15 protein-coding genes (1 of these 15 running past the window's edge) are annotated in these 57671 nt (G+C 56.0%); 10 read left to right on the top strand and 5 right to left on the bottom strand.

Annotated elements, in window-relative coordinates; translation table 11 throughout:
- From B2R17_RS00095 to fliM, 5 genes are all read left to right on the top strand, one after another.
- On the top strand, nucleotides 1-261 hold the 3' end of the coding sequence (locus B2R17_RS00095; RefSeq protein WP_008663152.1) for a DEAD/DEAH box helicase. Its footprint begins 1089 nt before the window's first position; the window shows 261 of its 1350 coding nt (coding positions 1090-1350); the start codon falls outside the window, past its left edge; the stop codon is at nucleotides 259-261.
- A gap of 545 nt (nucleotides 262-806) precedes the next feature.
- Nucleotides 807-19208, top strand: coding sequence for a tandem-95 repeat protein (locus B2R17_RS00090; RefSeq protein WP_339887702.1), 18402 nt, complete (start codon nucleotides 807-809; stop codon nucleotides 19206-19208).
- A 100-nt stretch (nucleotides 19209-19308) separates the two neighbouring features.
- Complete coding sequence (locus B2R17_RS00085) at nucleotides 19309-41859, top strand: tandem-95 repeat protein (protein ID WP_286762343.1); 22551 nt, start codon at nucleotides 19309-19311, stop codon at nucleotides 41857-41859.
- A 156-nt stretch (nucleotides 41860-42015) separates the two neighbouring features.
- The gene (locus tag B2R17_RS00080) at nucleotides 42016-43320 is read left to right on the top strand and encodes a glutamate-5-semialdehyde dehydrogenase (RefSeq protein ID WP_008660441.1); all 1305 of its coding nucleotides are present in this window, start codon (nucleotides 42016-42018) and stop codon (nucleotides 43318-43320) included.
- 7 nt (nucleotides 43321-43327) lie between these two features.
- Nucleotides 43328-44614 (top strand): flagellar motor switch protein FliM, encoded by a 1287-nt coding sequence (fliM, locus tag B2R17_RS00075; RefSeq protein ID WP_286762342.1) that lies wholly within the window; start codon nucleotides 43328-43330, stop codon nucleotides 44612-44614.
- A gap of 212 nt (nucleotides 44615-44826) precedes the next feature.
- Here the strand turns inward: fliM and B2R17_RS00070 are convergent, their stop codons facing one another.
- The gene (locus B2R17_RS00070) at nucleotides 44827-45084 is read right to left on the bottom strand and encodes a hypothetical protein (protein ID WP_008660439.1); all 258 of its coding nucleotides are present in this window, start codon (nucleotides 45082-45084) and stop codon (nucleotides 44827-44829) included.
- 344 nt (nucleotides 45085-45428) lie between these two features.
- Between B2R17_RS00070 and B2R17_RS00065 the strand changes: the two genes are divergently transcribed.
- The 5 genes from B2R17_RS00065 (at nucleotide 45429) to B2R17_RS00045 (ending at nucleotide 52908) form a co-directional block, all read left to right on the top strand.
- Nucleotides 45429-46673, top strand: coding sequence for a hypothetical protein (locus B2R17_RS00065; protein WP_286762341.1), 1245 nt, complete (start codon nucleotides 45429-45431; stop codon nucleotides 46671-46673).
- 100 nt (nucleotides 46674-46773) lie between these two features.
- Nucleotides 46774-48654 carry a S1C family serine protease gene (locus B2R17_RS00060; protein ID WP_286762363.1) on the top strand — a complete coding sequence of 627 codons (1881 nt, stop codon included), beginning with the start codon at nucleotides 46774-46776 and terminating at the stop codon, nucleotides 48652-48654.
- Nucleotides 48651-49730, top strand: coding sequence for a S1C family serine protease (locus B2R17_RS00055; protein WP_286762340.1), 1080 nt, complete (start codon nucleotides 48651-48653; stop codon nucleotides 49728-49730). The genes B2R17_RS00060 and B2R17_RS00055 overlap by 4 nt, the downstream gene beginning before the upstream one ends.
- A complete protein-coding gene (locus B2R17_RS00050; RefSeq protein ID WP_414707191.1) occupies nucleotides 49727-51796 on the top strand; it encodes a trypsin-like peptidase domain-containing protein in 2070 nt (689 codons plus the stop codon). Before B2R17_RS00055 ends, B2R17_RS00050 begins: the two co-directional genes overlap by 4 nt.
- Before the next feature lie 125 nt (nucleotides 51797-51921).
- The gene (locus B2R17_RS00045; RefSeq protein ID WP_286762338.1) at nucleotides 51922-52908 is read left to right on the top strand and encodes a lipase; all 987 of its coding nucleotides are present in this window, start codon (nucleotides 51922-51924) and stop codon (nucleotides 52906-52908) included.
- 23 nt (nucleotides 52909-52931) lie between these two features.
- On the opposite strand, the gene pepT is transcribed toward B2R17_RS00045, so the two are convergent.
- The 4 genes from pepT to B2R17_RS00025 form a co-directional block, all read right to left on the bottom strand.
- Entirely contained in the window at nucleotides 52932-54170 is a 1239-nt protein-coding gene (gene pepT, locus B2R17_RS00040; protein ID WP_286762337.1) for a peptidase T, read from the bottom strand.
- On the bottom strand, nucleotides 54167-54799 hold the full coding sequence (locus tag B2R17_RS00035; RefSeq protein WP_339887704.1) for a DUF3299 domain-containing protein: 633 nt from the start codon (nucleotides 54797-54799) through the stop codon (nucleotides 54167-54169). The genes pepT and B2R17_RS00035 overlap by 4 nt, the downstream gene beginning before the upstream one ends.
- A 177-nt stretch (nucleotides 54800-54976) precedes the next feature.
- Nucleotides 54977-55654 carry a DUF4190 domain-containing protein gene (locus tag B2R17_RS00030; RefSeq protein WP_037249507.1) on the bottom strand — a complete coding sequence of 226 codons (678 nt, stop codon included), beginning with the start codon at nucleotides 55652-55654 and terminating at the stop codon, nucleotides 54977-54979.
- A gap of 153 nt (nucleotides 55655-55807) precedes the next feature.
- A complete protein-coding gene (locus B2R17_RS00025) occupies nucleotides 55808-56827 on the bottom strand; it encodes a sugar phosphate isomerase/epimerase family protein (protein WP_008663173.1) in 1020 nt (339 codons plus the stop codon).
- Nucleotides 56828-57671: the final 844 nt, after the last annotated feature.

The raw sequence follows: 57671 nt of genomic DNA, 5'->3' as shown, positions 1-57671 counted from the left end.
GACGATTACGTCCACCGTGTGGGCCGAACTGGCCGGATGGGCCGCGATGGTGTCGCGTACACGTTCGTCGTTCCTGGAGAGGGCGACATCCTGACCAGCATTGAGCAACGAATCAATAAATTGCTGATTCGGGACAAAATGGACGGTTTTGAATCGCCCGCCGAGAAGGCTGCAGCGGTTGCCGCAGCGGCACCCGAGCCCGAGAAAGAGCTACGGCGCACCCTCAATCCTATGACACGAAAACGCCCTCGCCGGCGCTGATTTCGTTCAGGGAACTTTTTTGCAGACCCAACGTCCAACTTGACGCAAGAATGTGTCGATTGTGACGGCTGTGAGTTGCGAGACCTCTGACCCACCGTTCCCGCCCCCTCTTGTGGGTGAAATTCTCGGGTCGATTTCGTCATCAGAACCGGTGCAACCGGCACATTTATCCAACGAGTGAACGCTGCGGTAAGTAGCGATGACGCAAAAATTTGCGACGTTATTTACCCCAACTATACTCGTCGGACTGATCGCGCGAGCCACGCCCCAATTGCCCGACATTGATGTCGGTGCGATCCCCAGCAACGCCGTGAGATCAGCCTTGTCATCCACGACTGATCTTTGATTGGCCGCAATTCCGCGGTCCGTTGAAGCTCCGAGATTCACAACAAGTTCGGCGGATTGGGTTGGAAATTGGCTGTTTCGGAAGCCAACCAAGACCCAATCTCTGGTCTGCCTAGAAGGTTCGGTCTATGACCTCGCGTCAGCGAAACACAGTGTCTCCGTCCACGGAAAATGCCTCCACCCGCGATCGTGCGCCATCGGTGCCAGCTCGTCGTCGGTCCAAGACGTCCAAACGCGGAGGCGCAAGTCGCCAACAGCGTCGACGTCACTTGGTCGAGACGCTCGAAGCTCGGCAGTTGCTGGCTGGGCCACAACTCATTGGGGTTCAACCCAATGAGGGCGACCTGATCGACGATGGTGCCGTCCGCCAAACCGCCCCTCGCGTGTTGACGTTCCGTTTCGACGAGAACCAACAGATCGACCCAACCACGCTGGGCGGCGTTGAGATCAGTCGCGCCGGTGGCGATGGCGACTTCAACGAAAAGATCGTGATCGAACCGGGTTCGATCACGTTGGGCGATCCCAACGAAAACGAGATCATTGTTCGCTTTGCCGAAAACCTGCCGGACGATGACTACCAAATCAAACTGTTTGGTTACGACAATCCCGATGAAGACATCGTCGGCATTCGCAACTTGAACGGGGAACTGTTCGTTCCAAACGAAGCCGGTGAGCGTGTCCAAACAATCGACTTCGATTTGGACCTGGGTGCACTGATTGAATCGGTCGTGCCGCAACCGGTTGTTCGCAATGCTGATGGCAGCCTGACGCAGAACCGCAACGAAATCGTTGTTTACTTCAACGAAGATCCGTTGTTCGTCGAAAACGATGCCAACGGCAATCCAACCACACGATCGGCCGAAAACCCTCGTTTCTATCAGTTGCTGCTGACCCAAGACACGGTCCGCACCACCGACGATGTCGTTTATCAACCCGCCAAGGTTGTTTACGACCAAGAAACCTTCACGGCTCGTTTGTTCTTCGACACGGACGACATCAACGATCTGAAGTTCGAGCAAGCTGTCCTGACTGCTCAGGACGCATCGCAACTGGCACAGCTCGAGGCCGCCTTGGTCGCCGGAACGCCTTCGGTGGCCGAAGCCGAAGCCAACTTGGCCGCCTTCAAAGATTCATTCGCTGTTCCCGTTGGTGGCGGCACGTTCCGACTGCGTATTGGCAATGCCATCAGCAGCTCGGCTGAACTGCAGCTGCAACCTGCTGAAGTCATTCCTCGTCCGTTCACCAGCGTTGCTCTGGACAACAGCGGCAGCGAGTTCTTGATTCGATCGTTGTTGCTCGGCGAAGACCAACCCGAACGAGCCGTGACGTTTGTCAATTCCGCCGCGGGTGGATTGGCAGTCAGCTTGGACGCCAATGGCCGCGTCGTGGTCGACTTTGGTGGATCCACACCGACGGTCAACGATTTGCGAGTCGCCGTGGCAAGCACGCCATCCGTCGCCGGCTTGGTTGAAGTGGACCCCAACAGCTTTGGTTCACTGGCGTTGCCATTGAGCTTGACCAACAAAAGCGATTTCAATTTGGTCGGTTTGGGCGGCACGCTGACAACCTCGTACAACCTTGGCGAACTCGGTTCGACGGGTGAACTGTCGAGCGTTTTGATTCGCGAATCCATCTCGCCGATGCCGTTTGACTTGGATCTTCCCGGTGGGAATGACGATCCCGGACACCGTCAGGTCGACACCGCCTTCCAAGGCCACCTCAACCCGTTGTTCGGTGCTGACTCCGTCGATGGCATCACCGAGATTGCCTACAACTTCGAGTCCAACGTCGCATCGACCGGCGGCACATCGTTCAGCAACCAAATCACCGAACGCCAACGTCAACGCGTTCGCGAAGTGTTGGACCTATGGTCCGCAAAAATCGGTGTGCAGTTCCGCGAAACGGTTTCGGAAGGCATCACGTTCGCCGTCGGCGACAACGCTCGTTTGGCGAGCTCGGTCAGCTTCAACGTGATCAACGCGAATGTTCGTGTTGACGAAACGTTTGCTGATCCAGCGATCGTCTTCAGCAACCAAGTCACATTCGGCACAGCTTACGGCGAAGACTTCACTCGCAAAGCAGCCGCCGGCGTCGGTTTGTTGCTCGGATTGGAGTTCGCACCTGAATTGCCACCAGAGACATTGCTCAGCGGTTCGTTCGCATTCTTGAACGACACAATCAATCCAGAAACCGAAGCCGACCTGAAGGATCTGGAACCAGTCTTCCCGGGCAACGCAGATGTGTTGCACGGCCAGTACCTGTATCAACCTGACAGTGTTGATATCGACATGTACCGTTTTGAGGTCAACCTCAACGATGCCGATCGATTGGGAACGTTGACCGTCGAAACTTTCGCAGAACGCCTGGCTCAATCCAGCTTGCTCGACACGACGTTGACGTTGTTCCAGGAAGTCCCCGCATCGGCAACTTCCGACTTCGACTTGGGTCCATCGTTGTCGGTTGAGTTCTTGGCCATCGCGGCTGGTGCCGAAGGCAATCAAACTCGAATCGAATTCGTTCAAAGCGACCGCGCCGCCAACGATGATGCAGTCCGTGTGCTGCGTCGAACCGGTGATGACGGCCAATTGTTGGACAACGTCATCCTGCTGGACGTTCCCCGTCGCAGCAGCGTGGGTGAAGTTCCGGTGTCCGCATTGATCGATGCAATCAACAACGACTCGTTTGCTTCATCGCTGGTTCAAGCTCGCTTGGTCGAAGGTAGCGACACAACCGACATTTCACGACCGAATGAAGTCCTGGACTTCTCGCCGATCAGTCTCGCTGGCGGTGGTTTGGAACAGCTCAGCCGCAACGACGACTACTTCAGTGAAGACTCGTTCCTAACCGCATCCTTGGGAGCGGGAACCTATTACATCGGTGTCGCCGCAAGCGGAAACGATGAATACAACCCATTGATTCCTGAAAGTGGTTTCGGCGGGCGAACACAAGGTGAATACGAACTTCTCGTCAAGTTCGACCCCAACGTCGATGAAGTCAATGTGCTTCGCGACATGGACCTCGAAGGCAACAATGCCGGCGATCGAATTGGTGTTCCCGGAACGCCACTCGATGGTGACGGTGACGGAGCCGCTGGCGGTTTATACCAGTTCTGGTTCCAGACTCGTCCTGAAGAACGAATCTTGGAATTCGAACTGACCGGCAACTCGATCACGCCTCACCAAACGATTGAGGTCATCAGTGGAACGGGTGCTCGTCGAGTTTATGAATTTGTGCCGATCGGACAAAGCTCGACCGTCCCAGGCAGCGTCGTGGTTCAGTACAACGCCACCGTCGGTGCGGGTTCCCCCGCAGCGGGCTTGGCGAACGAATTGGCGACCTCCATCAATCTTTTGACGGGTGTCACCGGCGTATCGGCCGAGGTAATCGGATCGGGTGAATTGGTCCAGTTGTCGGGCGAACGTTCCGTCGAAACGTCCACCAACTTCCGCGGCATGACCATTCATGGTCGTACGATTTTCGTCGATAAGATGGGTGCGGCTCAGGCCGACGGCAGCATCGATTCGCCGATCAACAACATCGCCAGCGACGATGTGCTCAGCGCGTTTTCGGTCGCTCGATTTGGTGACCAAGTTCGCATCGTTGGCAACGGTGGCATCGATGGCGACATCGAAACCGAAGCGGACAACTTCAGCTATCAATTCGGCATCACCGAAACCGGTGGCCAAGTGCTGGAAGACGGCCGCAACATGGAAGTCCCGCAAGGCGTGACAGCTGTCATTGACGCGGGTGCCGCACTGAAATTCCGCAGCGCTCGTATTGGCGTCGGCAGTAGCAGCTTGCAAGTCGACCGCAGCGGATCATTGCTGCAAGTCTTGGGCACACCTCGATTGGTTGAATTGTCGACCGACAATGACGTCAACGATCCGGCCTTCGATCCCACAACAACTCTGTTGACGCACGTTTCCGATGCGACCTCGGCGTATGACAACGGCAGCGTGATCCTGACCAGTATGCGGGACCGTGGTGTGGATGTCGCTGCGGCTGGCATCGCTCCGGCAGCGGGCCCTGGCGACTGGGGCGGAATCGTCTTCCGCAGTGACTTTGATGCGGTTCAAGGTCGAAGTTCGCTGGAAGACGAAGGCATCTTCGTCGACCGTGTGAACCATGCCGAAATTCGCTTTGGCGGTGGCAGCAACTTGCTGATCGATTCGGTTCAGCAGTTGGTCAATCCGATCACCATGATCGGTCGACGTCCTACGATTTCGTTCAACGACATCACTCGAAGTGCTGATGCTGCGATCAGCGCTTCACCGGACACCTTCGAAGAAACCACTTTCCAAGGTCCTAAGTTCCAAGTCGCTGGACGTTTCATCGCGGATTACGACCGCGTTGGACCGGACATCTATTCGAACCAATTGATTGATAACAGCATCAACGGTTTGTTCATTCGTGTTCAAACCACCGCGAACCAACCACCTCGTGAGTTGACCGTTGCCGGTCGATTCGACGACATCGATGTGGTTCACTACTTGGCTGAAAACCTGTCGATCGTCGGTACCCCCGGCGGTAGCATCGAAGACGGCATCCGTCCCGATTTGACCAGCTCGGCCGGCAACGTGAATCTCGGCGGCAACTTGGAGCAAGGCACCTACAACTATCGCATGACGTTCGTCGACGTGTTCGGCTTTGAGTCAGCGGCTAGCGATCCGAGTGGCGATTTTGCGGTTCCGTCGACATTGAGTGGATCGTCGATTGAACTTCGCAACCTGCCCGCCATCGGCGGCGTCAGCAACTTCGTCGCCCGTCGTTTGTATCGCAGCATCCCGGGCACGAACGACTACGTCTTCGTCGCTCAGCTGGATGCGACACGTCAAACCTTCGTTGACACTGGCGAACAAACTGCTGCCAACAGCACACTGCTCGATCCAGATCTGGATGGCGTTCGCGGTCGTTTGGACGCTTCGCTTACCATCGATCCCGGTCTGATTGTCAAGCTGAACGGAGCACGCATCGAGCTTGGCCACGGCACTCAGTTGTTGGCCGAAGGTACGGCACAACGCCCGGTCATCTTCACCAGCTTGCTGGACGATCGCTTTGGTGCTGGTGGAACGTTTGATACCAGCAACGACGCGGCGACTGGCACGGTGTTCGATCCCGATCGCGGCGATTGGTCAGGTATCTACGCGGGTCCAAACTCGCATATCAGTCTTGATTCAGCGACGATCGCTTATGCCGGTGGCGTGAGCTTGATTCCCGGTGGTGAAAGCCGCGGCTTCGTTCCATTGCAGCTGCAACAGGCTTCGGCGCGTGTCGTGAACTCGCGGTTCGAATTCAACGACGATGGGCAAGATGGTGCGGGCGATGTCGGTCGATTCGGCCGCCCAGGCGTTACGCCTTCGACGATTCACGTTCGTGGCAGCCAGCCGATCATTGTTGGCAACGATTTCGTCGATAACCGCGGAAGTATCATCGACATCGACAGCAACTCGATGACAGCCGAACGCATCATCGATCTTGGTCGCCAAACCGGTACAGTCGATAACTTCTCCGAACTGGACGACAACTACGGCCCATTGATTCGCGAAAACCGCTACGAAGTGGTTGCCAATGCAGCGGCGGGTGAACGCCAGCTAAGCGGCTTGGAAATTCGCGGTGGCCAACTGACAACCGAAAGCATCTGGGACGATACCGATATCGTTCACATGATCTTCGACAGCATCGAAGTCGGAAACCTTCACTCCACTGGCGGACTGCGCCTGTTCAGTCGTGCGGAAGAAAGCTTGGTCGTCAAGCTTTCCGGAAGCGGCACTGCATTCAGCCCAACAAGCGGAACCGGATTGACCGCGACGGGAACGATCGGCGACATCGACGATCGCATTGGCGGTACGGTCCAAATCATCGGTATGCCTGGATCACCAGTGGTCTTGACCAGCCTTGCGGACGATACCGTCGGTGCGGGTCTTATGCCAGATGGCACGGCGTTCTTGGACACCAATGGTGATTCCTTCGCGAGCCGTCCCGACACCAATGATTGGCGAAGCATTCTTTTCGACGAGAATTCGAATTACACAAACATCGAATTCATCCTGGAACGCGAACTGAAGTCGGAAATCAGCCCAGGCCTGAATGGCTCGGTTGTCACCGCTCAAGCTTTGGGAACCCTTGCTCCGAACGAGTTGTTCAGTGACGAACAGAATCGCTTGGGCTTCGAAGTGGAAGGTTTCCTTTCGCAAAGCAACGATGTCGACACCTATGCATTCACGGGCGAAGCAGGAACTCAGATTTGGGTCGACCTCGACCACACATCGTTCACGCTGGACACCGTGTTGGAAATCCTTGATCCCGACGGAAACGTTATCGCTCGCAGCGACAACTCCTTCGACGAAGTCAATGGCGACGCAGAAGTGGCCATCCTCGACCCAAGTGCTGAAGGCTTGGCCGGATCGCTTCAAGCGAATTCGAACTTCGATGGATTCATGGACTACGACACGGTCAATCCACGTGATGCCGGTCTACGAATCACGCTGCCAGGACCTATTGGCAACTCGTCGAATTACTTCATCCGAGTTCGCAGTGCGGCAGTCAATCCAGACGACGCCGAAGGCGGCCTGACCCGTGGTGGCTATCGCTTCCAAGTTCGCTTGCGTGAAGAGCAAGAGTTCAGCGGCAGCATGGTTCGCTTCGCAGACATTCGATATGCGAACAACGGTATTCACGTCCGCGGTGCCATGGCGAATTCGCCACTTTTGGGTGAAGCACAAGAGAACGAGCAGTTTGGCAACACGTCCAGCAACGACATCGCGGTATCCGATCTAGATACGCCTGGCCAACGGGCACAGTACCTCGGCAACACCTTGGAAAGTCGCAACGGCGTGCTCAGCGTCGGCGGCTCATTGGACACCGTCGCAGACATTGACCACTACCAAATCGATGTGCTTGGATCACAAGGTGCGGTCAGTCGTGACACGTTGATTTTCGACATCGACTATGCCGATGGCTTCAATCGTCCCGACACCATGCTGTCGATCTTCTATGATCCCGATGGCGAAACTGGCGATGCTCAACCACGATTGGTTGCGATTGGCAACGACAGCAACATCCTGGAAGACCAATCCATCCAGGGTGACTCGCCAATTGATTTGTTGCAGCGAGGAAGCATTGACAACGGGGACGCTTACATCGGTCCTCTCGCGATGCCAGGTGGAGACGGAACGTATTACGTGGCCGTCACGGGCGAAGGAACGACACCGGATGTTTTGTCCGATCCATTGGTCCGTTTGGAACCAATTGATTCCATCTTGCGAATCGTTGACGACCAAATCGCCAACAGCATTCAAACGACAGCGGATGCACCAGTCGAACCATTCTTCATCGACACGAGTGTGTTGCCATTCGGTTGGGCAACGACGCTCAACCGCGCACGTGACGTTGGACACAACTCCAAGCAAACCTTCAATGGTTCGCGAAACGTGGATTTGTTCCCCGACAGTCTTCAGTTCGAGTCAGAATCCAACAACTCGCTGCTGACTGCTGACAACCTGGAAGCCAACCTAGGCTGGAGCCTGAACGACGACCCCAACGTCGGGAACTTCTTCGGAACAAACACCTCGCAGCAGATCCCGCACACCAAGGTGCTCGGAACCACGATCAACGAAGTGGTTGATGTGTTTCAGTTCGTTGTCCCGGTCGATGGCTCGCGTGTCATCTTGGACATCGACAATGGCTTCATTCCATTTGCCTATGACGCCAACCCAGGCTTCGGTGGCATCGATATCGATCCGGACATCGAAGATTTCGAAAGCGACAGCGTCGATTTGAAACTGCAGTTGCTGGATGCCTTCGGCACCGTGATTGCGACGAATTCATTTGCGCCAACCAGCTATGGTGCCTTGGGAAGCACAAGCGATCCATTGAGTCTGTTCAGCGAAGACCCTTACATCGAAACGTTCTTGCAAGCGGGCGTTTACTACGTGGCGGTCTCACCAGAAGCGACCGCCTACGACCCAGCGAACCAAGTGTTCTCGCTGGACGTTGCCGATCGCCCACAGCAGGGCACCTATGAACTCAACGTTTCGGTTGAAGACCATGTCACCAGTGGTGGCGATCCGAACAATCAATCGTTGTACTTCGATCGCTCTGAGATCCGGGGCGATCTGGACAGTGTGGCGTTTGACTTGTCGGGTTACAGCGACGCCGACCAACCTTACCTGTACTTCGACTATCTGCTGAGCGACATCGGGGATGACGAAGTTCGCGTCATCGCTCGAAGTGACCAACAGGGCGAGACCGTTTTGGCTGGTAATGCTGCGGGCATCGCTGGCACCAATGGGTCGCTTTTGCAACAAGACGCTTTGGAAAACTGGTATCAGGCTCGATTGGACCTCGGACAATTCGCGGGTGACTCCAACGTTATCATCCGCTTCGAATACGACACCGACCTGGCTGCCGGAACCGGCCCAGTCTTCGGCGGAGAAGGTCTGTACCTCGATAACTTCATCGTTGGCTTCGCGGAGCGTGGCGAGTTGGTTGTGGGTGCTGCATCAGGCCGCATTGGATTCACCGGACAATCACAGTCTGTCCTTGGCGAATACCAACTCGAAATCCGTCCTGGTCAGGAATACACAACAACGACTTCGGCAACAACTCAGACTCCGACAGCCACGTTCGACACAAACGAGCGAATGGCCCGGACGATGACGATCGTTGCACCTCACCCGTCGCAATTGAGCGACGGGGACACCTTCACCATGTCGGACAACGTCCGCAGCGTGACGTTTGAATTCAACAGTTCCGGTTCGGTTCTGGCTGGTAACATTCCAATCAATCTTGTTGGCGTGACCACCCAAATCGAAGTGGCTGAACGGATCCGAACGGCGTTCAACCTTCCAGCCGTTCAGGCACTGATTCCGATCCAAGCAACGGATTCATCAGGTGACACTACCGGTGGAAACAACGACATCCGGATCAATTTGTCCGCGGCTGTGGTTGGTGACTTCTACAAGGTCGACAGTGTTGCCGATGTACCAGACGCGGCCGATCCAATCGTACCGACAGGAACGCCATTCCGCTTGCCAGCGATTTACACCGAGTTCATTGGCGATCAAAACGTTCAGCGTCGACAAGACCAAGTCTTCATCGACTCGAACAAAATTAGCGATGTGCATGCCATCGGTATTTGGAGCGAGCCTGGCGATCGTGGTGTCGACCCTCAAGACATCAAGACTCGCTCGCAATTTGCTTTGGATCTGGGGAACTTCTTCGGATTCAACAATGACGATTTCTTCGCAGGAGAAGAAAATCCTTATCTGCAACAACCGCCGATTGGCAACACGACACCAGGTGGTGTTCGCAATCTGCCGACGTTGAACAACTCCGTCATCGGTGGTTTGGCTCCTTCGGTCACGATCGTAAACAACACGATCGACAGTGCTGGCTACTCCGCAATCAAGGTGGATGGCGAAACGCGCCCATGGCAAATCGATTCGTTCTTCAGCGGTGACTTCCTCGGTGACATAGGCTTCGGCGACTTCATCGCAGATGGTTTGACGATGACCATCGACGCCGCAGGCACGCGAGTCACCTTCGAATTCGAAGACATCGGCGGTGGCGTCGTGACAGGCGGCGGTAGCGGTGTGATTGGTGGTGACGGATACGTCGATGGCCACGTGCCAATCTACATTCGCCACACGGGTCAACTCTACAACCCGCCAACGATTCCTCAGGCGGCACGCCGTGACTACGCTTACACCCGTAACGAAGCGATGATGGCAATCTACCAAGCCATCCAGGGCAGCATCTTGATGACCAATGACATGGTTCAATTGGTTCATCCAACAATTGGGCCATCCATCCAGTTCGGCGATGAATTGGAAGAGAATCGCTACCTCAGCGACATCTCGTTCCCAACCGCAACGGTGTTCTTGGAAGGTGTAACCGGCATCTATTTCGACACTTCGTTCGCCAAAGGCGGTGGAAACCCATTCGTTGCCAGCCCAGCGGCCGTCGCGGAAGCTCCACAACCTTTCTCGCGAATCGTCAACAACACGATTTACGGTCAGGATGGAACTGAGTCGCAGTTCTCACAGGCCGCGATCATCGACGGTGTCGATGGAGACGACACCATCAGCGGTGCTCGTGACACGAAGGTTGGTCAAGCCCACAACGGTGCCTACATCACCAACGGAACGATTGGCAACGGCAACTCCTTGTTGACCGCTCAGCAAGACGTTGACTTCTATGAAGTCGAACTTCGTGCGGGCGATCGCTTGACGGTCGACATCGACACGCTGGCAGCCGCCTTGGACATTCCTGAAGGCCCCGATTTGGTCCTGCGATTGTTCGACTCAAACGGCGTTGAAGTGGCATCCAATGATGCCGCCGCAGCTCCGTCTTATCTCGAAACGGCAAGTGATCCAACGCAGGAAGACACCTTTGTCGACACAGGTATCGATCCGGTCGACACTGCCGACGATACCCAGCCAAACCTTCGTGCGGTCGACCCATTCCTGGACTTCACCGCGACGGCCAAAGGCACCTACTATGTTGCCGTTTCATTGCAATCGAACGGCGAATACGACCCGAACGCATTGTCTGGCCGGGCTAAAAGCTCTGACACGACCGGTGACTACACCATCGCAATCGAAGCTTATGCGGCTCGCGATTTCGTGCTGAGCATCGACGACCAAAACCTGGCCCGAAACACAGGCAACTTGGGATCGACCGGCGATGATTTGATCGGCACCTCGATCGTGATCACACAGATTCCTGATCGTCAGGACGGATTCGTTGCTCCGAACAGCACCAACTCGATGCGGTTCTTGTTCACCGACGGTGTCGGTGGCATCCGCACAAACGACAACGGTGAAACGGTTGTCAACGTTCCGTTGCAATCAGGTGATGGTTTCCGCACACCGGAAATCATGTCCGCTCTGCAAAACGCAATCAATGGAGCCGGAGTTGTTGACAACCCGACATTGACCAGCCCACCATTGCCCAACAACGAGTTCGACAACGGTCCTGATGACGATGACATTGGTGCCGTCGCAGGCCCGATCACCCGGGTCGAAGCACTCGCCCTCGGCGGACTTGCCGGAAGCGCAGCCGGACTGGACCGTTTCGACTTCCCAATTCCGTTCCCGTTCGGGACCGGCAGTGACTTCCAGTATGGGTTCGGCCACGATCGAACGAGCGAAGTTGACAGTCTCGGATTTGCCGGCACCACGACGTCAGGCCTAGGGACGACTGAACTTTACCTGCTGATCAAGAACGCGGCAAAGGTCGAGATTATTCCGCCAGAAGGTGGCACAACTCCATTGCGAATGGATCCTCAACCAGGCGTTGAGATGGACCAACTGCTACCTGAAACTGGCGTGATGTTGACCGGAGGTAGCAGTGCGACCTTGATCAACAATGTGTTGGCGAACTTGAATCAAAGCATCGTGGTCGAAGAAACCCAATTCCGAGGTTTCAGTCACCCAACCGACCCAGATGAACACATCAAGCCATCCGAAGTGGTTGTCACGAACAACTTGTTCCAACACGATCAACCACAAACGACGGTGTTCCGTCAGAACATCAACAGCGTCAACAATGGCGGTGTTGGCCTGACGACCGATGCTCGCACCGGTCCTAGCAGCGTCAACGGCGGCACCGATGACTTCAACATCACGTTGGGCAACAACGATGTGCTGTTCGTCAACGCCGATGGCGACAATTTCATCCCAGCGTTGTTCTCACTGGCGATTGACAGTGGTGCCAGCTCGGTGGTCGAACGTGACGCGTTTGGTGGTGTGAAAGAAAGCGTCGGTCTGGGCACCAGCAACATCCTCGCACCAAACCGCGATGGAAACGGCGTGCTGCGTGCGGATAACGATCTGGCCGCTCCTCCATCTGGGGTCGGCGGAAGCTTGTTCATCGACCGTGGTGCAAACGAACTGGCCGACTTCAACGGCCCAGTCGCTACATTGCAGGATCCGCTCGACAACGATGCCGAAGGTCGCGACGGCGATCGCTCCGACAGCTTCCTGCGATTGACCGGCGGTAACCAACAGAAATTCACCATCCAACTGCGTGACACAGGTGACTCGTCCAATCCATTCTCCGGGATCGGAATTGACGATGACACCGTCGTGGTGGCTGCGATCAACGGCTTGCGTCCCGTGGGCGCCAATGTCGCCGTCTTTGAAAATGAGAAGTTGTTGACTGAAGGTATCGACTACACCTTCGATTACGACAAAACAAGCAACCTGATCACGCTGACACCGCTGGCCGGTGTTTGGCGAGAAGGGAATGCTTACAGCATCTCATTGAACAACCGTGACCGCAGCGTCATCGTTGCTCCTGATCCAAGCGAAGTGCGTGACGGACAACAAGTCAGCATCACTGACTCAGACGGAGGCACGGTCGTCTTCGAATTTGAGTCTGGCTATCAACTGTTCTTGCCTGAAACGTTGACGCTGGTCGTTCCGGAAGTCGGCATTGATGCCGGCGGCCTCAGCGATGGCGACTCGTTCCGTATCGGCGATGGCGAAAACGACACCTTGGTGTTCGAATTCGATCGCGATGGAACCGTTTTGGGCGATGCGACTCCGATCATCCTTCCCGATTCCCAAGTCGATACACCGGAAGGTCGTCAAGAAGTCCGTGAGCGAATCGCTCGCGACATCGAAACGGCGATCAACACGGCACTCGCAGCCAATCCAAACTTCGAAGTCGAAGTCGTGGTTGATGGCGATCGAGTCATCCTCGGTGCTCCCGCGGGATACACCGTTGACACCTCGGCGGGTGGAATGGAACAGGATGCCCGTACGCTGGCATTGCAAGCACCTCGTGCCGGAACCGCCTTTGGTGGCGTTCAGGTCGGTGACACATTCATCGTCAGCAATGGCAATGTGACTCGTACCTTCGAATTCACCGAAGACGGAACACTCAGCGATCCGTCCTTCGTTCCAGTCGTGATCACGGTCGCTCCAAACGAGTTGACCTCCATCGAATTGGCTCAGGTAATCGCGGACACATTGTCTAACTCGGCACTCGAATTGGTTCCGACTGTCGTCGATGATGCGGTCTACCTGAATTTGCCTTCGGCTGGTTTCGTCAACATCAGTGCGGGCCAACTGACCGCCATCGGACTCAGCCGTCCGATTAGCGACGGCGACATCATTCGCGTGACTGAAAGCCCCGCGACGGTTTCAACGTCGATTGAGTTGGGAACCGCCTATCCAGCCGGCTTGGCCGTTTCTGACTTCGGTGCAACTCTGGACAACAGTGTCTTCGTTCTACAAACGAGTGCTGGCGATCGAGTTCGAGTTCAAATCGACGCCTCCGAAAACGATTTGATCCCGACGCCAGGCAGCTTCGCTCTGGACATCACCGAAACGGTCACCGACGACGTCGGAAACGAAACCTTGGTTCTCGTTTCGCGAGATGAGTTTGCTCGCCGACTCGCCGGCCTGCTCCGCAACGCCGGACTGAATGGCGATCCAGTCGCTCAAGATCAGTTTGTATTCCTGAACTTGCCAACCGGCGTGACGGCGACGTTCCAAGCCGATTATGGCGGGTTGTCGTTGAGCGAAACTTCCGAGTTTGAAGTTCGACGCACGTTGGAATTCGACTTGGTCACGCAGGATGAGAACGGACAGGACACCTTTGACGGTGTTGAGCCTGGCCACTTCCGCATGCCATTCCGCTTGACCGACACTGCCAGCGATTTGGCTGATGCGGTCCGAAATGCACTGAACAACTCTGCCGATTTGATCAACGGATTGGCCCCGGGTTCGCGAGTGGTCGCTCCCGGTCAGGTACAGGTTGAGTCCAACGAGACGGTCAACGTCAACGGACAAGACATCATTCCTCAACCGGCCATCATCACGGTCACCGCCGGAAGTTCACTCGAGGTTCGTGGCGAACCCGGTGTGACGGAAAGCAGCACGGTTCAGGTCTTCGGACCATTGTTGCTGACGATGCCAACCCTAGGCGGATTCAGCATCACCAACGGCAGTGCGTTGATCCTGCGAGACGACGCGGGCAACGACGTTGTGCTGCAATTCGTCTTGCCGACGGGTCTGAACAACGTCACCGCTGTGCCGGGTGCGATCTTCGTGCCTTACGACTCGAACCAAAACGGTGCGACGTTGGCAGCGAACGTGGCCGCGGCCATCAATGCCTCGCCTGCTGACATGACCGCCACGGTCAACGCGAACAATCAAATTTCGCTGGGACGTATCGATCGCGATCGCGTTGACAACAACGGTTTGCCGGGTCTGCTCGTTCCGGGCACTCCAGGCATCTCGGTCGACCGCGGTATCGTGGCCGATGGAGAAGTGTTGCGATTGCGTCAGGGCGACGTTGACATCTCGTTCGAGTTTGAACTCAGCGATGGTGGTGGCGGAGTTCGTGCGGGCAACATCCCTGTGACGTTCAACTCCAGCAGCTCGATCGGTGAGATCGCTCAAAGCTTGGCAGCAACGATCAGCAACAATCGCGGTGGTTTGCGATTCGCTGTGGATCCCGCAACGGGTCAAGAGTTGATGCCAGTGGCCGACGTGGAAGCTGGAACCGTTCGCCTGAACGATTTGCCGGGCACGCAGGTCGACATCTCGGGCTCGACCACACTCAATGTGGTTGGTGTTCCTGGTGGAGCGATCGCGATCCCGATCTCGCCGGACAACAACTCCGAAGACGTCAAACGAAGCATTCTTCGAGCCTTGCAAGGAGTCAATCAACCGGGGCAACCCGAGACGACCACGTTGCAAGCCGAAAACCGCGGTGGTTCGACCTTGTTTGTCGAGAACGCTTCAATCATCGATGGTCCGGTCAGCAACTACTACTTGCCCGCCATCAAGGATCTGGCTGGCAACCCATTGGCACCGAACCGAGAAGATCGCTCGACCCAGTTCACTATCTTGATGCCCGGCATCGGACTGGACTTTGGCGACGCACCCGATCCGGTCGCCGGTATTCCAGGTCGTTACCCAACGACTTTGGCTCAAGATGGTGCTCGCCACGTAATTGGTGGTGCAAACAATCCTGTCTTGGGAAGCCGCGTTGACGCGGAAGTGGACGCTTTGGCTGTCCGCACTGCCGACGGTGACGACTTGACCATCGATGTGTCTCCGCTGACACCAGCGGGCGGCCCATTGCCTGCGACGCTGTTCTCCAACACCATCGTTAATGGCGACGTTCGCATCGCAGTGAACCCATCGGACTTCTCTTCGCTGAACCTGTTCGATGGCGAAACGATCACGTTGACGGTCGGCGGTGTCGAAGCAACGTTGGAATTCGACGTTGACGGACGCTTCGAGGAAGACAACTTCGCAATCTCGATCGATGCCCTCGATGAGAATGGTAATGTCGACAACGCGTTGATCAATGAAGAAGACATCGCGGCAGCAATCGTCCGAGCCATTGATCAAAGCCCTCTTCGTCCTGCAGAACGCTCGATCTTGCAAGAGAACGGGGTGTTCGTTGTGAACTTCACCGGCAACGACGAAGACGGTGTGAACTTCTCCAGTGCGACCAACCCTGGCGGAATCATCAACCCAGGCGTGATCACACCAATTGAAGTCACCGCTTCGCCAGGCAGCGTGCTGCAGGCGTGGATCGACTTCAACGCCGATGGCGACTGGGATGACGCTGGCGAGTATGTCTTGCAAGACGTTCAGTTCGAAAGCAACCCAGAGACTCCTGGGCAAATCACTCGTCAGTTCGTGATTCAGTTCCCCGACACGGCTCCAGCCCCAACGGCCGGTGTGAGTGCGACTTACGCTCGATTCCGAGTTTCAACCGAAGGCGGATTGTCGCCGAGTGGTTTGGCTCTGTCCGGTGAAGTCGAAGACTACTTGGTGACGTTGTTGCCAGGTTTGCCACCAACCGTGGATGACGCCGCAGCGAACCGCAACTACACCGTTGCCGAAGGTGCGACGTTGCAAGCGATCGATGCGTCGGGAACATTGACGCCTTCCATCGCCAACGACAATGGTCTGCTCAGTGCAGTGGTCGAGCCTGATGGGCAAGACGTCGCAATCTTCGCCGACGACATTGGGTCAAAGACGATCTACGACGTCAACGATGCAACGCGTGTTGCGGGCGTGGTGAACATCGCCGTCGACGGAACATTCACCTTCGATGCCGATGCGGACTTCTCTGGACAAGCGACCTTTGTTGTGCGTGCAACGGATGTCGCGCCCGGCAACCCTGATGGACAACTTGTCAGCTCGCGAGCGATCACGGCGACCATCACGGTCACTCCGGTCAACGATGCACCGACCTTGCAACCTGGTGTTCAACCAAGCGATGTCTTCACGACGGAAACAATCCTGGAAGACAACGTTGTCAGCCAGGAAGATCAAACTTCGCTTGGTCCAGTGGTCTTCTCCGCTGCTGATCTGATCGATCCGTACTTTGTCGCAGGCCCTGGTTCGGAACCGAACGAACAAGAGTTGTTCTTCCAGTTCGCTGGCACCGGTTCATCCGCGTTCCAAACGACGCAGGGCGGAACGTTGGCCATCACCAACAACGGCCGAACGATTCAGTACACGCCTCCGCAAGACTACAGCGGAGCCACACCTGACTCGTTCATCTACCGAGTCGCGGATCGTGAGGCACCGGGCCAAAACGCGATTGTCAGCGCAACCGCCGCCACGGTTGGTCGCGTTAACATCGTGATCACTCCGATCAACGACAATCCTCGTTTGGTGGACGACACATACAGCACCAACGAAGACACTCCGCTGACCATCAATGTTGATGGTGCCGACGGCATCTTGAACAATGACACCGCTGGTCCAATTGACGAGCAGAACGACGGCCAGCAGATCTTCCTCGTGCCCGGTCAGTTCCAACGTGTTGTCAACGGTCAAGTGATCAACAACCGCTTCACCGAGGCCGGTGGCACGGTTCGATTGGACGGCAACCAATTGATTTACACGCCACGTTCGCAGTTCAGCGGCACGGATCGATTCACCTATCAAGTTCAGGACTCCGAAGGTGGTGTCTCGACTGCGACGGTGACAATCAACGTTGGCAGCGTCAACAATCAACCTGAATTCATCGGTATCAATGGCGTTCAAGGTGAAACGACTCTGCGATTCGATGAACGCAAGCAGGCGGGCGAAGGTGTCAACTTTGACCTGAACGCTTGGTTCCGTGATCCAGATGGCGACACGATGACCTATGAGGTATCGGCGACGGGTGGAACATCCGTGATCAACCCAACGATCTTGGGCAACGAACTGAACATTGATTTTGTTCCGTTCCAAAACGGCGACAGCATCCCAGTGTTGCTCACCGCTCGCGATCCTTCCGGATTGACGACCAGTCAAACGATTTTGGTCACGGTCACTGGATCGCCAGACGCTCCTGTGGTTCAAGGCAGCTTGAATCCGTTGCAGATCATCGAAGACAACGTCGCAGTCGAAGACCTGACGCAAGTCTTCTTCGATCCGGATGGTGACACGCTGACCTACACGGTCACACGTCTCGGATCGATCGTGAATCCGACCGCGGCCCAAATCGCTGCTCATCCTTTGGTTCAGTCGATTGAGTTCTTCGGCGACTCGATGCGTATCACACCGAAGCCAAACCAATCTGGCCAGGTGACGATCGGACTTTCAGCACGTGACGCACAATTCCAGGCAACTCATCAGTTTGAATTGCAAGTCTTGGCTGCCGAAGACGCACCAACCGGTGTGGAAGATGCCTACGCGGTATCGCTGGGTGGCCGTCTTGAAATCAACGACCCTGCCTTGGGACTATTGCGAAACGACTTCGACCCGGATCTGAACTCGACATTGCAGATCGCATCGGGCTCGGTCACGCAACCGACATACGGAACGATTTCGCTCAGCGGAAACAACGACGGAACGTTCATCTACACGTTCAACCCTGAGTCCAGCTCGCTGAATCCGTTGCCAACTGGCGACAGCTTCACCTATCGCGTGCAAGACAATACGGGTCGACTGAGTCCACCGGTGACGGTGACGATTACCTTTGGGCAATCGGCCTACCAGAACCCATCGGACCGATTCGATGTGACCGCGGATGGATTTGTCACGGCGATCGACGCGCTCAGAATCATCAACTTGCTCAACCGCGACGACCTTCGTGATCCAAATGATCCGAATGCTGAATTGACGATCGATCGCATTCCGACTTCACCACCGGATTACTACGACGTCAATGGTGATGGTCGCGTTTCCGCCTTGGATGCGTTGCAGGTGATCAACGAGCTGAACACTCGTTCGGTCAGCGGTGCAGGCGGTGAACCATTGCTCGGTGACAACACAACGATTGTTTCGGGATCGATGGATTCCGCATCTGCCGGACGATTTGGCTCCACCCAAGCTGTTGCGTCTCCAGCGGCCACAACCGCGACGGCGGCCAACGCGGTACCAATATCCTCGGCCATCACCAGTTCCCGAACCCCGGCCGGTGAATCGACTGTCTCTGCGGAAGCGTCGTTGGACAATTTGCTCTCGGTTGGCTTCGACATCCAGTCGACTCAATCGCAACGCAACGAATTGTTGGCCAACGCACTGGCGGACGACTTAGAATCGTCATTGTCCGATTTAGGCACCGGATTGGATGGCGCGATTGACTCCGCCTTGGTTGATCTTTTCTCAGATGAAACTGATCGCAACTAGAATTTGCTGACCTGAGGGGCCCGAAAACGGGCCCCTTCATTGGCACCCCCCCTTATTCCCTCCCGTTTTTGATTCATATTCTGCAAGGCTTCGGTCAACCATGACCCAACGACGAAATCTTCGCCGGCGCGGCAGTTCTTCGACGCAACCTCGCCGTTTGCACCACCAAACACTCGAGCGACGCGAATTGCTCGCGGCGGAAATTGTCAGCGGGCCTCGTTTGGTCAGCGTGGCCGCGAACACGGGTTCGCAGTTCGATCTGAACGACAACAACGTTCTGTCGGTGGCTCCCTCCGAATTAACGTTCCGCTTTGACGGCGGATCGCAAGTCGATGGCAGCACGCTGGACGGAATCCGATTTGTTGCTGCGGGCGGGGATGGAACGTTCGACAGTGAAGACTTCAACAACCCGATCCAACCTGGGTTCTTGGGCTTTGAAGGCGATCAAAGTGGTGGCCGAGTCGTGGTGGCTCGATTCGCCGAAACATTGGCCGATGACCGCTACCGAATCGTGATCTCTGGTTACGACGACACGACCTCGGGAGTGGTCGCACTGCGTGATGCGTCGGGACAAGCTGTCACGCCGGCTCAACCGGACGATCCTCAGCGTCCCGCGGTGAACATCGATTTCGAAATCGAAGTTGGGCCGAAGGTGGTCGCAGTTGTTCCACAACCGATCACGCTCAATGGCACCTCACGAGTTCAAGCTCGCGACCAAGTGCACGTGTATTTCAATGACGATCCGTTGTCCAACCTCAATGCGGGTGTGGTTCGATCAACCGATTCAGTTTTGTTGCCAGTCGTCAATCCCGACTTCTACAAACTGATCTTCACGAACGACACGGTCGAGAACACAGACGATCCGGTCTACGCTCCGACGTTGGTCGAATATGATCCTGCGCTCAATCGGGCAACGCTGACATTCGATTCTGATCTGTCAGAATTGCCGGACGTCACGGATGGAACCACAACGTTGTTGGGGCCGCAATCCAACAGTGGCAGTGGTACGTTCCGTTTGCGAATCGGACGTGGCGATGACCTTCCGATGGCTCCTTCCAATGTCGCCGCGGTCGAACTACCCGACACGTTTACCAATGCGCAAGCACTGGGAACCAATTTCGGTGGCGGCTCGCAAAGTGTCTTGGTGGATGGTGGACTGATCCGCTCAACCACCGATGTGATTCCAAACTGGCCGGGCGCATTTGATGCTGCTGGTCTGCGAGAATACCGCCGCGAGTCACAATTGACTCAGCAAATCGATACCACCACCGGTATCAACATCTACCCCTACAACTTTGCTGAACTCTACGGCACAGGTACCCAGGGGCAAAAACTCTCCAACGCGATCACCGAAGCGCAGAAGCAACGCGTTCGGGAAGTACTCGATCTCTATTCCAAGCGAATGGGCGTCCAGTTTGTCGAAACAGAAGACAGCGGTTTGCAGTTCGTCACGGGTGACTTGCAAGCGGTCGTTTTGACCGCTGACACCGGTGCGGGTGAAGGCACGCCTTACAGCCTCTACCGCGTCAACGAAAAAGACCCATCGCGTGGCGTCTTGGTCATGGATGCCGGCGAACCATGGTTCGATGGCTATGGTTTGTCACCCGACAACCGTCCAAGCTGGTTTGTCGAAGCCCTGCGTGGCGTCGGCAATGTCATCGGAATCGGCGATTTGTTCGAGCAACCTGATGGCGTCGCCGCGGGTGGATCGAGCCCCGATGAACCCAACTCGGAATTCTTCAGCGAATTCGCCGGCAACTCGTTTCCAAACATACCGACCGAACCTGAATTCCTGAGCCAAAGCGACATCACGCTCGGCCAGGCGTTGCATCGTCCCGAAAGCGACGACGTCGACTTCTACTCCTTCAATGTCGCAGAAACCGGTCGCATCACCGCCGAAACGTTTGCGCAACGACTCGAAGACAGCAGCTTACTGGACACTCTCGTTCAGCTTTACCGCGTCGTTCCCGCATCGGGATCCAACCCGGTTTCGTATGAGTTAGTTGCTTCCAACGACGACTTCTATAGCAACGATTCGTTGGTATCCGTCGACGTCACCGCTGGCAACTACGTTCTCGGCGTTAGCAGCACCGGCAACGACTCGTACAACGGTGAAGTCGAAGGCAGCGCACTTGGTGGTCGTACCGAAGGCACCTACCAACTGCGTGTCACTTTCAAACCTGACAGTAACAATACCATCACCGACACAGCCGGCTCACGTCTGGACGGCGACGCCGATGGCGTTGAAGGCGGTGAATTCAACTTCTGGTTCCGCACCGCTCGCGAAGTTTCTGCGGCCGACGAACCTCGAGTGTTGTACGTTCTGAAAGACGCTGATGGAGACGACACCAACGACGGTAGCTTTGCGACTCCAGTGCGGACGATCAGCCGTGCATTTGAGTTGGCGGAACCGGGCGACATCGTCCGTTTGCTCCCAAGTGCGGGTGCCGACAATTTGATTTCCACGGTCGCCGACAACCCCGCCTACGAAATCGGGCGGGGCGGTACAGGCGATCGGGCTTTGGCAGACGGCGACGTCTTCGAAGTCCCCAAGGGTGTCACCGTCATGGTCGACGCGGGTGCCATTCTGAAACTGCGCACCGCGAAAATCAGCGTCGGTAGTGAATCGGTCGATGAAGATCGATCGTTGGCCGCCCTTCAAGTCTTGGGAACTCCGGTTCTCGTCGACTCCAACGGCGTAGCAACCGATGGTGGTCAGGTCTTCTTCACCAGTTTCGATGATCCGACCATCGGAATCGACAACAACCCATTGCCCACCGTTCCATCGACCGGACACTGGGCGGGTGTTGAGTTCCGCAACGACTTCGACTTCGCTGAAGGCCGTCCTGTTTGGGAAACCGAAGGGATCTTCCTGGACTACGTCTCGCACGCCAACATGCAATACGGTGGCGGCAAGATCGACACCAACGCGCCGGTCGTGACCCCTCTGCAAATGCACGAGAGTCGACCAACGTTGATCTACAACACGATCATGAACAGTGCTGATGCCGCCATCAGTGCTGACCCCGACAGCTTCCGCGAAACCAACTTTCATTCGCCCCGCTATCAATCGGTCGCTTCGTTCACCAGCGACTACGGACGGGTCGGTCCTGAGATCGCCGGCAACACGCTGATCAACAACACGATCAACGCCTTGTTCGTTCGCGTCGACACTCCCGCCGCCGGCCAACTGCAACCGATGACGGTCAGTGGTCGCTTTGACGATCACGATATCGTCCACGCGATCAGCGAAGTGTTGACCATCGAAGGCAATCCAGGCGGACCTATGTTGCTGGAAGAACGCCCCGATGTTTTGAGTGTCACAGTTCAAACTTCGACCGCCGGCGGTTCGCTGGCTGATGGGGTGTACGACTATGTGATGACCTACGTCACCGAGGACGGAAACGAGTCGTTGGCGAGTTTGGCGACACGATCGGTGACGTCGACAACCGGTGCGGTTCGACTGAGCAACTTGCCTTCGGCGCCTTCTGAGTTTGCCGGTCGAAATTTGTATCGTCGCGATCTGTCCGCTCCAGTTGGTGTCATCCGCTATGAACTAGTGATCCAATTGGATCGTCGCGCAACGTTCTATCTGGATGATGGAACAACCCGCGGAGGAATTCTCACCAGCGAGCAAAGCCCTGACCTAAGCGGAGTCACGACCAACATTGTTCCCAACTTGGTCGGAATCAGCGAACTGGAAGAGAACCAGGCTTACGACTATCGCATGACGTTCGTCGATCCATACGGCGGTGAGTCACGTGCCAGCGCCGCCAGTTCAATGCAAGTCGTCGCCCGCAATGACGGAATTTTCCTCGATAACCTGCCGGCCACCGCCGAAGGCTTCATCGGACGAAACCTCTATCGTTCCACACCTAGCACGGGTGAGTATGTCTTGGTCGCGCGATTGATGCTGGATGAGACCAGCTTCATGGATCGTGGACTGACAACGTTCGCGCCAACCTCGTTGCTCGGCGAAACGTTGGGCAACGATGCGGATGGTGGAACCAAACTGCTGCCACGCTATGACGCGCGTTTGACGATCGATCCAGGTATCGTTGTGAAGTCTGAATTGGCTCGTATCGAAGCCACATTTGGTGCAGACTTCTATGCTGAAGGCGACGACGGAAACAAAGTCATCTTCACATCGCGTGCGGATGACACGTATGGTGCCGGCGGAACGTTTGACAGCAACAACAACGGTGCCAGCACAGGTACCCCCGGCGACTGGGGTGGGTTGGTATTCCGACAAGACACGACGGCCAGCCTCGATTTCGCGGAAGTTCGTTTCGGCGGCGGTACCAGCCCCGTGGAAGGTGGCTTCACCGAATTCAACGCCTTGGAAATCCTTCAAGCCGATGTTCGTGTCGCCAACTCTACATTCACACGCAACGCGGATGGATTCTCCAGCAACAGCACGCGTGAAGGTCGCGGATTCAACGACGAATCGGTCATCTTTGTTCGCGGCAGCCAACCTGTCATTTTGAACAATGTGATTGCGGACAACGAAGGTGCCGCGATCAGCATCAACCCAGATGCACTGAACTTCGACGACGTTTTGGACACCGGTCGTGCCACCGGTCCAAGCAGCATCATCGCGACCGAACTTGACAACCAGGGCCCATTGATCGCGGGGAACTTGTTGGACCTCAACACGCTGAACGGTTTGCGTGTTCGTAGCGAAATCATCACCACGGACAGTGTCTGGGACGACACCGACATCGTTCATATCGTTGAAGGTTCGGTCGTCTCGATGACTAACCACTTCTATGGTGCGTTGCGATTGAAGAGCGACGTGGGCCAAAGCCTCGTCGTCAAATTTGGCCCGAACGGCACGTTGGTTGGTAGCGGACGTCCGCTCGATATCACCGATCGCATCGGCGGTACGTTGCAAGTACTTGGAACACCCGGCAACCCGGTTGTTTTGACCAGCCTGAACGACGAAACCGTTGGTGCTGGCTTCACACCCGACGGTCGTGCATTGCTGCAGACCGCGGCCAACGCCACCGATCCAGCTGCTGGCGATTGGCAAGGACTGCAGTTGCAGGCCTACGTTAACGATCGCAACGTCGCCTACGTGCTCGAGAACGAGCGTGCATTGGCATCTGACATCACCATCAACGCCACCCCAGATGATGCACAGGTCATCGGTGACCTCGCGCAGCACGAATACGCCGGCGATGAAAACGAACGTCTCGGATTCAATGTCCGCGGCACCTTGGCGACCCCTCAAGACCAAGATGTTTATCGCTTCACCGCAACCGGTGGCACCGAATTATTCATCGACATTGATGAAACGTCGTTCGGGCTCGACACGGTCGTCGAACTGATCAATGTCAACGAAGACGTCGTCGCCAGCAGCAATAACAGTTTCTCGGAAATCACTGACGCTGAGGTCTCAACGACCGACCAAACCAAACTGTACGCGAACCCCAATCTTCCCAACGGTGTTTCGGTCGACGATGTGCGACCGCTCTACCAATTGGGAACAGGTTCCGTTGAATCACCCAACGCTCTCGATGCCGGATTCCGGGTGGTCCTGCCAGGTGACACGCAGCGTGACAACACTTACTACGTCCGGGTCCGCACACTGAACCAAAAGACCGATGGCCAGTACCAACTGTCATTGCGTCTGCGTGAGACAGACGAAACCGCCGGTTCAACCGTTCAGTTGGCCGACATCCGTTACGCCACTGACGCCATCGCGGTCACGGGTGCTCCGCTGCATTCGCCGCTCGTTGGTGACGTGGGCGAAGCAGTCCGCTACATCGATCCGACGCCCGCGAACCGCAACAGTGGCGATGAACGCACACTGGAATCCGAAAACAACCGTCTCGGATTCACTACAGGAAATGCGCAGACGGTCGGCAACCTGCTGACATCTGACCGTGGATCCTTGGTCATCACCGGCGAAATCGGCAACATCGACTCAACGAACTTGGACGTTCGTATCGAAGACGTTGACGTTTACCGAGTCGACTTGTTCGCACAGCAAATTTCGCCGGATGTCTTTGACAGCGAAAACCGATTCGTTACCACGACGTTCGACATCGACTACGCCGATGCACTGGGCCGTGTCAACTCATCGATCTCGGTTTACAACGCTGCAGGGCAACTCATTCTGCACAGCCGCGATTCGAACATCGCCGATGATCAAGGACGTCCTCTCAACGGAGTGGACATGGAAAACCTGGACGGCGGTTCCGCCGGCGTTCTGGATGCCTATATCGGACCAGTGGAACTTCCCGAAGGAACTTACTACGTCGCTGTTTCTGGCGAGGTTGCCGTCCCAGAGGCCTTGGATCAATTCTTCAATCCAAACTCGGCCAACCCGCTGACCCGTTTGATGCCGATTAATTCCGTCCGGCGGATCGCAGAAGACACATTGGGCGGCAACAGCACGTTTGTTGACTCGGACGATTTTCGCGAATTTGAAAGTCGTTTTCTTGATTACACCGCCGAAGCTCCCATCGTGGATCCAATCTTCGACGACGTTTCGATCGTTCCTTACTCGTTCGACGACATTCGATTGTTCGTGTCTCTAGATGGTGCGATTTCTGGAAACAACAACAGTGTGCTTGTCAGCGTGAACCCATTTACCGGTCGAGTTGACCGTTTGATCGGGCAATCGGGCCAACCTACCGGAGACATTGCCATTCGACGTGACGGCGAGTTGTTCTCGTATAGCCTTGGGCCGCAAAGCGGACCAGAGAACAACGGCAACGTCGGTAACTTTTTGAACATCAGCCCATTCAACGCTGCTGCGAGTAATGTTGGCGACGATGGAATCACTTTCCTCCGAGACAACCAGGCTGGAACTGATCTGGAAGGCGATGATGCCGCTCAACTCGACATCAATGCGATGGCGTTCCCGCCTGGCCCGTCCACGACCAGCATCAACCGAACCGCAGTCAACGACAACGAACGATTCTTCTTGGTCGGAGAACGTGACAACAATGGTCGTCGTGGTGAGATTCCTGACGAACTGACTCGCAACATCCTGTATCAAGCAGTTGCATCGAACGGGCAAATTACGTCACTCGGCAGCACCAACGCCAACACTCACAGAAACTTCGATGGGACGATCCCCTATCGTTCGTTCTATGGAACAACCTCGGCGGACGTCGAGCATGGTGTGATTGACACGGGGTTCATCTATGACACCGGAGCAGATGGCGGTGACATCACCGGCTTGGCTTATGCACCGGCCGGCCTTGGAATCGAGACGTTCTTGGCGACGACCGATCTGGGTGGGATCCATGGTTTTGATCCCAACAACACCATTCCTGCCCCGCAAGACAACCTCGAACTGCAAGCCTACAACCGGGTCATCCCAACGACGTACTACGGTCGCGTTGTGGCCGACGCCAACCACTTCTCGGCGCCGTTCGACTTCAACACGGGCGAACGCTATCCCGTCTTCCAAAGCATGTCATTCGGACCGCAAACGGTCGAAAACGGTCGACTGCAGCAAATTATCTTTGCTGCGACCGATGACGGATGGCTATACGCGTTGCAATTAGATGGTCAAACGATCGAACCGGCCAACGTATTCTACAACGGTCGATCAGCAATCCAGATGCAATTCGACAGCGGACTAGCTGTCGGCGACGGTGCGCGGACTGTCAACGGAATTGCATTTAGCAACCTTGAGATCAACCCTTGGCACATCACCAATGACCGCAATTTGGATGAAGGTCAGGGAATCTACCCAGACGAAGATCAAACACGAATTCGCATCTTCGGTGGATCGTCACTCTATTACGGATTTGAAGTCACCGCTGACGCAGCTGACAATACGATCGCACGCGCCGATGGTGACAACCTGGGACAAATCGCACCGGGTGGTAGCCAAGGTTCGGTTGTTTCGCGTCCGTTCGACCTCAGCGAAATCAATCCGGCTGACAAGCCGACGCTGTACTTCAGCTACTTCATCGATGTTGAAGCCAACGACGATTATGACGCAGAAATTCCGCGGGCTCAGAATGATTCGTTCCGCGTATTTGGTGCTGGTGACGATGGCGAATGGAAATTGCTGGCCACGAACGACAACTACCGCGAAGCAGCATTCGCTGACGAATACGACTACTTCAACGAAACTGGCATCCTCGTCCAGGAGATCTTCGACGACGGTAATGACTGGCGTCAGGCTCGAATTGATGTCTCGCCATTGGCGGGCAATGAGAACGTTCAGATCCGATTTGACTTCTCAACATCGGGGTCGATGCGCACACACTTTGGTTCGATCAACGTATCCGGCACCGCTGGCAAGAACCTAGTCGACGGCGAAGTCATCTCCTTCCAAGATGATTTGTTCAACACTGTTCTCTTCCAGACAGTCGTCGGACGCGACGTTGTCTTCCCGACTGGTGCTGACCTAGAAATCGATGATCAGTTGTCGATCGTCGGTCCAAACGGCCCAACCACCGTGACTTTTGTCACCGCTCCGTCGGCAACGCCGAAGCCGTTGAATGAAGTCGTCTTCAACGTCGGCATGACCGCAGACGAAGTCGCGCGAACGGTTGTTGCTTCAGTCGATAAAGCACTCGCCCCCTACTTCGAGGGCGACGGGCGTGTCAGCTTCCGTGCCGCCACCGATGTCATCGTTGATGGCAACATTGCTGCAGGTCAGTCCAATCCAACTCAAGTCGATGTGACTGCCTCCCGGATGATCATCCCAACGGCACAAACTTTCGAAGCTGGCGAGCAAATCGAAGTCACCGGGCCGGATGGATTGGTGACAACATTGACTTACACCAATGTCGACAACTCCGTTGCACCAGCCACGTTCTTCCCTGGTGAAATCTACGTCGCTCCGTTCGACAGCAAGCAAGCAATTGCCCAGAAGATCCTGGAACAACTGCCAAACAACACACAAGCCTACGTCAATGGCTCTGGTGACATCGTCATCCTGGACCCTTCGACAAGTGTTGACTTCATTCCAGCACCAACTGGAATCTCCATCAATGAAGAAGTTGCCAACGAAGGCCGAATCGAAATCACCATCCCCAATGGTGCCTCGATCGCCAACAATGAAGACATCACCTTCGTCGATACCGACGGCAACGATTACGTCATCCGTTTCGCGGACGTCAACGCTCCTGACGTCGTAGGTGATCAACTGATTCCGTTCTCGGACGACAACGCCGGCACACCGGGTGCCACGCTGGCCGACCGAGTCTTCCAAGATTTGCCAACCCGTTTCGGTGCCATCCTCAACGGGAACGTTCTGTCGGTAGCTGCCAATGCAGTCAGCTCCAGCAATGCCGGAACATCATTTACGTTCAATACGATTGTTCTGACGGATGACATTTGGGACTTCGATATTCCATCGGGCGACCTGGTTCACCATGGTGAACAGATCACTCTGTTTAGAAACTTCCAAAGCACGACAATTACCTTCATTCGAGAAGGCTTGAATGTCCCGAACGCTGGCGATATCAGCGTCTACTTTAATGCCACATCCACGGCCGAAGAGATTGGTACTGACATCGTCTTGGCACTCAACGCTTTCGACGACAGCTACCAAGCCTACCTTGATCAATCCGGTGACGGGTTCCGTCTTGCCGGCAACCTCAACTTTGCAACGATCGGGTCGACCACGACGGTAACCACGCTCGTGCAATCACCGGTTTCAACCTACGCCGTTCCAATCACGCTTCCGAAGGGCAGCGAGATTGTTCCCGGTGAATCCTTCACCGTGTTCCGGAAAGACGACCCAAGCGGGGCAACGCCGGAGACCTACACCTTTGTCACCACACCGCCTGCGAATAGCTTTGAGATCTTCTATGACGTCAACGACACCGCTGACGCATTGGCGCAACGTGTCGTAGAAGCCATTAACGCTGAACTTCAAGGTGTCGTTGTCAACGATCGCGAAGTGCATCTGATCAATGCGGTTTCAGTCGAATTGTCCAATAACGATTCGCTGGTTGTTTCTTACGAATCCACCGTAAATTCGGACGTCAACTTCTTTGCTGACACTCGCCCAACGCCGATTCAAGTGACGGTGAATCAGACGGCCAATGAGGTCACTGAGCAAATGCGAATCGCCTTCGCGGAAGGCTTTGGTCGACTCGCATCTGAAGCGACCGGATTCAATCAAATCGCGTCTGCTGACCAATACCCAATCTACGGTGGCGACACGATTCGTTTGTACAACGCGTTCGCTTTGGACGTTGGATCCTACGGATTGTCTCAAACGGACACATTCTTCGGAACATCCATGCCCGGGGACGAATTTGGTGTCAGTGCATCATCGGGTTACGCAACCAATCAAATCCGAACCGCCGGTGCAGACGACAACCAAGTCGAGGGTGTTTACATCGATGACATCATCATCGGTTTGGCTGAACGCGGTGAAATGGTCATCAACGCACCGGTCAACAACACCAACTACGTGTTTGACCCATCCGTCTTGCCTGACACACACCCACAAGCTGAGCAACCAGAACGTCAGAACGAAACGCTGGTTGGTCCTTACTCACTGGAAATCCGCACGGCCGATGAGTACGGCGTTCCACAGGACTACGACCCGATCAACTTGGTGCTGAATGAACAATTCAGTTCCGGTCGTTCGTTTGACTCCAATGACCGATTGGTTGACGGAGCGGTGACTTTGATTGCTCCAGCCGGTTCATCGCTAATCGATGTTGGTACCAGTCTGGATTCGACTGTCACTGCGAGCGATACGTTTGTCTTGGACGACGGCACACGTCAGCTGACATTTGAATTCGATAGCATTCTTGACACTAACGGCGTCGAAACCGGAAACGTTCGAGTTCCTTACGATCCAAGCAGCACAGACCCAGCCGAAGTCGCCCGCGCTATTCGTGACGCGATCAACTCACCCCAAGTCCAAAACGTTTTGGCGATCACTGCCGCAAATGCGGACAGTGCGGAACGAGGTGTATCCAACTCGACTCGCGTTGAATTGTTTGGAAACGCCATCTCCGTCAATCCGAGCGGGGGCCGATTCATCAAGATGGATTTGGTCGCCGAAGAAACGGCATCTGGAAACGCAACAAGCCGTCGCATAGCGGTCATTGATCACGACGAAGACACGGTTCAGTATGTCAACTTCCAAGATCAACTCGCACAATCGTCCGTCACAGGTTTCGTGAACGGTGACGTCGACACTTTTGTCGGAGTTGGAAAAATCGGCGATGCGGTTAACACCGGTGTCAGCCCAGGAAACATCGTCGATGACTTGACGATTCTGCCATCCAATCCGTTGGAGGACATTGACTCGGTCCGCATTTATTTGTCGGCCGGGCAATCCGTCGACATTGATGTCGATTCGGCTGGTTTCACCAAAGCCGGCGATGCGTTGGAATTGCCGGTCATCTCGGTCCTCAAAGCGGGTGACAACTTTGACATCAATGCGAATATCCTGGAACAATCCGCTTTCGTTCCGACCACGGCACCGGGCGAAACCATCGGTGGCGCGTTCTTGAACTTCACCGCTACGACGAATGGTTTCTATGACGTTGTCATCAGTAACAGCGCCGTCTTTGGAGCCGGTCCGATCAGTGGCACTGATCAGCAATTTGGTGAATACCAGCTGACGATCCGTCCTAACGCCGATGCCTCAGCACGCGTTCCTGACCGCGACGTTTTGATGGTTGACTATCAATTCGGAATCACTGATGTGAACCGAACCGATGACCAGGGTCAGATCATCATCAGCAGCAACTTCATTTCCAACTCGGCCAACTACGGCATCTCGGCGACGTTGGGCGACCGCGGTCAAGGGAACACGACCAACGGTGCAACCCAAGACACGCTGCCTGGCTCCGCTCGCTTGCTCCGCAACGAAAACCCAACCGGATTGATTCCCGGTGCGGTCATCATCAACAACGTCGTGTCCAACTCGGGCACCGGTGGCATCCTGTTCGGCGGCGGAACCTTCGACGATGGCGAAAGCCCCGCGCCGAACCTGTTCGGCCGAATCGTCAACAACACCGTGGTCAACACGGGTGGTGGCGACGGAATCACCGTCAATGGACGTGCCAACCCAACGCTACTGAACAACGTCATTTCCGGATTCAACGTCGGCATCCAAGTCGACACGGCAACATCAGGAAACACCATCGTTGGTGGCAATGCGTTCCACGAAAACGGAACCAACTCGACACTAGCGATCGCCAGCTCGTCGATCGTCATTCCCAACGGGACACCGTTGTTCGAAGATCCATCGCGGTCGCTGTACATTCCGGTTGAGAACAGCCCTGTCATTGACAGTTCGTTTGCCTCGTTGCCTGATCGCAATAGCTTCTTCAACACCGTCAAGAATCCGGTTGGCATTTCCGCTTCGCCAATCATCGCACCCGCGTTTGACGCCTATGGTCAACCGCGAGTCGATGGCCAATCAAGTGGTTCCGGTGGTGCTGGATCCAACGTCTTCATCGACCGCGGTGCCTTGGATCGTGCCGATGACCGTCGTCCCGTTGCATTGTTGATTAATCCGTTCGATGCCGATGGCGTCGAAGCGGCTGCTCAGAACGTGACGATGGGCGACACCGACCCAGGTTCTTCCTTCGTTCGACTGACCAACCCGCAACAAACCGTTGAGTTCTTTGAAATTCAATTGGTTGACCCGTCGGGCACCGGTCCTGACCCAGCCACGATTACCGTCGACTCGGTCTTGTTGACCGAAAACGGCCGTCGTTTGCTGCCTGATCAAGATTTCACGTTCGGATACAGTGCCAACAGCCGCACGATCCGGTTGACTCCTCTCGCTGGTTTGTGGCGTCAGGACGCGGTTTATGAAATCACCATGAACAATCAATCGCGAATCGCGTTTGATACTGTCAGTGGCGATCAGATATCGGACGGCGATCAAGTCACCGTTCTGGATGCAGCCGGTCGACCGACCGTCTTCGAATTCGAGAGCGGCATTTCCGTCACTGTTCCACAAACATCCACGCTTACGATCTTGGATGTCACCAGCGGCTTCCGTGACCGAGATGTATTCACGATCACCGCACCAGATGGAACCAGCCAGTCGTTTGAGATCAACCTCACCGGATCCACTGCGTCTGGGAACGTTGCAATCAACTTGGCTGGTGTCGGCAACATCGCTGACATTCGCGATCAGATCCTCGCCGCGATCAATTCCGTCCACGCCGGATCCGGTCAAACCCACGCTCAGCGATTGGACTTGGCCCCGGTCGCCATTGGTTTCGACTCGATCCAACTCGGAACCCTTTCCGGTCACACGGTGACCATGGGAAGCAATGGATCGACGGTCGCGGGCATGGAACTCAACGGCACCACAAATGGTGTCGAGTCAGGGCAGAGCTTCCTTTACACGAACAATGGAACCACGGTTGAGTTTGTCTTCGATGACAGTAACTCGTTCGTTGAAACCGAAACCATGCGTCAGGTGCCGATCAGTCGCACCGACACCCCAGACCAAATTGCACAAGCAATTGTTGCGGCAGTTGGCGACGTGTCGCTAGGCTTGGATTCCGCTCAAGCGACCGGCGACGGCAGCGTCCTGCTCGGTGGTTTGGCGTCAGACGTTTTGGACGTCACCAATTCCCAACTTTCACGTTCGGGAATGCCAGGTGTCACCGATTCACTGTCACTGACAGTGCCTGCTGGACGAACCGGTGTCGACGTTGACGGCACAACGTTCACCTTGGACGTTGGCGGTGTCGCGACCACTTTCCGCTTCACAACAGACTCCTCGCTGACCAGTCCCGATCGTTTGATCTTGATCGGTGGCGGCGACGACGCGGCAACGCTTGCCTCGAAGGCTGCTGCCGTCATCAGTGCGGTCTACCCAGACGAACTGGCTCCGGTCGTTTCGGGCACCTCAATCAAGCTGAATGAAGCTTCATCGATCGTTCCTGCTGGTGAAGTTCGCACAGTCACGACGATCAGCCTCGAAACCAGTGGATTGGTGCAGAGCGGAATCAGTGGCGGTGCGGTACCGGTCGAGTTCTTGCCGTCGGCTACCTTCAGCGAAGCATCGGTTGCAGCCACGTTGCAACGGACGATTCTCAACGCAAACCTCGGCCTTGAAATCTTTGCACCGGGCGGCGGCACATTGTTGATCAATGGTGCCAATGCAGTTTCGGCTCAGTTCACTCGAAACGGTGTTGTTGATGTCACCGGATTGAGCATTCCTGCCGTCTCGGACTTGTCCGGTAATGCAGTCCGCGAAACGCGAGTGAATGACGAAACCCGATTCACCATCATCATGCCCGAAGTTCGCTTTGACTTTGGTGATGCACCGGCTAGCTACGCGACGTTGCTGGAAAGCCCACTGAACAGCTCGATCCCGGGCAACGGTGCTCGTCACGCGGTCATCAGCGATGGCACTTCGGTGCGATTGGGCAACAGCATTGACACGGAAGCGGACGGAACACCATCCAATTCGTCAACCAACGACGTGATCGGAGACGACGTCACGATTCCAATCTCGGCCAGTACTGCCGCTGCGTCGGTTTCGCTAGTGTTGGACACTGACATTATCGACATCGAAATCACGTCGATGCCAGCCGTTCGCGACACAATCACTTTGGTGATCGGAGCACAAACATTCACATTTGAATTCCTGGACGCGGCAACCAACCCATCACCTGGGAACATCCCGGTTCTCTTCAACACCGGTAACTTGCTACGAGAAATCGAAATCGCGTTGTTGACGGCGATCCGTCCGCAACTCGACTTCACCGGTGGCGGAGTGGATGCACTGACTCATCCAACCAACGCCGAAGGAATTCGCGTTCGTGCAATCGATGATGAAGACGGTGTATCGATCGTTCGCTTCGACGATGGACTGAACTTCTTCCGCGTCTTCGGTGAACCCGGTGCGGGCGGACAAGTCCTCACGTCACTGAACGCCGATCAGGTTCTTGGATTCTTGAACCCGTTCGATGAAGCCGGCACTGATATCGCCGTCGATGTCGTCGGTGGTGGTTTGCTGAACGGCTGGATCGACTTCGACCGCAACGGCGTGTTCGATGACGACGAGCACGTGTTATCGAACGTTCCTGTGACCACGGGAACCAACATCGTTAACGTCACGACGCCGTTGACCGTCGGCAACTTGCCGTTTGATACCTGGGCTCGCTTCCGGGTGAACGACGCCGGCAACATCGGGCCTGATGGAGTCGCGATTGGTGGCGAAGTGGAAGACTACCTCGTGTCAGTCCTTCCGATTCCATTGCCAGAACCAGAACCTCGTTCTTACACCGCGTTCGAAGACGCGACGCTGGACGTCGATGCATCGCAAGGTTTGATCAGTGCCGCCAACCGTGCCGGTCAATTGCTGCCCGTGCGTTACTTCGTCGTTGACGAACCTACCAACGGCACGCTGGAAATCGACACCGATGCTGGCGACGACCTGAACGGCAGCTTCCGATACGTGCCGGACCCTGACTTCTACGGGATCGACACATTCACCTATCGATTGTCGACTCAGCAAAACCTGGGCAACATCGATTGTGAAGTGGATGCCGGCGATCCGCCTGTGTGTGGAACCGTGACGGTCAACGTGGTGCCTGAGAATGATGCCCCCGGTGCAACGGACCAATCGTTTGTGATGGTCGAAGCAACCGCGACCAACGGCGGTGCACCATTGACGATCACCGCTGCAGAATTGATCGCTGGATCGACACCTGATGCCGACGCTCAGTTCAATCCAGCGTCCAGCACCGACGTGCAGGACGAACCCAACCAATCCGTCTTTGTGCATTCGATCACGGCCGGCGGAGTCACGATCAATAAAGACAACCGTTTCGCAGTGGCCAACACTCCGGAAGGTGGCACGCTGACCGCGGCGTTCAATCCAACGAACGAGTGGATCACCGAAGTCATCTACACGCCGGCTCCTGACTTCAACAGTGACAACGGAACCGTTGCCGGCGGCTTGTCCGTCGACGCGTTCACGTTCACATTGATTGACAACGGCATCTCCGAATTGCCTTCCGACTTGGAAGCCAACCTGAACGCTTCGCTCAGCCAAGCTGAACGGGATGTTCTCGGAATCGCCAATGGTGTCCGCGATCAATTCGATGCAATCGGACCGATTTCGGCTCCGGCCACGGCTCGAATTCGCGTCACGCCTCAAAACGACGCTCCAGTTTTGGCCGCCGATTACGTTGGCCTGACCGATGCCAATGGCAATGCGAACACGGATTACACCGGTTTCTTCACCGGTACCGTTCCGACGCCGACGGAAGACACCCTCTTGGTCTTCCCAACGGCCTACCTGACTCGCAACGACATGGCTGGACCAGTCGACGCCGCTGACGAGAACTCGGGTACAAACAACAACGACGCCCCCGTCGTTGTCACCGCTGTCGCATTGGTCGATCCAACCCAGGGCACATTGACATTGGATCCGAACACGAACGAAATCACGTTCTTGCCGGCTCCAAACGTGTACGGCGAAATCGAATTCACCTACACCGCCACGGACAACGGAGTCAACGAAAACACAGCCGTCGCTGACGTGAACGATGACACCGATCGTGGCGACCGCAGCCCCGCAGGGCTCTCGGTCACACAGTCGGCGACCATCTTTGTCGAACCGGTCAACGATGCCCCTGTGGCCTATGATCGCTTTGCAAGCACCGTTGAAGACACGCCACTGACGATCAGCGACGTGATGTTGCTCGACGGCGTGAACGTGACACCTTCGGCCATCGTGGCCACGACTTCGGGCGTCACCATGGCTGACGCAGACCAGTTGCGAGACGGTGAGACATTGATCGTCACTGCTGGCAACGGACGTCGAGTCGTCGTGGAATTCAACACCACCGGCATCGCTTCGATCGGCACTGATCGCGTGGTTCAGTTCGCTGATGATGAAACCGCCGATGTGCTGGCAACGCGTCTCGAATTGACACTTCGCTCACTCGGATTCGGTGGCACCGTCAATGGTGCGACCGTCAACTTCGACGCGTCCGGTCAACTCTCGTTCGTTCCCGGACAGAATGCTGTGGTGGTCGATTCCGCTGCGGGCCGAATCACGGTTCCCGAAGGTGGTTTGATCTCCGACGGCGAGATTGTGACCATCACGGACAACGCCGGCACACCGACTCGATTTGTGTTCACCAAGACCGGATCGGTTTTGGTCTCCGGTGCAATTCCAGTTTCGATCAGCGACTCCAGCACCGCCGAAGAGGCTGCCACCGCATTGGCCGACGCGATGTTGTTGGCTGGATTCGGTGCCGTCGAAACCGCTGGCACGCAGCAAGAATTCCGAGTCCGAATGGACAGTGTCGCATCGATCAGCGTCAACCGTGCGGCATCTGGACTGGTTCCCGACGGCTCTGACGTGATCGTTCCTGCCGGGAATGCGATCAACGGTGGAGACGCTCTCATCGTTGAGCTTCTCGATGGAACTCTCGTCGTCGCTGAGTTCCAAACCGGCACAACTTTGATCGACCCGAACGCGGTCCTCGTCCAATACTCGGCCAGCGACTCACGTGCGGAAATCTCCGCTGCATTGGAAGCCGCGCTGGTCAGTCGCAGTGTGAACGCTCAGTCGGTCACGCTGACCTCCTGGCAGATTGACACCGTTGACATCACGTCGGTTGATCCAACCGGAACCGCGATCACGTTCAACGGAACCGACATCGTCCTGCCTGTCATCGGTGATTTAGTCAGCGGCCAAACGTTCTCGTTGACAGACGAAAACGGCGTTGTGCGTCGCATCGAACTCAACACCACCGGCACGCTTTCGTCGGGCAACGACGCGGTCGTCCAATACGACGCGGCGGGTTCGATCGATGATGTGGCGACCACGTTGGCTGATGTCCTTCGCACGCTGAACATCGGTGCGACAGCATCCGGCAACAGCGTCACTTTGCTGACCTCGAATGCAATCACACGATCGTTGTCGCCAACCAGCATTTCCTTCAGTGGAACCAACATCTTGGTCCCTGCTGGCGATCGCTTGATTGATGGAGAGCGATTCGAAATCACCGACAACGTTGGAACCACACACGTTGTGGAGTTCAACCTGTCCGGGCAACAAACCGCGGGTGCCGACGTCATCGTGCAGTTCACGGTTTCCGACTCGTCCGACATCGTTGCGACAACCTTGCAAGAGCAACTGCGTGCCGCAGGCATTGGTGCATTGGCCGACTCATCCGCTTTGGGTGTTCCATCGGGCCAATCGTTGGTTTCACTGCAACTTGTCTCCGCGATTCGCATGGGCGAACTGACCGATGCCAGCGGAATGTTTGACAATCGACTCGGTGCTCCATTCAACGAAAACGAACAGAGCCTCCGAATCGTTTCGTTCTCGACTCCAGGCGGAAACGCGATCGAGATCAACTCGGTTCCCGCAGGTGCAACGACCGCGACCATCGACAGTGATGCGGGCGGAACGTACACGTTCACCGTCGAGACGATCCAAGTCGCGGGTCAGGACCGTCGCTACTTCAGCGGCGTGACGTTTAACCCAGCGGAGAACTACAACAGCGAACAGCCATTCGCCGCTCGCGAATTGTTGCTCTACACCGTGGAAGACGATGCCTTCACACGCATCACGTCGCCTGCTCAAACGCGTCAAGACATCAACGCGATTCGCCGCTCGGTCAACGCTGGCACGATCACGATCACCGTTGACGCGGTCAATGATCCGCCAGTCTTCACCAACGACCTGAATACGGTCGACGTGTTGGAACGCGACGACTTGAGCACGACCACCGTGCCAGACTTCTTGACCGAGATTTTCTCGGCAACCTCGACGGCTTCGGACGAGTTACTCGCACAGATCGTGACCGGATTTGAAGTCCGCGTCGTTGCTGACCCGAATGGCGTCTTGGCCAGCCTCCCGGTTGTGAACTACGTCGGTGGCGACACAGAAGCTTCGCTCACCGTCGCACCGAATCCCGACAAAGTTGGCCAAGCAACGTTTGAGCTGTACCCAATCGAAAGCGGAATCGCTCCTTCACAAATCCCAGCGACCACGTTTACGGTCAACGTTCGCCCGGTCAACGATGCTCCTCGCATTCGTCCTGGACTGACCGGCGACGCAGTGCCAAACGATCCGGATGAAGCCTACGAAATCACCGATGTCACGGACACCGATGGTGATGGTTTCGACGACCAAGCTGTGATCCGGTACACGCTGCGTGAAGACAACACCCAACCGACCGGCAGCAGCGATCCTGCAAACGCCGTCACAACGGGCAACTACTTCATCCCGCTGAGCCGCGCGATCCCAGAAGCCTTGGTGCAAGTCGGCTCGTATCAACGAATTGGTCTGTTGGACATCTACACAGTGGGTGCTGACAACGAAGACCAGTCGCTCAGCGTTGGCTTCCCGACCGGTGGTCCACAACAACTCGAATTGTTCGACTTCCCTGACCGCACCGTTTTGGGCGGAACATTGACGCCGAAATTCGAAGGCAACCTGTTGATCGGCTTGGAGTACACGCCTCCTGTGGACTTCAACAACACGATTGACCCGAACACACCGTTCGACTCCTTCGAATTCGAAGTCCGCGACGACTTCCCCGGTGACGGCGAAACCTATTCGACCGACACGGGAACACTGGTCCAGGACCGTCGCCGATCCACATCGATCGTTCAATTGAACTTGAACCCCGTCAACGACCGGCCTCAGTTCGTTGCGAACACGCTCAACTACGAAGTCGCGGAAGATGGTGCTCCACAACGGATCAACAACTTCGCCGTCGGCATCGCTGCGGGTCCACCATTGAGTGCATTCGATGAAGTCGACTTCATCAACGGCCAAGACGTTCGCTTCACCGTCAAAACGCTGTCCTTCCTGGATGATGAGTTGCAAGACTTCTTCATCGCAGGACCAGAAATCAGCGACAACGGCGTGCTGACCTTCCAACCTCAAGCCGATGTCTACGGCACGTTCGAATTCGAAGTGGTCTTGACCGAAATCCTGCCTGGATCAAACCAACAGGAAAACAGCACGCGTGGTGACTTGCGATCGTCCTTGCCGGTCACGCTGACCATTGATGTTCAACCGGTCAACGACCGTCCGTTCATCAAACCAGAGTTCAGCACACCTGGCACGAACCCATTGAACTTCTCCTTGTCAGAAGACGGCACGTTCGACGTGTTGGTCAACGGCGACGGAACTTCACCGGGCTTGCTGGATGTCTTCGATGTTGGTCCTGCCAACGAGTCGGCCGACAACACACCAGGCGGCAACCAAACGCTGTCTTTGACCACGCCAATCCCAGTGACCACCGCTGAAGGCGGCACACTGCAAAGCGTGACCGAGAACGGTGAGATCACTCGGTTCATCTACACACCGCGAGCCAACTTCGTCGGAACGGATAGTTTCATCTACACCGTCACCGACGATGGGGTCACGGTTCCCGTTGGCAACAACGGTGCACCAATTGATGAGCCTCGCATCGCGTCCGGCACGGTCACCTTCGAAGTCTTCGGCGTCAACGACGCACCACAGTTCAGTGGTGCTGGCGATGTGACCAGCAACGAAGATCAAAACGATGGTGGCGGCCGCGGAAGTGTTGTGATCGAGAACTGGGCAACCAACGTTCAAGCCGGACCTCCCGGAGCGGACGATGAAATTGGCGACGGCACCAATGGCCAGCCACTCCGATTCGAGATCATTCAAACCTCGAACAATCCCGAGTTGTTTGTCACTCCACCATCGGCATCGATTGATTCCGAAGGCAATGCGACTCTGTCATACGTGACCGCGGAAGACCTCAATGGTTCAGCCACCTTCACGGTGCAGTTGTTCGATGATGGACCAAACGACGCTGGCAACGGTGATATCAACGCGTCCACCGTTCGGACCTTCACCATCACGGTGGATCCGGTCAACGACGCTCCGACATTCACCGCCGGACCGACCGTTCGCGTCCAAGAAGATCGTGGTCCCTACACAACGCAGTGGGCCACGAACATCTCGCCTGGGCCGATCGACGAATCCAATCAGTCGGTTTCGTTCGAAGTCTCAACCATCAATGCCGCTGACACTGCCTTGTTCACTCAAGACGGACAGCCTGCGATTTCGCCGGACGGCATTCTGACCTTCACGCCAGCACTCAACGCCAACGGTGCGGTCGACCTGCGTGTCGTCGCTCGAGACAGCGAAGGATTGGCTGGAGCACCGATTACCCTGCGTGTGAATATCCAACCGGTCAATGACTTCCCATCACCGGCACCGGACAACTTCACCACCGATGAAGACACCGTTCGCGTGATCACCGCGGCAGAACTGTTGGCAAACGATGTTGATGTCGACTTGAACGATGCCAACCCAGATGAGTTGCAAATCGTGATGAACTCGCCGCAGCTCTCACTTCGAGGTGCGTTGGTGACGTTCGACCCGGTCACGCAAACCATCACGTATGACCCAACCGTCTCGACTGAGTTGCAAGGGTTGAAATCAGGTTCAGCACCGTTGAACGATTCGTTCAGCTATGCCGTCGCTGACCGTGCCGGTGCCAATGCGACACCAATCCGAACCAGCAATTCGGTCTTGGTCAGTGTCAGTGTCACGGGTGTCAACGATGGTCCAGTGACCGAGCCAGATGTGCCAACTTTACAAAGCCCTGGCAGCACTGTCATTCGGGTCTTGGACAACGATGTGGATGTTGACGGGGTCATTGATCCGAGCTCGTTGACGGTCACAAAGCAACCAGCGTTCGGTAGCGTTTCGATTGATCCTGTCGAAGGAACAATCACCTACACGCCGTTCACCAACTTCCCTGGCAATGACGAATTCCGTTACATCGTCGCGGATGATGAGGGAACGTTCAGCACCGAAGAAACCGTTACGATCAGTCCCAACGCGGCACCGGCCGGACGTGACAGTGTTCGCTCAGGCTTCCTGAACGAAGCGATCTTGATCGACATCAGCAACAACTTCACCGATGCGGATGGACTGGACTTCAGCTCAATTCAAATCGAACGTCAACCATTGGCGGGTGAAGTTCAAAACGTCGGTGATGGAACATTGCGATATGTTCCAGCGGTGGGCTACACCGGTCGCGATTCGTTCGACTACTCGATCGCTGACTCCAACGGCCGTCGCAGTGGTTTGGCTACCGTATCGTTGCAGGTTGTTATCAGCCGTCTGCAGAACCCAGACCTGAACGCCGACGTCAACGATGACGGTGAAGTTTCGGCCCTGGACGCATTGTTGATCATCAACCACCTCAACCGCTTCTCGTCGTTCCCTGCGGGATACACGCCGACGGTGGATGAAGATTTGGTGGTAACGCAAGGCGACAACGGTCGACCAAGTGCTTCGCAGCCGGGTCGCTATTATGACGTCAGCGGTGACCTGCGCATCAGCTCGCTCGATGCCTTGCAGGTTATTAACGAACTGAACCGACGCGACAACAATCAAAGCGAACCGCTTGGCGAACCTATCGTGGCCGCGAACAGCGTGGCGGCAACCGGAATGAGTGCTTCCGCTGCCGTTTCGAGTTCCGATGTCAGCACGAACGGGTCAGGCTCCACGGCCGCCGGTGAACCTCTGATCGAAGTCTTGTACGAAAGTGACAAGGTCATCGGCCAAAGTTCCGCAGACCTTGGTGACGACGTTCTCGACAGCATCGCTTCGGCCAATACAAACGGCGGAGAAGGCTCCTCAGGCAGCGATGACCGCAGCAAATCGCTGCAGTCTGCCGTCGATGCGGCCATGGCAAAACTGCTGTAGAGCCAAGACAGGAATCACTCGGCAAGCTCGTTGACGTTGACCTCAACGAGCCGATGCCAGACAATATCAACGACCGGCTGAGGTTGGGGTTTCCCCGATCTCAGCCGGTTTTCGTATCACGATTCTTTTGATCGCCACCTGAACTCATAGGTTCCCATGTCGACCGCTTCCACGACCGACACACAAACCGACGCTCTCCAATCCGACGACCTTGCCGCCCAGTGCGTTGATATCGCCCGTCGTGCCAAAGCCGCATCTCGTTTACTGGGGACTCTGGACACCAACGTCAAGGATCAATGGCTCATCGAATCCGCGGACGCCTTGATCGACGCATCCGACGCAATCATTGCGGCCAACCAACTGGATTTGGAGAACGCGCCAAAGTACGGCCTGACCGAAGCGGGTATCGATCGTCTGCGTCTGGACGAAGCTCGAATCGCCGGAATCGCCACGGGTTTGCGAGAAATCGCCTCGTTGAACGATCCCATCGGCGAAGTCCTCGATGGTTTCGCACGACCAGGCGGAATGCGAATCGAAAAGCGTCGCGTGCCCCTGGGCGTCGTCTTCTTCATCTACGAAAGTCGCCCCAACGTGACCGCCGATGCAGCCGGAATCTGCGTCAAAAGCGGCAATGCGGTGATTTTGCGAGGTGGCAAAGAGGCCGCTCACAGCAGCCGAGCGATCATCGAAGTTCTTCACGAAGTCGGCCGTCGCGTCGGGATTCCCGAGGATGCGGTCCAGTTGGTCGGAACAACCGACCGTGCCGCGGTGGGGCACTTCCTAAAGCAAGCCGACCACATTGATGTCACGATCCCACGCGGTGGCGAAAACCTAATTCGCCGGGTCGCCGCAGAAGCGACCATGCCGGTTATCAAGCATTACGACGGCAATTGCCACGTCTACGTGGATGAGTCCGCCGATATCGAAATGGCAGTCGATATCATTGAAAACGCGAAATGTCAGCGAATGGGTGTCTGCAACGCCTGCGAATCGCTGCTGATTCACCAATCGATCGCCGCCGAAGCACTCCCAGCGATCGCGAAACGCTTGTCCAGCCGCGGCGTTGAAATGCGGGTCGACAAACGTGCAGCAGCCTACGTTCCTGATGGCGTTCCCGCCTCGGACGCTGACTTTGCTGCTGAATTCCTGGGTCCGCAGATCAGCATCGCCGTCGTGGACTCATTGGACGCTGCCGCGGACCACATCAATCACTATGGATCAGGTCACACCGACGCCATTGTCACCAGCAGCATCGCCGCATCCGAGCAGTTCACCGCTTTGGTGGATAGTTCCGCAGTGATGGTGAACGCCAGCACTCGCTTCAATGACGGTGGAATGTTCGGTTTGGGTGCCGAAATTGGAATTTCCACGGATAAGTTTCACGCAAGAGGGCCATGCGGGTTGCGGGAACTGACCAGCTACAAGTACATCGTACGTGGGAACGGTCACATAAGAGGCTGAGGACACGATGTCCAACGAATCACTGAGTCAAAATCAAGTCGAGAATCTTCTGAAGGCCATGGAAACGGCCGATTTGGACGAGGAAGGTACCGGCGCACCGACCGAGCCCAAAGACTCTGCCGATTCCAAAGACGCCGAAGGCTCGACCGTTGGCGGTTCCGCCCCCGTCGTCGGTGCGGCTCATCCAGCGGATTCCAAGCCCTATTCGCCAGGTGTACCGGCCGGTGCCCGTGTGACGGCCTACGATTTCAAACGCCCAGAACGCGTGGGCAAAGACCAGATGCGGGCGATGCATTCGCTGCACGAGTCCATTGCCCGAAATTTCGGTGCATCGATTTCCGGTCTGCTGCGGACGATGATCGAGGTCAAACTGCTGAGCGTGGACCAACTCACCTACAGCGAGTTTGTCTTCAGCCTCGACAACCCAAGCTGCTTCAATGTCATCAAGCCGTTGCCGCTGGAAGGCCACTGGGTGCTCGATATCGCACCCGGATTAGCATATGCAATCATCGATCGAATGCTCGGCGGCGACCCGGTCCCTGGTGAAACGATCCGCCGTCCACTGACCGAAATCGAAACCCGGTTGATGTGTCGCGTTGTCGATCTGTTCCTCGAACAAATCGTGCCCGCCTGGGAAAACGTCATTCAGCTAGAACCGACGATCCATACGACGGAAAGCAACCCCCAGCTCGCCCAAATCGTTCCTCCCAATGAAGTCGCGATCCTGGTTGGTTTCGAAGTCCTGCTTGGTAAAAACCGAGGGATGATGAACTTGTGCATCCCCTTCAATTCAATCGAGAAATACAACGCCAAACTGTCTCGTAACGGATGGGTGGGCTACGGAAAAACAAACCCAACACCACAATCTCGACGCAAAATCGCCGGCAGCATCGACGCAGCTCCGGTGGATGTGGTGGTAACTTTGGCACGATCAAAGATCCGTACCAGCGATCTGTTAGACCTGAGTGTTGGCGACATTATCACAACCGAACAAGCCGCCAGCTCCGCTTTGGAATTGTCCGTTCAGGACGTTCACAAATTCGCCGCCGTTGCGGGTGCCTACAAAGGCAAAAAGGCGGTACAAGTTCAATCGACGGTCGAGCCGAAACATCTTGAGCCGGAGTTCGACCCGGAGGAAGAGCTGGCGAACGACTCATCCGCCCCCGCGGAGGCGGAACCTGTCGAAGATGAACTGGAAAACGTCTTGGACACGGCTCAAGGCAAAATTCCAACGGCAATGCAGTCACATGCGTCACCCCAAGCTGCGCCCACCAAACCGGCACCAACTCGCTGACTCGTCGCCGAGTCACCAACACAAAAGTTGCAGTCCGTCAGGCCAAAACGGTGAAGCTCTCGTGCCTATGCCCCATCCGCGGATCGCTCGGCAAATCAAGTGTTCGAACTGCGACCACCATTCATTGATTTCGTCAGCAATGCGAATCGTCTTATCTTCTGGCAACAAATGATTGCCACTTGTCTCTGTCCGAACATGACATGAGCAAGCAATCAGTTTGGACCAGACGGAGAGGCGATCGACGGTGCGGTCAAACCGCTCTTCTGTGCCGCTGACTCCGCGCGACGAAGCGCCGCCTCGACACGATCGAGCAATTCGTCAGACAGTTCAGGCGTCTGAGCCGTATCGCTGATACATGCGATGAATTCAGCACCACAGTGCTGGCATGCAACGGTACATCCGAGTAACGATGCGCGGATGTCGATTCGCCGCCCGCAGGTGGGGCAAGATTGATTGAATCGAATGGACATGATTAACCTTTCTACTTCCAGCCACTCGGCTGGTTAAATCCGTTTGACAGGGGGAATAATATCCACAAACCCTTAACAACGCAAACTCATTTCACGAAAGCTTCATATAGATGCTCAAGCTGCAACCATGGTAGCGCCGCCGACGGGTTCGGGCAAGGATCTAAATTGAGGAAGACTGCGTGAAGACGAACGCCCTAAATCGCCCCAAAACACTGTACGAACGAACACTAACCGACCTCGAAAGTATGGCTTTCCCCTGCTTCGCAACCGGCAAGACGGTTATCCTGTAGGGGACCTCAAAACGATGCTTCGACGAATGGATTTTCACGCTCAAGCCGGTTCCTATGACACGCTCGTCCCGCAGCCAGACGCCCATCATCGCTCTTTTCGCGACTTTTATCGTTGCCTTTTCAGGAACGAAAGCATCCGGACAGGACACCTCCGGCGAGGCTGATCTGGGACCGAAAATTCAATTCGAGACCATCGACGGAGATACAGAAACGGGACAGCTCAGCAACCTGACGGGTTCATCCCTTTCCGCGATTTTGGCGGGCGGTGAATCCAAGCAGTGGGATCTGACCGAGATTGCACGGATCAAGTTCGATGGATCGGAAAAGACAAACCCACCGACTCGCGTTGTTCTTCGTGGCGGCTCCGAAGTGGCATCGGCCGCGACGTCCATGGAAGACGAGAAGCTGCTGGTCCGCTCAATCGGCCAACCGCCATTCACCGTGTCCATTCGGTCCGTTCAATCAGTTCGGTTCCGAGCTCCTTCCGCCGCGACAGATACTGACTGGCTCGCTTTGGTCGAAGAACCGCAACGCCGCGACCGTTTGGTCATTCGACGCGAAGGAGATGTGTTGGATCCGATCGAAGGGACGATCTTAGAAATCAATCGAGACTCCGTTTCGTTCGACCTCAGTGGAAACATCGTTGACGCCCCCCTGAAGAAACTGGAGGGCGTGATCTTCTCCACGACCAGCGACCGCGAAACGGAAAAGCCCATTCGAGTCCGCGACCAACGTGGTTCGAACTGGATGGCCGATCAAGTCAACTGGAATGCCACCGACCGTTCGATTCAACTCGATCTTGGCAACGACATCACGCACTCCATTCCAGTCAAAGAGTTGTTGGAGATCCAGTTCTCCGGTGGCATCCTCTATCTGTCCGACGCAGAAATTGCTGAACAGCGTCAATCGGATTCACTCAAAGCACTGCTTGGAGACGACCTCGCCTCCACTTGGTTCGCGACCGAAACCGACACCAAGAATTTGACAACGGTTCTGTCTTCCGATCATGTCATCCGTATCCCCGAGGGATATCAGAAATTGGTCGCCGCCGTCCGAGTCGCATCGGAAGTGGACCAGTTCGCACCGCTGACGGTTTCGGTGTTGTTGGACGATCGCGTCGCTTGGACGCTCGAAATCAAAGACCGCAAACCACACGGCTTGATCTTGCCAATCGAAGACGCACGGCGGCTCACGCTTCGAAGCACCCAACCCGGGTCGGACGCATCCGAGACATTGCCGACAATCAACAACGCTTTGGGGCATCGGATCGAGTGGCTGGGTGCCCGCTTGTTAAAATAGAGTCATGCGTCGGTCCGGCGCTGCTCAGATGATCTTTGCAACGACGTCTCCACACTGAGAAGAACGATTCGCTATGCCATCTCGATGCCTCGATTCCGCCATGGTGCGAATCGGTTGTTTGACGCTTGCTCTTGTTGCATCAGCGACTTCGTTGACGGCCACTCTTCATGCCGAAGAGTCTTCACTTCTGCCTGACGAACAAAAGTGGATTGAGCAGTTTGAGTCCGCTCGCGTTGCCGGCATCGCAAAGGCCACACCTTCCACGGTCATGGTGTTTGTTCCTGGCGGCGGAGGAGGCGGAAGCGGCGTCTTGATCACTCCCGATGGCTATGCGTTGACCAACTTTCACGTCAGCAGTCCCGCGGGCACGTACATGCGATGCGGTCTCAGCGATGGCAAACTGTATGACGCGGTGGTTGTCGGTATCGATCCGGTCGGCGACTTGGCACTCATTCAGTTGTTGGGCCGCGACGATTTCACAACGGCTGAGTTCGTCCCGAGCCGCTCTGTCCAAGTCGGTGACTGGTGCTTCGCGATCGGCAATCCATTCTTGCTCGCGACGAATCTGCAACCAACCGTCACCGCTGGAATCATCAGCGGTGTGCGTCGCTATCAGTATCCTTCTGGCACGTTACTCGAATACGGCAACTGCTTTCAAACCGATGCTTCCATCAACCCCGGCAATTCCGGTGGTCCGTTGTATGACAACGACGGCGACTTGATCGGGATCATCGGGCGGGCTTCGTTTGAAAAACGAGGACGCGTCAACGTGGGTGTTGGTTACGCGATCTCGGGCGACCAAGCACAAAATTTCCTGGGGTGTTTGCACAGCGGTCGCATCGTCGACCATGCCACTCTCGGGGCCACTGTTGGCACGGACGAAGACGGCAGTGTCCGAGTCACCAACATCCTCAGCTCCAGCGATGCTTACCGACGCGGTCTGCGTTACGGGGACGAGATTCTCGAGATCGACGGGCAAGTCATCCAAACTGCCAACGATGTTCAAAACATTCTTGCTACGTTCCCGGCGTCATGGCGAATCCCGATCACGTATCGGCAAGAGGGAACGAGCGTAGAAACTCTGGTTCGTTTGGCCAGCGTTCACCGCGGATCGGAATTGCTTGAGAAGATGAAGTCGGCGTTGCCACCACCTCCCCCCGCTCCGCCAAAGCCACCCGCTCCGTCTGATCCCGAAGGAGACGCCCCTGACGATTCAGAATCGAACGATGAGACATCCCCGGACGGCACGGACAAACCCAAACCGGACGATGCGAAACCAGTGATGAAGGATGCGGCGGGCGAACCGATTCCAGTGGTGGCCGCCAAGCAGATCAAGATCCGTGAAGGCTATGCCAACTACTACTACAACGAACTGCACCAATCGAAATTCATCGAGCGACTTCGCCGACAATTCAAAGACGTCGAAGCAAATGATTCCGTTTGGCAGATCCGTGGCAAAACCATTCCCGTCGTCGATGGCCAAGAAGCCAGCGATTTTCAGATCACGATTGGCGACGGCCAATTCAAACTGAAAATTGGCGACGACGTTCAGCAACTCTCACGTGGAGACGAACTGCTGCAAGTCGTCGACGAACAACGCGACGCGGGTATCCTGGCATGCTTGAACGCTCTGCAACGCATGCTGACGCTCGGCCCCAAACAATTCGGCGACACTTACTACTGGGGCACCATGCCGCTATCCGGGCAGCGACCTCTTCGCGACACCGTCGTTGGCATCCATTCCGATCTGGAAACTCGATTCTTGCATCATCCACAATCCGAACGTTTGGAAGTGATTGAATCCATCGCTGGCAACGACACCGACCCCGCTGAACTCTGGTTCGATGCAGAAGCCGACGCACTGCCATCGACCATGCAGCTCCGCTATGGACTGACCACCGTTTTGAATTTGCAAATCACTGATTGGTCGGCCGGACCAGCCAACCTACCTCAGGTTCCAGTCGATGGAGATGCATCATGAGTTGCGTTTCAAAGCTTTCGCGAGTCACCACGGGCTCACGTCATGCCGCCACGAGCCCCGCGTGGTTGCTGCGTCTTCTACTGGGATGCATCACTGGGTCGTTGGTCGCATTTCTTACGCCGGAAAAGTTGTGGGCCCAGCCTTCGATGGCTCGCCCTTCCGACCAAGTCCAATCAAAGATGGTCAAGGTCTATGGTGCCGGCGGGTTGTCCGGACTGGAGGCTTATCAAAGCGGCTTCCTGGTTTCCCCAGCGGGTCACATCGCAACAGCATGGAGCTATGTCCTAGACGTGGATCCGGTCGTCATTCTCCACGATGGCCGACGATTCGAATCGAAGATTGTGGGCTTTGAACCGGCACTTGAGTTGGCGGTGTTGAAGATCGAAGCGGATGACCTTTCCTTCTTTCCCATTCCAGAATCCGACGACGTTTCCTGGGGCGATCCGGTCCTCGCGGTCAGCAATTTGTTTGGCATCGCAACGGGGAACGAACCCGCCAGTGTGATGCAGGGCCGAGTCGCGGCGAAAACCAAACTCGACGCTCGTCGCGGAACCTTTCAAACACCTTATCGCGGCGAGGTATTGCTTCTCGACTTGGTCGCCAACAACCCCGGTGCGGCTGGCGGAGCATTGGTCGATCCCGAAGGCCAATTCCTCGGCATGCTTGGAAAAGAACTTCGAGATCGAAAGACCGGCGTTTGGCTAAACTACGCCATTCCAGCTGGCGTTCTTCGTCAACCGATCGGCGACATCATCGCGGGTCGCAAAACAACGCTTCCTGATGAATCCAATCCGGTTCTTCCTCGCGAAAAATCTCACTCGCCGATTGGCTTGGGCATTGGATTGATCCCAGACGTTCTCGAAAACACTCCCGCCTACATCGACTTCGTTCAGAAAGATTCCCCCGCCGCTCGCGTGGACCTTCGACCGGACGATTTAATTGTCCTCGCCAATGGTCGCCGTGTTTCGCACCAGCGTGCTCTTCGTGATCTGTTAAGGCGAATCGACCGCCGCGACCAAGTCGCCTTGGTGGTTCAGCGAGACAACGAAATTCTTGACTTGGTATTACGTCCATGATTCGCAAATATTTCCCGGCACACCTGCAGCGCAGCTCCCACGTGAATCGCATATCCAATCCCTGTAAAATGCTGCTCGCGGTTGTCCTACTGTTTTGCACGACGACATCCGTACACGCCGATGACCCAACGCCCGCGCGATACCAAAGCATTCTGGCAAAAGCCGTGCGGCATGTTGCCGAGGACACGCTGCCCTCCGTCGTGACCATCGAAGTCATCGGTGTCATGCAAGCCAACGGCGAAGTCCGGCAAGATGCACCAACGTCGGGCGTGGTGATCGACGAGCAGGGCCATGTCCTGACGTCGTCGTGGGTGACGGGCGGTGACTCCGCTAGCATCATCGTCAACGCTCCAAGTGGCAAGCGTTACCCGGCCACAGTCGTCGCGAAAGACGAGCACCGAGACCTTGTGTTGCTGAAGGTGTCCTCTCCCGATGAAACATGGCAACCGATCCCTTTTCCAACAAGCGATTCAGCCAACGATCAAGTCGGGGGAACAATGGTTGCCGTCGCTCGTTACGGTGAAAACAACACGCCGATGGTGAGCACGGGAATCCTTTCCGCAGTCGGTCGACTTGATGGCACCGCGATCCAAACCGATGCCCGAATATCACCGGCCTTCTATGGCGGTCCCTTGGTCGATCTCAAAGGTCGTTTTCGCGGTGTCGTCATTCCCGCAGTCGGCGAGGGCGGCGCAGAAGACCCAACCGCTTGGTACGACTCCGGAATTGCTTTCGCAGTCCCCAGCTCGATCATCGCCCAAAAGCTGGACCAATTGCGTCGTGGTGAAAACATCCAACAAGGCTTGCTCGGCTTCGTTGTCGCGGGCAGCGACCCATATGCCGAAGGAACCGAACTGAGTGTCGTCCGCAAACGATCGCCCGCCGACAAAGCCGGACTGAAAGTCGGCGACCAACTGAAATCAATCGGCGGCCAAAGCGTCACCCGACGACAAGAAATCAAACTTGCACTCGGGCAATACGACGCAGGAGACGAAGTCGAAATCGAGTACGAGCGAGACGGAAAACGCATGACTTCCGCCGCGACGATGATTGCAACAATCCCACCGCTTCAACCACAGTTCATCGGCTTGATCACAGCGGATGAAGTGATCGAACAAACCGAAGAGGAAGACACGGATGCAGAATCGAGCTCGTCGACTGCAGTCATCGTTCAACATGTTTGGAACAAGTCTCCCGCTGACGGCAAGCTAAAGGTCAACGATCGTTTGATTCAGCTCGACGGTTCGCCGATCCTAGACTCCAACGCAATGCGACAACGTCTTTGGGCATCCGACCCCGATGTTCCAATCGAGTTGATGATCAAACGCGACGGCAATGAACAGGTGGTCTCGGTCGATCCTCTGACGCTAGATGGTTCCCTGGACCGCATCGCAGCTTTCGAGACATCCGAACCATTGCCGGCCGATGACTGGAACGTTGAAACACTGCAATTGCCTGACATCACCAACGCGGCGGCAATCTGGTTCCCCAAACCAGAACCCACCGTCGATGCACCCCCGAATGAAGCACCGACGATTCCGCTCGCTTTGGCAATCGTTCTGGCTCCACCCAAAGACCGTGATCCATCCGTGATCCTGGGCCCTTGGAAAGACCTTGCTCGCCAGCATCACGTCGCCGTTTGTGTGATCTGCAGCGATGGCGACGATCAATGGCGTCCCAACGAAGTGGATTCAATCAGCAAACTCACAGCCGCATCGCTGAAGCAATCCGGTGCATCGCCGTCCGCGGTCGCCCTGATTGGCGGAGGTGCCTTCATGATGGATGAGAAAGCCAACCCTGCTGATTCGATGGCTCTCGGTGCATCTCTCTCGACCGTGAACGTTTTCTCTGGCGTTGCGATCTCGAATGAGACCGAACCGCCTGCCGTTCGCCTACGAAAGGACGGACCGCCGCGGCTTCTTCGGGTCCTGATCCCGAGCCCTCCCGATTCGGAGCTACCGTTTTGGGCCGAAACACTTCGCCGAATTGGCTGCCCGCTGCAAACCACCTCCACACTCAACCGTGACCTGTGCCTTCAATGGACTCGATCCTTGTTGGCGATGTGATTCGCAAAAGAAAGCCTGTCGATCCTCCGTTTTTCGCGCAGAATGTTTCGGCCGTGGTCTCTGGTTAAATAGCTCCTCGGTCCGGAGCACTCGCCAAACACCTCGCCTCGATGCAGCGTCGACACATGAATTTCTTTCGAATGAACGGCCGTCGTTTCAAAGCCATCCGGCGATTTGCTTTGATCGCCGCCGTTACACTGGCTCCCGGTTGGGGCATTCATACCTGGTGGGGAACTTCCGAGAACACGACCATGGCTCAGAACATCAACGTTCCCCTGCCCACGCTCGGCGGGGCTCAATTGTGGACCGATCACGATTACCGGGCTGGCTACCGCATCCAGCAAAACGCGGTGACCAAGCACTGGCGTCTGCTTGATCCCAACAACGTTCGACGAGCGTGGGGCAGTCGTGAAGACGTCGACGAAGCACTCGACAAACTGCAACCTGAAATCGCCTCGCCATGCGATCGGCCGGTTGTTGTCCTGCTACACGGTTTGATGCGAACGGACAATTGCATGAAGTCGTTGGAAACCAAACTTCACGCCGAAGGCTACGAACAAACCATTCGGTTTGGATACGCGAGCACACGCGGCTCTCTGGCTGAATCAGCCGCAGCACTCCGTGAAGTCCTCGAGAATCAATCGCCGGAAGCTGAGTTCGCATTCGTCGGTCACAGCATGGGCAACATCATCACTCGGCATTTGATCGGTGATCTGCAGGCCGATGGCGATCCCAGAAACCTGCTGCCGCGATTGAAATCAATGGTCATGCTCGGCCCACCCAACCAAGGTGCCGCGATCGCGCGGCGACTCGCTCCCACCGGCGTGTTTGGTTTGGTTGCTGGCCCCGGTGCGATGGAATTGGGCACACGTTGGTCAGATGTGGAATCGCACTTGGCCACACCACCGTTTCCCTTCGCAATCGTTGCGGGAAAGGTCGCGACACCGATCGCGAATCCCTTGGTCGATGGCGATGGGGACTTCGTCGTCAGCCTCGAAGAAGCCCAACTGGACGAAGCGGAAACGGTTCACCAAGTGCCCGTGCTGCACTCATTCCTGATGGAAGAACCCGAAGTGCAGGATTGGACGATCGAGTTCCTCAAAGCTCATTGAATCTGGGCATTGAACCGACAGACTCAAACTCGCTTCTCGCTCCACAGCTTCAACAACTCAACCAAATGATTCGCGGAGATGACCATCTCATCTAGACTCGCAAATTCAAGGACGCTGTGGATATTGTGTTGACCGCTGGACAAGTTCGGTGTCGGCAATCCCTTCTCGGTCAATTGACTGCCATCGGTTCCGCCTCGAACAATCGCCGTTTGACAAGGCAGCCCTAAATTCTCGAACGCCTGTTCGGCCAACGAGACTGACTCGGGCAGCTTCGCCAACCCATCAGCCAGATTTCGATACTGACGTCGAACCTCACACTCCAATTGCATTCCCGGCCATGCCGCGGTGGCTTCCTCGGCCAGCTTGCGAACTTTGTCCGCGTAAACCGACAACTGTTCGCTATCAAAGGATCGCAGGATCAGCTCCACGCGAGTCTGCCCCACGCCGCCGACAATGTCATGTAGATGGATGAAACCATCTCGACCGTCGGTGGTTTCAGGAGTCTCGGAATCTCGGGGCAACGAAGCGGCAAAATCGGACGCCGCCCGCAACGAATTGACCATTCGGTCCTTCGCGATCGCCGGGTGGATGTTGTGCCCGCGAAAGATCAACGTCATCGCGTCAGCCGAAAACGTCTCAACATCAATGATGCCTTGCCCGCCACCGTCGACGGTGTACGCCACCGTTGCATCGAGCTTTTGCAGATCCAGCTTGTCCGTGCCGCGTCCGATCTCCTCGTCGCAAGTCATCACGACGCGAACCGGACCGTGTGGCACATGAGGATTCTCTACCAATGCCTCGGCGAGTTCCATGATGATCGCAACACCGGCTTTGTCATCACCGCCCAACAACGTCGATCCATCGGTGGTGACCAGAGTGTGCCCGATCATCTTTTCCAGATCGGGACATCCAGCGACGGTGATCGCGTTGCCACTGGGAAGCGATATGTCCCCGCCGCTGTACGACTGAACGACTTGAGGATCGACCGACTCGCTGGGTGCTTCCGGTGACGTGTCCATGTGAGCCACCAAAGCCACCGTCGGTGCGGTGCCATCGATGGTTGATGGGACGGTTGCTGTCACAACCGCATGCTCATCCAAAACCACATCGGTCAGTCCCATCTGAGTCAACTCATCCGCCAACATCTTCCCCAATTCGCGTTGGCTTTCAGTGCTGGGGTAGGCTTGAGACTGCGGGTCAGCGGCGGTGTTGATTCGAACGTAGCGGAGAAAACGTTGCAGCAAGCGGTCTTGGTTGATCATCGGACGCGAAGTCCCTCAATTCGAAACACGGCCATGTGAGATGCCCCATCGGGGCCCTTGCCGCCGGGGTATCGATACTTCTCAGTATCCAAGACGAACTTGCCTTCCACCATGATGGGTCGCGGCACAAAATCCGTCGTCCGTCCCGGTTGCATCTCAATCATCACGCAATCAAACAGCGCCGCACCGGGCCCGAAACAGCACTCCTGGTTGTCTCGCACCAAAACGAATTTGTCGATATCGGTTTCTTTGTACAACGTGCTTGGCAACATATACCCTCGCAGACGCACGTTGCGGCCATTCAAGAACTTCAGCTCTTTGGTCAGCTTCTCCTCGTCGAAGACCTCACCTTTTTCGATATCAAACGTCAAATCATCAAACGTGATATCTCCCTTGGCCAAATCCGCTTGGCTGCTTTTACGGACCTCGACCTTTTCACGCCCAGCGGCCTCACCTCGCATCGCCGCTCGACGCTGCTCGATGATTGATCGAGCCGTCGCGGTACGCTCCTTCTGCGTCCGAGAGTCATCCGCGACGCACAGGGTGGGAAGCATCGTTCCAACGGCCAGGCATCCAGCCATCGCCATCGAAGGAATTCGAGAATTCAGTTTCATCTGACGAGCATCCATCGTTCGTGGAAGAAAATTGCTGTGCCGGTCGTCTGCAACGCGATGCACCCATCGTACCAATGTCGGACGTGGGGCCCACAACATCAAAACGCAATCCGACGTGATCGTGCCAAATCAGTCGAACATTCACGCTCAGTCGATCATTCACGTCACAGCATCCAGCCGATCGATGTGCTGCTATTTGTACAGGTCGACCCGCATTTTGTAGAACATCGCGTTTTCAAAGTCATCTTTGCTCTGTGGAACACGATTGACCTTGAACGTGCCCGCCAACTTACGTTTCGTCAGCCCCGCTCGCACCGATTCGCCTGGCGGCAAAGTCACCTCAATCATGTCGCTACTACGAGGATCCCCGCCAAAACAACACGTGCCCAGGTCGGGAACCAACACGAACTGGCGAAGCATGCCACTGCCGCTGCTGGGGTGGATGTACCCCTTCAGGAAAATGTCTTCCCCATCAATTTTCAAGGCATCCGGCGTGGGCAAATCAGGCCCATTGGGCTCCGACTGCAGCTTGTAAAACGCCACGCGTTCATACCCCTCAGGAACTTCCGTCAGATACGTGTACGTGTGAAACACAAGGCCGCCCAGAAAAAGCACGGCACAACCTGCCACACCAACTTTTGCGACGCCCGCGCCGCTGTATTCGTCCGGGAATCGACTGATCGCTCGCAATGCAATCACGCCCGCCAAAATCCCAGGGACCGTCAGAATCAGCATCGGCGAGAAGGTCGGCATCAACCCGGGCAGCGACAACGCCAAGAAAACCAGCGACGCAATCGCGCCGCGGTTGATCGCTTTGTAGGGAAACTCAGCAGCGTCTGCGGCCCCTGAAAACTGGACTTCAGCGGACATAACTGGAAACCAACCAATCGTAGGAAGACAAAATCGAAGCGAAACGATCACCACTGTTTCGGTCAAAAAATACAGTGATACCCGGGTGCTACGACACGGGATGCCGGTGGGTTCGACATCGAATTGGGCCCATTCTTATCCCATGTCCACCGATTAGTGAAATGCCTCTCTCAACATCGCCAGACTCTTCGGAATGGCGGATTCGTGAGCCTCGCTGCCTTCGAATTCCAAGCTGATGTATCCACGATAGTCGACCTCCCGCAGAATCTCTGCCACCCGGTCGTAATCAATGTCCAGCGTGTACCAGGTGCCCCCACCAAAGTAAGTCTTGGCCTGAACAAACACCGCTTCGGGAGCCAGTTTCCGGTACTGATCGTACTGATTCTCTAGAAAATTGCCGGTGTCCAGAGTTGCTCGCAACCACGGCGAATTGACCTCTCCAATGACCCGCAAAACGCCGTCCGCGGTCCGCCCCAGCCCCCAATGATTCTCCAGCCCCATCACCACACCACACTTCTCGGCGACCGGCAGACACTTCTCAAATCCTTCCCGGACCCAACCGAAACCTTCCTCGTCGGTGTGCCCTTCCAAGGTCGGCTCGATGCCCTTGTTGGCCATCAATTCATCGAAGCTGCCCGACGTTCCCCAACGACCAGTGTTCACTCGAATCGTGGGAATCCCCATCGCATACGCCAGCTCGATGCAGTGGATCGTGTGATCGATGTTCTTTTGACGTTCAGCCGGGTCGGGCGAGACAAACGATTGGTGAGTCGACATCCCACACAGACTCAAGCCTCGACGAAAGGCCCGCTGCTTGATCCGTTGCAACGTACCGTTCGATTCGTCGGTCATCTGAACATGCAACACCTCCACCGCATCAAATCCCGCATCAGCGGCCAAGTCGACGCATTCCTCAATCGAAAGCTTGCTATCGTCGCGATACCGCCAGTACGAATAGGTCGACACCGCGATCGGATTGGGCTTCCGCGACGCAGCAGCTTTTTCTTTGTCAGAGTCAGCTTGAGCCAAAGCTACTCGACCGGAACACGCCGACGCTCCCGCCGCAGCAGCCACCCCTGCCATCCAAGCCCGACGTGACGCCTGCTTCTGCGGCCCAACTTCGTCGCGATTGCTGGAGACAACAGGGGAAGGTCGATTGGTCTCGATGCTCATAGCGGATTCCTTGAATGCATGAATCAGTGTGTAAGTGATAGCCCGCCAAACTGGCCCCGGTGCGAAGCCCAACCCATTGTAGCGAGCCGCACCGATCGCAGAACATCAACTCGAGTCGAGTCAGGACGCGAACTGACGCCTCGACACCACATCCACTTTTCGCGATCGCCCCCGCAACCGAGACAAACAACTCTGCAACAATCCAAGCTACGTGACGCACCCAATGCTCGTACTGTCCCTCCTGAAAAAGGGTCAAGACCTCACCCAGAGCCCAAGACTACTTCCCAGCGTGCCGCAATACATCCGAACGATCACCGGCATCGTTGGAATCAAAAACTTCCCTTGATCCGATCAGCTCGACCCGATCAGTTCGTCGGTCGCATCTACCAACAACGCCACCAGGAACCGTGCCATGTCCTCTGGCTCAGCGAACTCGCCGTTATCACATGTTCGTCAAAGTGCACACGGTTAAGCAGGTCGGCAGAAATGATCGGGCACAACCAAGTGAGCCGTTTGGGCGTTCGCCCCGGTCGGCGCTTGATTGACCGCCGCCAGCGCGGCACGTCTCATTAAATCAACAGCCCGGTAAGCCTGGACTGCAAGGTGTTTAGTGTTATGGACCCTAACCGTTTACGTTAGTTTTCGTTTGAACTGTGCTAACTCGCCTCGCTTGAGGTCGTGCAATTTTCTGACACCGCTTTTCGGCAGATTTCCATATGGCGCACCTCTCCCGAAACGGAGGTTGTACAGTCTTGAAGTGCCGCTTTTCGGCGGATCTACACACGGCGTACCTCTCCCGAAACAAAGTTTGGGGAGAGGTCGAGCGACGCCGTTCAGGCGTACG

The sequence above is a fragment of the Rhodopirellula sp. UBA1907 genome, from assembly GCF_002337565.1.
In the GTDB taxonomy this organism is placed as follows: domain Bacteria; phylum Planctomycetota; class Planctomycetia; order Pirellulales; family Pirellulaceae; genus Rhodopirellula; species Rhodopirellula europaea.
Note: the sequence above shows the minus strand (reverse complement) of the source record. Positions and strands in the feature narration are given on the sequence as shown.

Coding starts and splice junctions, on each gene's coding strand:
- B2R17_RS00085 (WP_286762343.1), top strand. CDS start 19,309: ATGACCCAACGACGAAATCTTCGCCGGCGCGGCAGTTCTTCGACGCAA.
- B2R17_RS00080 (WP_008660441.1), top strand. CDS start 42,016: ATGTCGACCGCTTCCACGACCGACACACAAACCGACGCTCTCCAATCC.
- fliM (WP_286762342.1), top strand. CDS start 43,328: ATGTCCAACGAATCACTGAGTCAAAATCAAGTCGAGAATCTTCTGAAG.
- B2R17_RS00070 (WP_008660439.1), bottom strand. CDS start 45,084: ATGTCCATTCGATTCAATCAATCTTGCCCCACCTGCGGGCGGCGAATC.
- B2R17_RS00065 (WP_286762341.1), top strand. CDS start 45,429: ATGACACGCTCGTCCCGCAGCCAGACGCCCATCATCGCTCTTTTCGCG.
- B2R17_RS00060 (WP_286762363.1), top strand. CDS start 46,774: ATGGTGCGAATCGGTTGTTTGACGCTTGCTCTTGTTGCATCAGCGACT.
- B2R17_RS00055 (WP_286762340.1), top strand. CDS start 48,651: ATGAGTTGCGTTTCAAAGCTTTCGCGAGTCACCACGGGCTCACGTCAT.
- B2R17_RS00050 (WP_414707191.1), top strand. CDS start 49,727: ATGATTCGCAAATATTTCCCGGCACACCTGCAGCGCAGCTCCCACGTG.
- B2R17_RS00045 (WP_286762338.1), top strand. CDS start 51,922: ATGAATTTCTTTCGAATGAACGGCCGTCGTTTCAAAGCCATCCGGCGA.
- pepT (WP_286762337.1), bottom strand. CDS start 54,170: ATGATCAACCAAGACCGCTTGCTGCAACGTTTTCTCCGCTACGTTCGA.
- B2R17_RS00035 (WP_339887704.1), bottom strand. CDS start 54,799: ATGGATGCTCGTCAGATGAAACTGAATTCTCGAATTCCTTCGATGGCG.
- B2R17_RS00030 (WP_037249507.1), bottom strand. CDS start 55,654: ATGTCCGCTGAAGTCCAGTTTTCAGGGGCCGCAGACGCTGCTGAGTTT.
- B2R17_RS00025 (WP_008663173.1), bottom strand. CDS start 56,827: ATGAGCATCGAGACCAATCGACCTTCCCCTGTTGTCTCCAGCAATCGC.